General features: G+C 57.5%; 58 protein-coding genes and 1 riboswitch (2 of these 59 only partly in view). Of the genes, 24 read left to right on the forward strand and 34 right to left on the reverse strand.

The features are described 5' to 3' along the window. Nucleotides 1–372, forward strand: the 3' portion of a protein-coding gene (locus GC165_17170; GenBank protein MBI1334603.1) for a hypothetical protein. 153 nt of this gene lie to the left of the window's left edge; 372 of the gene's 525 nt are visible here — the last part of the coding sequence; its start codon lies beyond the left edge, outside the window; it ends in the stop codon at nt 370–372. A 47-nt stretch (nt 373–419) separates the two neighbouring features. On the opposite strand, the gene GC165_17175 is transcribed toward GC165_17170, so the two are convergent. Next, nucleotides 420–626 carry a hypothetical protein gene (locus GC165_17175; GenBank protein MBI1334604.1) on the reverse strand — a complete coding sequence of 69 codons (207 nt, stop codon included), beginning with the start codon at nt 624–626 and terminating at the stop codon, nt 420–422. Then, nucleotides 626–1,591 (reverse strand): prepilin-type N-terminal cleavage/methylation domain-containing protein, encoded by a 966-nt coding sequence (locus GC165_17180; GenBank protein MBI1334605.1) that lies wholly within the window; start codon nt 1,589–1,591, stop codon nt 626–628. The genes GC165_17175 and GC165_17180 overlap by 1 nt, the downstream gene beginning before the upstream one ends. Before the next feature lie 905 nt (nt 1,592–2,496). Between GC165_17180 and tgt the strand changes: the two genes are divergently transcribed. Both tgt and GC165_17190 read left to right on the forward strand, forming a co-directional pair. Continuing rightward, nucleotides 2,497–3,597 carry a tRNA guanosine(34) transglycosylase Tgt gene (tgt, locus tag GC165_17185; protein MBI1334606.1) on the forward strand — a complete coding sequence of 367 codons (1,101 nt, stop codon included), beginning with the start codon at nt 2,497–2,499 and terminating at the stop codon, nt 3,595–3,597. 204 nt (nt 3,598–3,801) lie between these two features. Beyond that, the gene (locus GC165_17190; protein ID MBI1334607.1) at nt 3,802–4,434 is read left to right on the forward strand and encodes a hypothetical protein; all 633 of its coding nucleotides are present in this window, start codon (nt 3,802–3,804) and stop codon (nt 4,432–4,434) included. A 1-nt stretch (nt 4,435) separates the two neighbouring features. Here GC165_17190 and GC165_17195 read toward each other — a convergent pair whose 3' ends face one another. Further along, nucleotides 4,436–4,711: a hypothetical protein gene (locus tag GC165_17195; protein MBI1334608.1), complete on the reverse strand. Its 276-nt coding sequence runs from the start codon at nt 4,709–4,711 to the stop codon at nt 4,436–4,438. A gap of 86 nt (nt 4,712–4,797) precedes the next feature. After that, the gene (locus GC165_17200) at nt 4,798–5,145 is read right to left on the reverse strand and encodes an RNA-binding protein (GenBank protein ID MBI1334609.1); all 348 of its coding nucleotides are present in this window, start codon (nt 5,143–5,145) and stop codon (nt 4,798–4,800) included. A gap of 49 nt (nt 5,146–5,194) precedes the next feature. Between GC165_17200 and GC165_17205 the strand changes: the two genes are divergently transcribed. Next, nucleotides 5,195–6,076: an alpha/beta fold hydrolase gene (locus tag GC165_17205; GenBank protein MBI1334610.1), complete on the forward strand. Its 882-nt coding sequence runs from the start codon at nt 5,195–5,197 to the stop codon at nt 6,074–6,076. Nucleotides 6,077–6,616: 540 nt separating this feature from the next. Further along, nucleotides 6,617–7,528, forward strand: coding sequence for a glycosyltransferase (locus GC165_17210; GenBank protein ID MBI1334611.1), 912 nt, complete (start codon nt 6,617–6,619; stop codon nt 7,526–7,528). Here GC165_17210 and GC165_17215 read toward each other — a convergent pair. Continuing rightward, entirely contained in the window at nt 7,525–8,196 is a 672-nt protein-coding gene (locus GC165_17215) for a PEP-CTERM sorting domain-containing protein (GenBank protein MBI1334612.1), read from the reverse strand. The two genes, GC165_17210 and GC165_17215, sit on opposite strands and share 4 nt — an antisense overlap. A 64-nt stretch (nt 8,197–8,260) precedes the next feature. Here GC165_17215 and GC165_17220 point away from each other — a divergent pair, with 64 nt between their 5' ends. Beyond that, nucleotides 8,261–9,400: an aminotransferase class V-fold PLP-dependent enzyme gene (locus tag GC165_17220; GenBank protein ID MBI1334613.1), complete on the forward strand. Its 1,140-nt coding sequence runs from the start codon at nt 8,261–8,263 to the stop codon at nt 9,398–9,400. Next, nucleotides 9,393–9,791 carry a hypothetical protein gene (locus GC165_17225; protein MBI1334614.1) on the forward strand — a complete coding sequence of 133 codons (399 nt, stop codon included), beginning with the start codon at nt 9,393–9,395 and terminating at the stop codon, nt 9,789–9,791. The genes GC165_17220 and GC165_17225 overlap by 8 nt, the downstream gene beginning before the upstream one ends. Before the next feature lie 41 nt (nt 9,792–9,832). Here GC165_17225 and GC165_17230 read toward each other — a convergent pair whose 3' ends face one another. Beyond that, nucleotides 9,833–10,444: a PEP-CTERM sorting domain-containing protein gene (locus GC165_17230; GenBank protein ID MBI1334615.1), complete on the reverse strand. Its 612-nt coding sequence runs from the start codon at nt 10,442–10,444 to the stop codon at nt 9,833–9,835. A gap of 206 nt (nt 10,445–10,650) precedes the next feature. Beyond that, on the reverse strand, nt 10,651–11,325 hold the full coding sequence (locus GC165_17235; GenBank protein ID MBI1334616.1) for a PEP-CTERM sorting domain-containing protein: 675 nt from the start codon (nt 11,323–11,325) through the stop codon (nt 10,651–10,653). A 217-nt stretch (nt 11,326–11,542) separates the two neighbouring features. Further along, nucleotides 11,543–11,668: riboswitch (cobalamin riboswitch) on the forward strand. A gap of 91 nt (nt 11,669–11,759) precedes the next feature. On the opposite strand from GC165_17235, the gene GC165_17240 reads away from it, so the two are divergent. The 4 genes from GC165_17240 (at nt 11,760) to GC165_17255 (ending at nt 15,563) form a co-directional block, all read left to right on the forward strand. Further along, nucleotides 11,760–12,467 (forward strand): prepilin-type N-terminal cleavage/methylation domain-containing protein, encoded by a 708-nt coding sequence (locus GC165_17240; GenBank protein MBI1334617.1) that lies wholly within the window; start codon nt 11,760–11,762, stop codon nt 12,465–12,467. A gap of 11 nt (nt 12,468–12,478) precedes the next feature. Further along, nucleotides 12,479–13,237 carry a DUF4465 domain-containing protein gene (locus tag GC165_17245; protein ID MBI1334618.1) on the forward strand — a complete coding sequence of 253 codons (759 nt, stop codon included), beginning with the start codon at nt 12,479–12,481 and terminating at the stop codon, nt 13,235–13,237. Further along, on the forward strand, nt 13,234–14,013 hold the full coding sequence (locus tag GC165_17250) for a PEP-CTERM sorting domain-containing protein (protein ID MBI1334619.1): 780 nt from the start codon (nt 13,234–13,236) through the stop codon (nt 14,011–14,013). Before GC165_17245 ends, GC165_17250 begins: the two co-directional genes overlap by 4 nt. Nucleotides 14,014–14,165: 152 nt before the next feature. After that, nucleotides 14,166–15,563, forward strand: coding sequence for an aspartate ammonia-lyase (locus tag GC165_17255; GenBank protein MBI1334620.1), 1,398 nt, complete (start codon nt 14,166–14,168; stop codon nt 15,561–15,563). 189 nt (nt 15,564–15,752) lie between these two features. Here the strand turns inward: GC165_17255 and GC165_17260 are convergent, their stop codons facing one another. After that, nucleotides 15,753–17,432: a sulfatase-like hydrolase/transferase gene (locus tag GC165_17260; protein ID MBI1334621.1), complete on the reverse strand. Its 1,680-nt coding sequence runs from the start codon at nt 17,430–17,432 to the stop codon at nt 15,753–15,755. Between the two features lie 69 nt (nt 17,433–17,501). Continuing rightward, nucleotides 17,502–18,050 (reverse strand): DNA-3-methyladenine glycosylase I, encoded by a 549-nt coding sequence (locus tag GC165_17265; GenBank protein MBI1334622.1) that lies wholly within the window; start codon nt 18,048–18,050, stop codon nt 17,502–17,504. 97 nt (nt 18,051–18,147) lie between these two features. Between GC165_17265 and GC165_17270 the strand changes: the two genes are divergently transcribed. Continuing rightward, a complete protein-coding gene (locus tag GC165_17270) occupies nt 18,148–19,068 on the forward strand; it encodes a hypothetical protein (protein MBI1334623.1) in 921 nt (306 codons plus the stop codon). Here GC165_17270 and GC165_17275 read toward each other — a convergent pair. The 6 genes from GC165_17275 to GC165_17300 form a co-directional block, all read right to left on the reverse strand. Next, complete coding sequence (locus GC165_17275) at nt 19,059–20,048, reverse strand: hypothetical protein (GenBank protein ID MBI1334624.1); 990 nt, start codon at nt 20,046–20,048, stop codon at nt 19,059–19,061. The genes GC165_17270 and GC165_17275 overlap by 10 nt on opposite strands. A gap of 101 nt (nt 20,049–20,149) precedes the next feature. Continuing rightward, complete coding sequence (locus tag GC165_17280) at nt 20,150–21,379, reverse strand: hypothetical protein (GenBank protein MBI1334625.1); 1,230 nt, start codon at nt 21,377–21,379, stop codon at nt 20,150–20,152. A gap of 41 nt (nt 21,380–21,420) precedes the next feature. Next, nucleotides 21,421–21,813, reverse strand: a complete 393-nt coding sequence (locus tag GC165_17285) for a hypothetical protein (protein MBI1334626.1) — start codon at nt 21,811–21,813, stop codon at nt 21,421–21,423. Continuing rightward, nucleotides 21,810–22,268 carry a hypothetical protein gene (locus GC165_17290; GenBank protein MBI1334627.1) on the reverse strand — a complete coding sequence of 153 codons (459 nt, stop codon included), beginning with the start codon at nt 22,266–22,268 and terminating at the stop codon, nt 21,810–21,812. Before GC165_17290 ends, GC165_17285 begins: the two co-directional genes overlap by 4 nt. Before the next feature lie 246 nt (nt 22,269–22,514). Next, nucleotides 22,515–24,104, reverse strand: coding sequence for a hypothetical protein (locus GC165_17295; protein MBI1334628.1), 1,590 nt, complete (start codon nt 24,102–24,104; stop codon nt 22,515–22,517). An 81-nt stretch (nt 24,105–24,185) separates the two neighbouring features. Continuing rightward, on the reverse strand, nt 24,186–25,211 hold the full coding sequence (locus tag GC165_17300; protein MBI1334629.1) for an NAD-dependent isocitrate dehydrogenase: 1,026 nt from the start codon (nt 25,209–25,211) through the stop codon (nt 24,186–24,188). Nucleotides 25,212–25,360: 149 nt separating this feature from the next. Between GC165_17300 and GC165_17305 the strand changes: the two genes are divergently transcribed. From GC165_17305 to GC165_17320, 4 genes are all read left to right on the forward strand, one after another. Further along, the gene (locus GC165_17305) at nt 25,361–26,524 is read left to right on the forward strand and encodes a glycosyltransferase (protein MBI1334630.1); all 1,164 of its coding nucleotides are present in this window, start codon (nt 25,361–25,363) and stop codon (nt 26,522–26,524) included. 42 nt (nt 26,525–26,566) lie between these two features. Next, nucleotides 26,567–28,114: a hypothetical protein gene (locus tag GC165_17310; GenBank protein MBI1334631.1), complete on the forward strand. Its 1,548-nt coding sequence runs from the start codon at nt 26,567–26,569 to the stop codon at nt 28,112–28,114. A gap of 133 nt (nt 28,115–28,247) precedes the next feature. Next, nucleotides 28,248–29,045, forward strand: coding sequence for a hypothetical protein (locus tag GC165_17315; protein MBI1334632.1), 798 nt, complete (start codon nt 28,248–28,250; stop codon nt 29,043–29,045). Then, entirely contained in the window at nt 29,042–29,809 is a 768-nt protein-coding gene (locus GC165_17320; GenBank protein MBI1334633.1) for a hypothetical protein, read from the forward strand. The genes GC165_17315 and GC165_17320 overlap by 4 nt, the downstream gene beginning before the upstream one ends. Nucleotides 29,810–29,881: 72 nt before the next feature. Here the strand turns inward: GC165_17320 and amt are convergent, their stop codons facing one another. Then, the gene (gene amt / locus GC165_17325; protein MBI1334634.1) at nt 29,882–31,261 is read right to left on the reverse strand and encodes an ammonium transporter; all 1,380 of its coding nucleotides are present in this window, start codon (nt 31,259–31,261) and stop codon (nt 29,882–29,884) included. 130 nt (nt 31,262–31,391) lie between these two features. Here amt and GC165_17330 point away from each other — a divergent pair, with 130 nt between their 5' ends. The 4 genes from GC165_17330 to GC165_17345 are packed head-to-tail and all read left to right on the forward strand — an operon-like array spanning nt 31,392 to nt 33,780. Further along, nucleotides 31,392–31,736, forward strand: coding sequence for a hypothetical protein (locus tag GC165_17330; protein MBI1334635.1), 345 nt, complete (start codon nt 31,392–31,394; stop codon nt 31,734–31,736). 46 nt (nt 31,737–31,782) lie between these two features. Then, nucleotides 31,783–32,118, forward strand: a complete 336-nt coding sequence (locus tag GC165_17335) for a hypothetical protein (protein MBI1334636.1) — start codon at nt 31,783–31,785, stop codon at nt 32,116–32,118. Then, complete coding sequence (locus GC165_17340) at nt 32,118–33,311, forward strand: hypothetical protein (GenBank protein MBI1334637.1); 1,194 nt, start codon at nt 32,118–32,120, stop codon at nt 33,309–33,311. The genes GC165_17335 and GC165_17340 overlap by 1 nt, the downstream gene beginning before the upstream one ends. A 4-nt stretch (nt 33,312–33,315) precedes the next feature. Continuing rightward, entirely contained in the window at nt 33,316–33,780 is a 465-nt protein-coding gene (locus GC165_17345; GenBank protein ID MBI1334638.1) for a hypothetical protein, read from the forward strand. On the opposite strand, the gene GC165_17350 is transcribed toward GC165_17345, so the two are convergent. The 8 genes from GC165_17350 to GC165_17385 form a co-directional block, all read right to left on the reverse strand. Continuing rightward, a complete protein-coding gene (locus GC165_17350; protein MBI1334639.1) occupies nt 33,770–34,150 on the reverse strand; it encodes a hypothetical protein in 381 nt (126 codons plus the stop codon). The genes GC165_17345 and GC165_17350 overlap by 11 nt on opposite strands. Then, nucleotides 34,099–34,434: an MmcQ/YjbR family DNA-binding protein gene (locus GC165_17355; GenBank protein MBI1334640.1), complete on the reverse strand. Its 336-nt coding sequence runs from the start codon at nt 34,432–34,434 to the stop codon at nt 34,099–34,101. Before GC165_17355 ends, GC165_17350 begins: the two co-directional genes overlap by 52 nt. Further along, complete coding sequence (locus GC165_17360; protein ID MBI1334641.1) at nt 34,431–34,742, reverse strand: hypothetical protein; 312 nt, start codon at nt 34,740–34,742, stop codon at nt 34,431–34,433. Before GC165_17360 ends, GC165_17355 begins: the two co-directional genes overlap by 4 nt. Before the next feature lie 26 nt (nt 34,743–34,768). Beyond that, a complete protein-coding gene (locus GC165_17365) occupies nt 34,769–35,152 on the reverse strand; it encodes a hypothetical protein (protein MBI1334642.1) in 384 nt (127 codons plus the stop codon). An 84-nt stretch (nt 35,153–35,236) separates the two neighbouring features. Beyond that, nucleotides 35,237–36,139, reverse strand: a complete 903-nt coding sequence (locus GC165_17370; protein ID MBI1334643.1) for a helix-turn-helix domain-containing protein — start codon at nt 36,137–36,139, stop codon at nt 35,237–35,239. A gap of 53 nt (nt 36,140–36,192) precedes the next feature. Next, the gene (locus GC165_17375) at nt 36,193–37,551 is read right to left on the reverse strand and encodes an aspartate kinase (protein MBI1334644.1); all 1,359 of its coding nucleotides are present in this window, start codon (nt 37,549–37,551) and stop codon (nt 36,193–36,195) included. Further along, nucleotides 37,544–38,053 carry a hypothetical protein gene (locus GC165_17380; protein ID MBI1334645.1) on the reverse strand — a complete coding sequence of 170 codons (510 nt, stop codon included), beginning with the start codon at nt 38,051–38,053 and terminating at the stop codon, nt 37,544–37,546. The genes GC165_17375 and GC165_17380 overlap by 8 nt, the downstream gene beginning before the upstream one ends. Before the next feature lie 80 nt (nt 38,054–38,133). Next, nucleotides 38,134–40,065, reverse strand: a complete 1,932-nt coding sequence (locus GC165_17385) for a hypothetical protein (protein ID MBI1334646.1) — start codon at nt 40,063–40,065, stop codon at nt 38,134–38,136. Nucleotides 40,066–40,085: 20 nt separating this feature from the next. Between GC165_17385 and GC165_17390 the strand changes: the two genes are divergently transcribed. After that, nucleotides 40,086–40,874 (forward strand): hypothetical protein, encoded by a 789-nt coding sequence (locus tag GC165_17390; GenBank protein ID MBI1334647.1) that lies wholly within the window; start codon nt 40,086–40,088, stop codon nt 40,872–40,874. On the opposite strand, the gene GC165_17395 is transcribed toward GC165_17390, so the two are convergent. Genes GC165_17395 through GC165_17415 form a run of 5 tightly spaced genes read right to left on the reverse strand, consistent with a single transcriptional unit; the run spans nt 40,871 to nt 46,824 of the window. Continuing rightward, a complete protein-coding gene (locus GC165_17395; protein ID MBI1334648.1) occupies nt 40,871–43,138 on the reverse strand; it encodes a hypothetical protein in 2,268 nt (755 codons plus the stop codon). The two genes, GC165_17390 and GC165_17395, sit on opposite strands and share 4 nt — an antisense overlap. Next, the gene (locus tag GC165_17400) at nt 43,135–44,217 is read right to left on the reverse strand and encodes an LptF/LptG family permease (GenBank protein ID MBI1334649.1); all 1,083 of its coding nucleotides are present in this window, start codon (nt 44,215–44,217) and stop codon (nt 43,135–43,137) included. The genes GC165_17395 and GC165_17400 overlap by 4 nt, the downstream gene beginning before the upstream one ends. Then, nucleotides 44,214–44,981 (reverse strand): hypothetical protein, encoded by a 768-nt coding sequence (locus GC165_17405; GenBank protein MBI1334650.1) that lies wholly within the window; start codon nt 44,979–44,981, stop codon nt 44,214–44,216. The genes GC165_17400 and GC165_17405 overlap by 4 nt, the downstream gene beginning before the upstream one ends. A 39-nt stretch (nt 44,982–45,020) precedes the next feature. Next, a complete protein-coding gene (plsY, locus tag GC165_17410) occupies nt 45,021–45,686 on the reverse strand; it encodes a glycerol-3-phosphate 1-O-acyltransferase PlsY (GenBank protein ID MBI1334651.1) in 666 nt (221 codons plus the stop codon). Between the two features lie 16 nt (nt 45,687–45,702). After that, entirely contained in the window at nt 45,703–46,824 is a 1,122-nt protein-coding gene (locus GC165_17415; GenBank protein ID MBI1334652.1) for a TIGR03790 family protein, read from the reverse strand. 75 nt (nt 46,825–46,899) lie between these two features. Between GC165_17415 and GC165_17420 the strand changes: the two genes are divergently transcribed. After that, a complete protein-coding gene (locus GC165_17420) occupies nt 46,900–47,970 on the forward strand; it encodes an NTP transferase domain-containing protein (GenBank protein ID MBI1334653.1) in 1,071 nt (356 codons plus the stop codon). Here the strand turns inward: GC165_17420 and GC165_17425 are convergent. From GC165_17425 to GC165_17435, 3 genes are read right to left on the reverse strand one after another with little or no spacing between them, the layout of a single operon-like run. After that, a complete protein-coding gene (locus GC165_17425; GenBank protein MBI1334654.1) occupies nt 47,957–50,485 on the reverse strand; it encodes a hypothetical protein in 2,529 nt (842 codons plus the stop codon). The two genes, GC165_17420 and GC165_17425, sit on opposite strands and share 14 nt — an antisense overlap. A gap of 26 nt (nt 50,486–50,511) precedes the next feature. Continuing rightward, a complete protein-coding gene (ppk1, locus tag GC165_17430) occupies nt 50,512–52,575 on the reverse strand; it encodes a polyphosphate kinase 1 (protein MBI1334655.1) in 2,064 nt (687 codons plus the stop codon). Beyond that, nucleotides 52,572–53,471: a hypothetical protein gene (locus tag GC165_17435; protein ID MBI1334656.1), complete on the reverse strand. Its 900-nt coding sequence runs from the start codon at nt 53,469–53,471 to the stop codon at nt 52,572–52,574. Before GC165_17435 ends, ppk1 begins: the two co-directional genes overlap by 4 nt. Before the next feature lie 27 nt (nt 53,472–53,498). Between GC165_17435 and GC165_17440 the strand changes: the two genes are divergently transcribed. Both GC165_17440 and mgtE read left to right on the forward strand, forming a co-directional pair. After that, nucleotides 53,499–54,038: an HD domain-containing protein gene (locus GC165_17440; protein MBI1334657.1), complete on the forward strand. Its 540-nt coding sequence runs from the start codon at nt 53,499–53,501 to the stop codon at nt 54,036–54,038. 166 nt (nt 54,039–54,204) lie between these two features. Continuing rightward, on the forward strand, nt 54,205–55,614 hold the full coding sequence (gene mgtE, locus GC165_17445; protein MBI1334658.1) for a magnesium transporter: 1,410 nt from the start codon (nt 54,205–54,207) through the stop codon (nt 55,612–55,614). Here the strand turns inward: mgtE and GC165_17450 are convergent. Continuing rightward, nucleotides 55,611–56,168: a hypothetical protein gene (locus tag GC165_17450; GenBank protein ID MBI1334659.1), complete on the reverse strand. Its 558-nt coding sequence runs from the start codon at nt 56,166–56,168 to the stop codon at nt 55,611–55,613. The genes mgtE and GC165_17450 overlap by 4 nt on opposite strands. Beyond that, on the reverse strand, nt 56,169–57,671 hold the 3' portion of the coding sequence (lon, locus tag GC165_17455) for an endopeptidase La (GenBank protein ID MBI1334660.1). It continues 852 nt past the right edge of the window; only the last 1,503 of its 2,355 coding nucleotides appear in the window; its start codon lies off the right edge, out of view; the stop codon is at nt 56,169–56,171.

Raw genomic sequence — 57,671 nt, forward strand, 5'->3', positions numbered from 1 at the left:
TTCGATAAGGTGGCCAACAACGCCCAACGCCTCGACTTCGACTCCATCAAATCGTTCGAAAAGACGGGCAAGTTCCCCAAAGAAGTCCTCGACCGCCTCAGCAAGGCCGTCACAAGCGAAATGGACGTCATGAAGGAAATGCGCGACCTCAAACCGCCGAAGCAGTTCGAAGAATTCCACAAGCAGGTCCTCCAAAACACCAACGGCAAAATCGATGTCCTCGCCGGCCTCACCTTGGCTCTGGAAAAGAACGATAAGAAGGAAATCGCGAAGGTACTGGACACCTTGGACTTCAAGGCCAAACTCGCCAAACAGGAGATGGACAAAATCCTGCAGGGCAAAACCGCCGAACAATTCCTCGGTCTGAAATAGAAAAAGCCACGCTCGAAATCGAACGTGGCTCAGAGAGAATGGGCTTCTTACTGGGGCGTATTAGGCGCCGCGCCCTTATCCGGCATTTCTGCCTTCTTTGTTCCGGCATGCTTGCTGTCCGTCGGCTGATCGGAAACGCCAGCCTTCTTCAGGTCAGATCCAATGCTGTCCTCGGGTTTCATGTCCGAAGAACCGCATCCAACCGCCAGCAGTCCGGAGACCAGCAGCGCACAAAAGAGTCCCAGAAGCTTCATTAATCGAGGTCCCAGATGAACTTGTCGGGGTCGGTAACCGTTCCTTTGAACTGGCCGGTTCCCCATGCCGTGCATCCGGCAGTGATCGACTTCAGCGGGCGAGACTTGGTGCTCGTGTCCGCCATACCGATGATGACGTGTCCGTCCTTCAGACCTGGCGAGATGTTGTCCAGCGAGATCTGGTTGTAAAACGGCCACAGACCGCCGTACACGATCCACGAAGCGCCGTTGTTCGACCAACCGTTCGGGTAGCTAGCCAGCGTACAGTCGCCTGTGCCGCAGGCATAGGAGCTCATCGGTCGCATCATGTTGCCATTTGCGTCCTGCCAGCACGGAGTCTCAACGACCCAGTTGCCACCGCCGTAGGGCGAACCGCCGGCTCGGTCCCAAATCGACGTTCCGTACATCAGCGTGTTCGACGGGTTGCCGACACCGCTTTCGTTCGTCGAAGCCGATCCGACATAGTAGCCGGACGTCATCGGAACGACGCGCCACGGGCTGAAGAAGGCGTAGTTGTAGCCGATGTTGCTTCGCACCATCAGCGCATACATCTTCTGCTCGGCCGTCGGGGTGGTCGGGTTGCCCATGTACTGGAGCTGGTCTTTGATTCTTTGGTCTTCCGATTGCCAAGGATCCATCGGATCGATGTGAATCCGAGTGTTCTTGACGTACGGTTGCATTTGCTGTCCAGGCACGGTATCGGGGGGTCCGAATCCCCAACCTGGGCCATTGATGCTTCCACTGTTCGACAACATGAAGTTGCCATCATAGTCAGTCGTGTACATAGCAGTGGCGATGCCGATCTGCTTGAAGTTGCTGATCATGGTGGTCTTCTTGGCTGCGGCCTTGGCCTGGGCGAAGACGGGGAAGAGAATGGCTGCAAGAATAGCAATAATTGCAATCACGACGAGGAGTTCGATGAGCGTAAAGCCCAACTTATGGCTCTTAGCACGATATTCGCACATTAGTATTTCCTCTAGGATGGATCAATGCCTCCGCGATGAAGCAGAGATACTGCATTGTAAGACACTTATCGCTAACGGTCAAGGAAATAATTAAAAAACCGTAGGAATTTCTCTTTGATCCGAGCCAATCAGAACATTTGGTAATGATTTAGGCGTCGAAATTGGTCACTTCAGATCATGACCGGGACCCAACAAAAAAGCGGCCCGGAGCCTGGACCGTTTCGCCATTGTATACCTGGTAGATTTACGAGGTCAAGAGCCGGGCCCACAATCTGTCGGCAAGGATGGAAGGCGACCACGATGACCGCGACGCCCTCCATCCCTCGGGCAGGTTGTGGGACAGAAAAATCAGACCATCGCCACCGATTCGCGACAGGCTCGCACGCACTCCCGGCAAATCTCGGCACAATGGATACAATTCGTAATCTCGAGATACTTCTCGCACTCAATCGCGCATCGTTCGCAAACATCGGCACACGAACCGCACTCGCGTAGCGAGCCCGAACTCATGGCCAAAATACAATTCGCGCATTCAGCGGCACAGTCTTGGCAGATGTGGACGCATGCTTCTAGGCCGGAAAGCGGCACGCAAGCGACGGCACAGGCGTTGCACTCGTCCTGGCAACGGGTGCAGATTTCGATACAATGTTCGAGCATCATTTCTTCCATCTTCATGTTCCTCATGAGAACCCGCCCATGTCTCCTAACCTCAAAGACGCCCCCCATACCGATGAGCGTACGCCCCGGGACTATCGGTCCAACTCCCAACCGAAAGAGGCTAGCACTCTGCACTCTGCACTCTGCACTCTGCACTCTGCACTCTGCACTCTGCACTCTGCACCCTGTGCTCTGTGCTCTGTGCTCTGTGCCCTGAAACCTAAATTCGGGTACACCTAACCGTCCCCATGCCCGGCGTCCATTTCGAACTGCTCTCTATCTGCCCGCACACCAAGGCCCGCCGAGGACGCCTCCATACCCCCCACGGCACCGTCGAAACCCCCTTCTTCATGCCCGTCGGCACTCAAGGCTCAGTTAAAACCGTTGGATCAGAAGACCTCGAGGCTCTAGGATTTGAGCAGGTCCTGAGCAATACCTATCACTTATCGCTCCGACCCGGAGCCGACCTCGTTCAAAGCTTTGGCGGCCTCCACGAGTTCATGTCCTGGCGAGGTTCCATTCTCACTGACTCGGGCGGCTACCAGGTCATGTCCCTCAGCGACATGCGCTCCATCAATGACGACGGCGTCAAATTCAAATCCCATCTCGACGGCTCGACCCATTTCCTTTCCCCGGAGCGAAGCATCGAAATCCAGGCCAAGCTCGGCGTCGATATCAGCATGATGCTCGACGAGTGTCCGCCCTACCCTTGCACCCGCGACGAGGCTGCCGCAGCCATGAACCGCACCCACCGCTGGGCCCACCGCAACCTCGCCGCTCGCCAAGGCGATCAGGCGATCTTCGGCATCGTCCAAGGCGGCGTTCACGAAGATTTCCGCACCGAGTCCGCCCAAGCCATCTCCGAACTCCCCTTCGACGGCGTCGCCATCGGTGGTGTCAGCGTCGGCGAGCCCACCGAGATGCAATATCCCGTGGTCCAGCACACCGCCCCGCTACTGCCCGCCGACAAGGCCCGCTACCTGATGGGTGTCGGCCACCCGAAAGACATTCTCCACGCCGTTGCGTGTGGCGTCGACATGTTCGACTGCGTCCTCCCCACCCGCATGGCCCGCCACCACTGCCTCTACACGCTCGAAGGCCGCGTCAACTGCATTGGCAAAAAGTGGCAGGAGCACAAGGGCCCGTTCGACGAACAAAGCGTCTTCCCTGCCACCGAACGCTACTCGGCCGCCTATGTCCGCCACCTCTTCAAGTCCGGCGAGCCTCTCGGCCCACGCCTCGCGTCGCTCCACAACCTCGCCTTCTACGCCCGGCTGATGCGCGAAATCCGTGACGCCATCGCTAACGGCACCTGGCCCGCCCTTGTCGACCGATACTCCAGAGCCTAGGTCCTTTCAAAATCCCTTCCTCACGTTGGGAGGAAGGGTGCAGGGATGGAGGGGCTTGATCTCCAGCCAATCCTCGCCAACACAACGCAGTTACCCTAGACCCGGCAATATGGCCAGATTCACGCCAGCAATCCTACCAACATCCGTCTCAAACCCCTGAGAACGTTTTCCGCCAGTGCCAATAGCCCTAGGCAGGGTTAGACAATGAACCGTTTATGGATGAAGGGCTTTGCGCTCGCCGCAGGGTATGGAGTTTTCTGCTGTCACGCAGAAGCTTCGACCAATTTGATTAATTTTCCGATCGCCGACATTTTGGCCCACCGAGAGGTGGCCTACAGCATCGGAGTCTCCGGCTTTGCTCAAAACGTGGACAAAGGCTTTGCGTGGTCGCACGGCGTCACATTGGGCTGTTGCGACAAGGGAGAGATCGGCATCACGCAGGACCTCCTGGGTCATACCGTCTACGACGGCAAAATTCGCTTCGTCGATGATCCCAAGCAAGGATTCGCCGCCAGTTTTGGTATCGCCAACTACGACGCCGACGCGCACACCAACGACGCCTACCTGTCGTTACGAAAGGATTTCACGAAGTTCCGCTTCCACGCTACTGCCTACCGGTCAGATAAGGTCGTCGGCGTCTTCGGAGTGGATTTCCCGTGCTGCTGCTGGGCTGGCGCCATCGAACATGTCACCGGGTCTGACAGCCAAACGTGGATCGGCTTCACATCGCCGAACTTCTATCCCGGCCTCAGTGCAACCGTCGCCAGTCGCCTGCCGTGGAACGGAAACTCCGAACAGCAGTATCAGCTCATCCTGAACTACGGACTTCGCTTCTAGGCTACTTACTGAGGTGGATCGATTCTCGGCTGACCGAGTCTCCGTCGTGAAGATTCTTCTTCGCGATGGTGACCTTGTCGCCTGCGGCGTATAGCTTCACGGCGCCAAAGTGAGTGTGTTGCGGCGAAAGGTGGATTTCGTACTTCTTTCCGTCACGGGAAACAACGAGCGTATCGTCGACTCGGTTGCCAAGGCGGAAGGCAGAAGTTTCCTTTCGGCTGACCGAGAGCACCTCGTAAACCGAATCTTGGTGGATGGGTTGAAGCAAAAACAACATGTTTTCCTAAGGGGCATATCCTATGCCAATTGGGAAATCGCTCGCAAATTGGCTCAATATATACCCCTCATGGGTATATTACCACACTACTCGTCAATTCGGCTGAAGTAAATCACCGTAACCGTATGCGTCGGCGTAATCAAGTCGCCATACACCCGACTCAAAAGCCCGATCACGTCGTCCTGTGTGCGAAATTCCGGGTTCTCTCGCTCGATGTCTCGCGGAGATAGCTCCGAGATCGGTTTGACTTCCACTCGATCGAGAATCGCGGAGTAAAGTTTCTGACGGCGTCCGAACCGCGGACCGATCGTAACCCAAACGACCATCCCTTCCGTATACTTATCCGACTTGTCCCCCATGCGAATCGTGACGGTCTTTCGGTTGTTTTTGAGGACATCTCCGTAGAGATCAGAGTAGAAGTTCAGAGCAAACATCGGAATTAACTACAATTGTTGCGGATGGGGGGCTCAAAACGCAAATTTCATGATAGTTTGGCTGGTCATCGTCCTAGGAATCTTGTATTTACTCCTGCTCCTGGGCGTTGCCTACTGCTTCGTCTTCCCTTTCCGCACCCCCATTTTCATTTCCCCCGGCTTCCTCGGGGTTCCACAAGAGTGGATTGAATTCGAAGATTCCGGCACCGGACGCCTGCTCCGAGGATGGTGGGTGCCAAAAGAGGATCCCGAAGTCGTCATGGTCTGCGCCCACGGCTACATGATGAACCGAGCCGAACTCGCTCCCTTCGCGCCCCGATTCCAAAACTGGCCGATCGCCTTCCTCTTCTTCGACCTCCCTGCCCACGGCGCGTCCCGAGGGCGAAAATCGGGGTTCGGCTACAAAGAGCGAACCGCCGTCGCATCTGCCGTCGCCGAAGCCAAGCGCCGCTACCCAAACGCCAAGATCGTCCTCGCTGGGTCGAGCATGGGGGCCGCCGCTAGCGCCTTCGCCCTTGCCGAGTCGCCCAATCTCGCCGACGCCCTCATTCTAGATTCCTGCTACGACCGCCTCGTTGAAGCGATCACCGGCTGGTGGCTCTTCATCGGCGGCAAAACCCTCCAGTACGTCCTCTACCCCGCGTCCTTTTTCGGTATGCCCCTCTCCGGCGTCAATCCCTTTCGCATTGTCGTGTCCTCCGCGCTGGCCAAAATCGCCAAGCCAACGCTGATTCTCCACGGTGGAGCCGATACCCTCGCCCCGCCGTCGGCCGCCAAAACCAACTTTGACGCCCTCGCGGGGCCAAAATCTATGGTCATTTTCGATGGCCGCAACCATTCCGAAGCCCGGTGGGAAGAGCCCGATCGCTACTTCGAAGCCATCGAAGCTTTCCTGCAGGAAAACGGATTAGCCGACCATCGGTCAAAATAGGTTCAAGTCGCGATGCCAGTCGCCGCCATCTGGCAAACCAGAATGGAGGCTTCTCCCGATAGGATCCACCCAGAGTAGCGCTAATAAAGATGCTTCTCTGGATAGAGAAGCCGGTAAGTGAGCTTGCGAGCGAACCGGATGAGACGAACCTCTCGCCAACCCAAGACTCAAGATAACTTCTTAAGTCGCAATGCCATTGGCCGCGATCCGGCAGGACGGTGTCTACTTGGATTGATGCCCAAAGAGATACTTCTCTGGATAGGGTCAACCTACAGTGGCGCCAAAAACAAGATGCTTCTCTGGATAGAGAAGCCGGTAAGTGAGCTTGCGAGCGAACCGGATGAGACGAACCTCTCGCATACTTCGAGCTGACCTAGGTCAAATTAACTCCTAAGTCGCGATACCGCGAAATGCCATCCGGCAAACCAAAGAAGATGCTTCTCCGGATGGAGAAGCCGGTAAGCGAGCCCGCGAGCGAACCGGATGAGGCGAACCTTTCGAAAGCGTTCGGGCTGATGTAGGTCAAAATAAGGTCAAACAATGCCGCGAGTCTCCATTCTGCTAACCTGCTACAACCACAAGAAGTACATTCCGGTGGCCCTAGACAGCATTCGCGCGCAGACCTTTACCGATTACGAAATCATCGCCCTCGACGATGGCTCCACCGACGGCACCCGCGAATGGCTCGCCGACCAAACCGGAATCAGGGTGGTTTTCAACGAGCAGAATCTCGGCACTTACGGCACCCTCAATAAGGGCCTCGACTACGCCACCGGCGAGTACATCGCCGTCTTTAATGACGACGACGTCTGGATGCCCACCAAGCTCGAAAAGCAAGTCGCCCTCCTCGATTCCAACCCAAAAGTCGGCCTTGTCCACACCGAAGGCGAGTTCATCGACGGTGAAGGAAACATCATGGAAGGCGAACCTCTCGGATTCAAATTCCCCCGTTTCGAAACCGGCGATATCCTCCTCGACCTCGTCTACGAAAACAAGGTCATCGCCTCCGCCGCCCTGTTCCGTCGAAGTATCGTCGACGAGATCGGCGGCTTCAACGAGTTCTACTTCGGCTCCGGAGACTGGGAGATGTGGTTCCGAATCGCCGAACGCTACGACGTCGGATGCGTCAACGAAAAGCTGAGCCAGTACCGCGTCCACGGCGCGAACGCCTCCCACAAGCTCGAAAAGATTTGGCGCGACGACGAACGCCTACGCGACTGGATGATCCCGCGCCTCGAAGACCTCGGCGATCGCTTTCCAAAGGAGAAGGTCCAAGCCGCCATCGCCCACTGCTGGGCCGCTCTCGGCACCGTCCGAATGCTCAACGGCGACGCTCGCTCAGCCCGCGCCGCCTACCGAGCCAGCATGCACGTCATGCCCGGTCGAATCAAGAATTACCTCCGCTTTGCCGCCACTTTCGCGGGCAAAAAGGTCTTCCGCAAACTGCTTTAGGCGCGCTTTCGTCGGCGAAGGAGCAGCACTCCACCAAGCCCAATCGCGAGCATTGACGATGGCTCTGGCACGACTCCAACGGTGAACCCGCTCCAGTACTCGAACGGCGACGCCGTGAACGAGATCGAGGTGTACGTCCCGGAGAACATGATCACGCCGCTCCCCTCCATGCCGTACAGCCGCAGGTTATCGTTGGTCCACATCGAACCCGAACCCCAATAGCCAGGGCCCTGGCTCAAAATCGTGAACGGCGTCGAAAAGTCGTAGTGCGACAACTGAGCCGGCGACCCCAAGCTCACAATGTCCATGATCGGATTTTTCACCGGCGCAGAAAACGTGATCGTATTCGTAATCACGTTCGTGGTCTGGCCAGAGAGGGCAATGATATCGGTCCGACTCGGCGCATTCTGGACCACCGCGTTCGTGTAGTAGCTCGGCCCGCCGTTGTACCCGGTGTAGTAGTAGGTGCCCGTGTTGTTGATCTGACTCTCCGCAACGACATTCCCGCTGTACGAAATGCCAACCGTCTGCGTCGGACTCACCACGATTTGGCCCGTCATCGAACCCGGAATCCCGGTCTGGCTCGCAAAGAATTCGGCGTATCGGTAGACGTCCGCGTGCGAGAACGCCGGTAGGCAAAGAAGACCGAGGACGATTGCTTTTCTCATAAACCCTTTTCGACGGTAATAATAGGGAGTCACCCTGTAAACAACTTCAGGGTTATTTTAGCGAATGACAACCAAAAATCCGCGAATTTACCTGGATAACGCCGCAACTACCGCACTCTTACCGGGTGTTCAGTCACGGATTTCCGAGGTCATGGCTTCGTTTGGCAACCCCTCCAGCCTCCATGCCCACGGTCGCGAAGCCAAGCACGAGATCGACTGGGCTCGCGAAAAAGTCTCCCAAGCCCTCGGTTGCCTCTTCGCCGAGGTCGTCTTCACCGGAAGCGGAACCGAGGCCGCCAACCTCGCCATCGTCGGTGCCGCCCTCGCCAATTCCGACTACCGCAGAAACCGAATTCTCCTCAGCGCCGTCGAGCACCACTGCGTCCTCCACACGCGTCCCCTGCTGGAACGTCTCGGCTACCAAGTCGAACTCATTCCCGTGGACCGAGAATCGAAGGTCCGCCTCGACGCCATAGAGGAGCTTGTAACGGACGATGTGCTCTTTGTCTCACTGATGAGCGCCAACAACGAAACCGGCATGATTCAGCCCGTCGAAGCCGCCGCAAAAATCGCTCACACAAGAGGAGCCCTCCTCCACTGCGACCACGTCCAAGGATTCCTCAAGGACGTTTCCAACCCTTGCCAGTTTGCTGATCTCGTCTCCGTCGCCGCTCACAAAGTCAACGGCCCGAAAGGCGTCGGGGCGCTCGCCGTCCTCAACGGAACAAAAATCAAGCCGCTCGTCACCGGTGGCGAACAAGAGCGCGAGATGCGCGGCGGGACCGAAAATCTGCTCGGCATCGTCGGCTTCGGCGCCGCCATCGCCGGACACCAAACCCAAAGCTACAGACCAATGCGCGACGCGCTTCGCGCTCGGCTCCTCGCCGCCGGGGCCGTCCCCACCGTCGCCAACCCCGACGAAACCCTCGATACTCACCTCCACGTCCGCTTCCCCGGCATCGACGCCGAAACCCTCCTCATCCGCCTCGACCGCGAAGGCATCAGCGCCAGTAGCGGCGCCGCGTGCAGCAGCGGCAGCATCGAGCCATCCCACGTCATGCTCGCCTGCGATTACACCGAAACCGAGGCCAAAGAAGGCGTTCGGTTCTCACTCGGGTACGGAAACACCGCCGAAGAAATCGAGCGGGCGAGTACCCTTATAGCCGAAGCCGTGCAGAGTATTCGGGGGAAAAGAAATGGATAGGCCGAGCAAGGACGTCTCCGGCAAACTGATCCTCAAGGTGATCGGCATCATCGTGGCCCTCTTCATGGCCATGAACATCTTCTTCGTCGTCTATCGAAGCCGAGTCGTACCGAAGTCGATCGAAAAGCGACGCCAGGTCGCCGTGTTGCTCGCCGCGAGAGAGTGGAAGGAAGGCACGTTCAGCGGCAAAATCCTCGATGGCAAACCGGATGAGTCGCATCTTCCGCCCCAAAGCCCCGAAAGCCAGAGGCCAAAGGAGGTCGAGAACTACAGCGACACATTCAACACCAGTACGGTGTTCGAATTTGAATACGCGAAACCGGAAAACCGCTGGTCAATCCAGGTCGGCAACGACACCTACACCGTTCATCGCGAAAACGGCGCAAAATAGCCTGGACACCGCGGAAGCGGTAACCCAGGCTAGAGGGTCGATTACTTGCTGGTTCGACGTCGTCTAACGAGCGCCAAAGCGCCAATGCCGAGGACGGCGAGGCTCGCCGGCTCTGGAACGGAGTCGATCGTCAAGTTGTCGAGTTGAAAGCCGGAGACCGTGCCGAGACCGCCCGAGCCATTGTCCATCACCGTAATGCTATCCAGATTCGTAAACGATCCGTCTAGCATAAACGTCTGCCACTGGTTGGTAACGTTAAAGACCTGCGAAGTGGTACCGCCGCCCTCGTAGTTTCCGACGACCGTGATTGATCCGGTTGCGAAGGTGCCATCAAAAACCGCCGAATCAAAAGACTCCATCGAGAACGGTGCATCGGATATGGGCTTAAAGTTCACACTGCCCGTTGCTCCATTGTTATCGTCTCCAATAGCTGCCAACGTGACGCTTCCATCTTGCACGCGCCCCGAGCCGGTGTAGCTGTCTGTCAGGATTCCCCAACCTCCAGCCGAAAAGTTAAAGTTGTATCCCTCGGACACGAGCGGGTTATCGAATTGATCGGATGTGATGTCCTCGAAGTCGATGACGGTTGCCGACGCGATCGCCGGAAAGACAAGCAAAGCTGAGCCCACTGCCACTAGTAGAATTTTTTTCATGTTGATTCCCAAAGTCTTCTCACTCAATCGAGCGAACAAATCACAGTATAGGGAAACGAAATGAATCCGTCGACCCGGCAAATATGCTGGGTGGAACACGGAAGGAGGCTAAACCAAGGCAGTTCCGCCTACCATCCCGAAGCATATTCAAACTAACCCTATACCGAGGTGGATGAGTTTTTAGCCCCATCCACCTGGTCGCATACTTACTTGCTGGTTCGTCGTCGAACGAGCGCTAAAGCGCCAAGTCCGAGAACGGCAAGGCTCGCCGGCTCCGGAACGGTGCCGTTGATGGCGATATTGTCGAGCTGGAAGCCAGGACCTGAATCAAAGTCGCTCGTATTGAGGTCGACAACTGTAACGCTCTGCAGGTTGGTAAACGTACCATTCAAAGCGAACGACTGCCATTGATTGGTGATTGAAAAGTCCTGAACCGTGGTGCCACCACCGACGAAGTTGCCGATGAACTCGATCGAACCCGTAGCAAACAGACCAGTGAAGACGGCCGAATCAAATCCTTGGACCGAAAATGGCGCGCCTGAGTCCGTGCTGAAGGTGACCTGAGCGTTCGTGAAGTTTCGCGGGCCAGCCAAGAACAGCGTCGAAGTTCCATTCTGAACTCGATCAAACGAGGTGTAACCATCGGTGGCGATAGCCCAACCTTGTGCGTCGAAGTTGAAAGTGAATCCCTCAGAGGGAATCGGATTTCCGAACTGGTCTGCCGTAATGTCTTCAAAGTCCAGCATGTCTGCCGAAGCGAACGACGAAAGAGAAAGCGCGGCAAGGCCGACTGCCCCAACTAAGAGTTTCTTCATAGATATCTCCCAAAAGTTCCGCACACAATTGTGCGAACAAGCCAAGTATATCGCGCGGGTAACCATTTTGTAAGTTGCCTATCGGAAACGATGCGGGGCGAATGACCCATTCCAACGGGTGGCACGGTCAGCGACCACTTCCCGCTTGCGGGATGGGAGTTGGCCGTGTGACAAGGACCTCACCATCCCTCGAAACGCGCCAACCAGCAAGCAACCAACCTCAACATTCCTAAGAAAATTAGGTTCTTCCCCCAACCCCTCCCGCCCACCCAGCAACAGTGCCATACTGGTTACCGTGTGAAGGATCGATCGCCTTGATCGATCTGAAAATTGGGGAAAGCTGGTGGAACTCCAGCGCTGTGCCGCAACGGTAAAAGTCCGAATGCCCACTTCGCACAAAAAGCGCATCGCCCACGAGCATGGGTCGGATGATGGTTGGGCGATTCCCATCGTCCTATCGCATCTCCTTCCTCTCCGCTCCGAAGCAATGCAGGAGCGAAATGAAGAATCGGAAGGCCGGGTTTACCCTCATCGAACTGCTCGTCGTCATCGCGATCATCGCGATCCTCGCGGCGATCCTGTTCCCCGTGTTTGCCCAGGCCAAATCGGCGGCCAAGTCGGCCCAATGCCTCTCGAACCAGCGTCAAATCGTCACTGCTTGGCTGATGTATGCCAGCGACGTCGATGACCGCGCGTGCCTCTCCTACTACTACCGAAACGGCTTCGACGTCGAGGTGGCATGGGATTTCACGCTCGATTGGTCGGCCGGCACGACCCCGAAAGCCTCCGGCGGACTCCTCTACCCCTACATCAAGAACGGGCAGATCAACGCCTGCCCCTCGTTCTTTGGCGAAGCCTACGGGCGGCCGTACACCGGCTACGCCTACAACGCGACCTACATCGGCGGCGACATCTTTGGCGCCTACCGCGAAGCTTCGCTAGGGGGGATTCAGGATCCGGCCGGAACGGCGGTCTTCGCCGACGGCGGCTACGGCTGGCCCGTGAAGGGACAAAACTACCTTCGCGCCCCTAGCGACCCGTTCTATGGCATCGGCACCGTCCATTTTCGCCACCTCGGTGGTGCAAACGTGGCCTACGCCGACGGACACGCTCGCAAGGTGAAAACCCGCTACCGGGCCATCGCCTCCGAGCCCGAAACCGGAGCCCTCTCGAACGACGATTCTGCATACGACCTGCAAGGCGACTAGATGGAGAACTAATGAAAACGCATATCACACTCGCGGCGCTGGCCCTGTCCGGCGCGTCCTTCGCCAACCTTGCGACCTTTGACGACCTCAGCCTCGCGCCCGGTTCGTACGAAAACACAGCCAGCTTCGCCAGCGACGGATTTGGCTTCAATAACAGCTACGATCCGACCTTTGGCTCTTGGGCCGGTTTCGCCTACTCAAGCGTCCAAGACGGCACCACTGCGGGCTTCGGAAACCAGTATGCGGCCAAACCCGGTGCCGCCCACAGCGGGGCCAATTACGGCGTCGCCTTCCAGGACTCGTTCACGCCTGTCACGCCGACCATCACGGTTCCCACCGGCCAGTCGCTGACCGGACTCTGGATCACGAACACGACTTACGCCTACTACTCGATGCACGATGGCGACGCCTTCGCAAAGAAGTTCGGTGGAGCCACCGGCAACGACCCCGACTGGTTCAAAGTCACCGCGACCGGCCTGATCGGCTCGACCATCACCGGCACCGCCGACTTCTTCCTCGCCGACTTTCGCGACTCCGACAACTCCAACGACTACATCGTCTCCGATTGGCGTTACTTCGACCTCACCGGCCTCGGCGCCGCGACCTCCGTCCAGTTCACGCTGTCGTCGAGCGATAACGGCGCGTTCGGCATGAACACACCCGCCTACTTCGCCATCGACGACGTCTCATCCGTCCCCGAACCGGCGTCCCTCGCCATCATCGCGTTCGGATTGGTCGGCCTCGCTCGCCGTCGGAGCCGCCGAGCATGAGGGCTCTTGTCGGGCTCGCCGTCCTCTTCGCCACCGTATCGGCCAATGCCCAGTTCGCCGCCCACGGAATCTCAGCCTCGGACCCATCCTTCACCGGATGGGCCACCGGCGTTAACAATCTGACCCGCGGACCGATGAACATCGCCAACCCCAGCTTGGGCTTTGCCAGCTATGGCTCCGCCTCCGACGCCCTCGGCGCACCTGGCGGCTGGAGCGGCGTGGTCAGCCTCGGCGATGGAGGCTCGATCACCGTCACCTTCGATCAGCCGATCACCGACGGTCCGGGTGACGATTTCGCCGTCTTCGAAAACGGTTTCGCCACCGGCGGAAACGTCTTCGCTGAACTCGGCTTCGTCGAGGTCAGCTCGAACGGAACTGACTTCTTCCGATTCCAAAGCACGAGCCTAACCCAAACCACGACTCAACTGGGAGCCTTCGCCTCCCTCGATCCGACCAAGGTCCACAACCTCGCCGGACAGTTCCCCGAACTCGAAGGTACGCCGTTCGACCTATCCGAACTCAGCGGAGTCTCGAACCTGCTGGACGTCAACGCCGTTCGCTACGTCCGCGTGGTCGATGTCGTCGGCAGTATCGACGATGCCTACGCGACCTACGATAACTTCGGCCACAAAATCAACGACCCCTGGAGCACACCGTTTGCGTCGGGAGGCTTCGACCTTGATGCCGTCGGAGTCATTCACGCCGTTCCCGAGCCGGGATCGCTAACCGCCTTGGCACTGGGGCTCGCCCTCATCCTGAGGCGGCGAAAGCGCTAGAGAGGGAGGCCGGCGGAACGGAACCGAGGCTCGATCCCTCGACCTTCCGCCCGCCGGCGATCCTCAAGAAGAATGCCCCTCGAAAAGATCGCAATAAGCATCTATACGGTGGTCTGACGCGCAACACCACCCATCGCATGTAGACTTTTGGTATGAACGTCCGCATCGAAAAAGATAGTCTGGGCGAGGTCCAAGTTCCCGCCAAAGCCTACTGGGGTTCCCAAGCCGAGAGAAGCCGCCTCCTCTTCCCCATCAGCGGCCTCACCGAGCACCCCCAGTTCATTGATGCCTACACGCGTCTCAAGAAGGCGTGCGCCCAGGCCAACACCGAACTGGGCCTCCTCGATCCCAAGATCGGTGCCGCGATTGTTGAAGCCGCCGACGAGATTCTATGTGGGCGATTCCGCGACCAATTTCCCGTCGATGTCTTCCACATGGGGGCCGGAACCTGCTTCCACATGAACGTCAATGAGGTGCTCGCCAATCGGGCCGAAGAAATCCTCGGCGGTCAGCTAGGCGAATACAAAATCGTCAATCCCAATGACCATCCAAACTTCGGACAAAGCACGAACGACACCTTCCCCACCGCCATGCGAATCATGAGCCGGGTCATGCTCGATGACCTGCTCGCCGCGGGTCACAAGCTGGCCGACGCGCTTGCGGCCAAAGGACGAGAGTTCGACCCGATCCTTAAATCCGGCCGGACTCACCTACAGGACGCCGTCCCCGTCCGCCTTGGTCAGGAGTTTGCCGCCTATGCCGCTGCCGTCCGAAAAGCTCTACGCTGGCTGGAGATGGCTGGTCACGAACTCGAAGAATTGGGCATCGGCGGCAGTGCCGCTGGAACCGGTCTCAACACTCATCCCCAATACCGCTTCCGAGTTATCGAACTCCTCGCCCAAGAAACTGGCATCCCTTTCCGCCCCGCCGAGGACCTTCGCGAAGCCATGCAGAGCAACTTCGCGATGGCGAGCCTCGCCGCTGGTCTGCGCATCCTGTGCCTGGAGCTCACGCGCATCGCCAACGACCTGCGCCTCCTCTGCTCTGGACCACTGACCGGCTTTGCCGAGATCGTCTTGCCTGCCGTCCAACCCGGGTCTTCCATCATGCCTGGCAAGATCAACCCGAGCATGGCCGAAAACCTCAATATCGTCCTCTACCAAGTGCTGGGCCAGTGCGCTAGCATCGAAGGCTGTGTCCAGGCCGGACAGCTAGAACTCAACGTCATGATGCCCGGCATGGTGTTTTCGTCTCAGTTTTCGCTCCAAATCCTAACCAATACGCTTCGCACGTTCACGACGAACTGCGTCGAAGGCATCACCGCCGACGAGGAGCGATGCCGCCATTACGCCGAGACCTCGCCGTCGCTGGCAACCGCCCTCAACACCTACCTCGGCTACAAAAAGACCGCCGAAGTCGTCAAGCAAGCGCTCAAGGAGAAGAAGCCGATCCCCCAAGTCGTTCGCGAACTCGGTCTCCTCGACGAAGAAACTCTCGCCAAAGCCCTCGATCCTGCCCTCCTCACCGAACCCGGCATCCCCGGCGGCTAGTCATGGACTGCGTCGAATAGGGAAAGCCCACTGGGAGTTGCGAGCGTCTCGCTCGCATAGCAAAGTCAGTAGAGGCGAAGCATCTGGGAGGGTGGGCATCTTGCCCATCTGGGAGCCATGCCTTGGGTTCCTATCTCTCGGGGCACAGGCGTCTCGGAGAAACACGGTGGAGTACCACCAACCAAGCCCCTACTTCGGCTTCGGAAAAACGTTATGCGTATCCGCCCACATCTGCCACCGATGCGACAGCCGATCCACAACGTCCGGATACTCGTCCGCCAAATCCTTCAGCTCCGTCTGATCCTGATTGATCCGGTACAAATGCCACTTCGGATTCCCCGATAGCGACACCAGTTTCCACACATCGTCGCGGATATACCGCGCCCCAAAGTGCTCATTGAACAGCAGGCCGTGCTGGGTCTTTGACTCTGTTCCCTTCAAAGTCGACAAGAAGCTGATCCCCGTCGTCGGCGTGATCTCATGCCCACGGTAAGTCGTCGGATACTTCGCACCCGCCATCTCGCAGAACGTCGCCATGAAGTCCATCACGTGCCCCCAATGGTCCGTGTACCCGCCCTTATGCCGAATACCCTTCGGCCAGAACGCAATCATTGGCGTGTGCAGGCCGCCCTCATACGACTGCGCCTTGGCGTACTGGTAAGGCGTGTTCGCCACGTTCGCCCATCGCGGCCCGATCGAACCGAACTGCGTTTCCGGCCCTGGCATCACCTTCTTCTTCACCGGATAGGCAATCTTCCGACCGTCGCGCGTTTCGCTCGGGCGGTCAAACCCCGGCCCATACGCCGCCGAAACCTCCGGGCTCGCCCCGTTGTCGCTCAGGAACAGAATCAGCGTGTTGTCGAGCTTTCCGTTCTTCCGCAAAGCATCGATGATCCGGCCGATTCCCTGGTCCATCCGGTCCACCATCGCCGCATGAACCGCCATCGCCCTGGCGTCCCAATCCTTGTCTGGATTATCCTCCCATTTCAAGTCGCTTCCCATTCGCGGCGACATCGGCGCCTTCGCCGGGTCGATCAACCCCATCTTCACCATCCGCTGGTACCGCGCCTCCCGAATCGCATCCCAACCCACCTTGTAGGTGTCCTCATACTTGGCGATCTCCTCCTTCGGAGCCATCAGCGGCCAATGCGGCGCGGTTTGTGCGACATAAAGGAAAAACGGCTTATCGTCTTTGCTGAACTCGTTGATATCCTCGACCGCCGTGTTGTTGATCGCGTCGGTGTGGTAGTACCCCTTCGGCACGCTCTCCACCGGCTTCGTCCCTTCCACTAAAGCAAAGGGGTCAAAGTAGTCGACCACTCCCCAAAGATTCCCGTAATACTTCTCGAAGCCGCGGTTGACCGGATACTGCTCGACCGGCGAGAAGAAAGGATGCGACTCCTGATGGTTCAGCCACTTCAGTTGCGCTTCCCCCGTCGGCTGTTCCTCGGTGTTCGAAACGTGCCACTTGCCCGCCATCGCCGTGTGGTACCCGGCGCTCTTCAAAACCTCGGCCAGCGTCACCGTGTTATCCGTCAGATAACCGCGATAACCCGGCTTGCTTCGGTCCGTCGTCATCTCGCCAATCCCGGCCTGCTGGTTATAGAGGCCGGTCAGAAGCGACGCCCGAGTCGGACAGCATCGCGACGTGTTGTAAAACTTGCGGAACCGCAGGCCGTTCTTGGCCAAAAAGTCGATATTTGGGGTGTGAATCTCGCCGCCGTAGCAGCCGACATCCGAAAAGCCGAGATCGTCCGCCAGGATCAGCACGATATTGGGCCGCGTGTCCTTCTTAACCGGCGTCCCCGGCGAAGAAACCGGAAACACCAAGGCGAGCAGCAACAAGAAAAACAGCCTTCGGAACTTCATCGACACACCCTTCATCTTACTTACCTCGCGCTCCAAGAACCAGGCGGACTCAAAAAGTGGACATATGACCTACCCCTTCACCCGGAAGCAATCCGGGTGATGGTCGTCCACCATCCCCACCGCCTGCATCCACGCGTATACGATCACCGGACCGCAGAACTTAAACCCCTTGATCTTCAACGCCGTCGAAATCGTCGCCGACAGCGGCGTCTCCGCTGGCACCACCCCGGACCGATTGACGATCGGCTTGCCATCCACAAAGCTCCAAACGAACTTCGAGAAATCGTCGATTTCCAAGAACTTGCGAGCCACTTCGATCGTCGCCAAAATCTTGGCCCGCGACCGAACGATTCCCGGATCATTCATCAGCCGCTCCACATCTTCGTCCCCATAGTCAGACACCACTACCGGGTCGAACCCATCGAACGCCGCTCGAAAGGAATCCCGCCGCTTCAAAATCACCGACCAAGACAACCCCGCCTGAAAGCCCTCCAGCATCAGCGTTTCCCAAAGCATCCGGCTGTCGTAAACCGGAATGCCCCACTCTTCGTCGTGATATCGCTCCATCACCGGGTCGCCGTTCGCCCAGGAACATCGTTGAACCGCCACATCAATCATAGTAGACATCAGTTTACATACCGCCTCCATTTTTGACAAGCCCCTTTTCTAGAAATTTTTCCAAACCCGACCGCCCCAGAGGTACCTTTACAGGTGGATGGCTCAATTTCGAGTTGGCTGTGTCCCCTATGTAAATGCGCGCCCACTGGTGGCCGTTTTCGACCAGCCCAATGAGTTCGTCGACGTCCTCTACGACGTCCCCTCGAAGCTTCCGGCGATGCTTGAATCCGGCAAGGTGGACGCCATTCTCGTCTCCAGTGTCGAGCTTCTGCGTCGCGACGACCTCTGGCCCGCCAGCACCGTCGGAATCATGAGCAATGGTCCGGTCCAAAGTGTCCGTCTTCTCTCAAAGGTGCCCGTCGGCCAGATCAAAAGCCTGGCCCTCGATCAAAGCAGCATGACCAGCAACATGCTCGCCCAAGTGCTTCTCGCCGAGCAAGGCGTCTTTCCCACCCTCGATAACCTGCCGCCCGATGGCCCCAATATGCTGAAGGACCACGACGCCTGCGTTCTCATCGGCGATCGAGGCTACGAAGCCGACGGGACAGGGTTGGTCGACATCGACCTCGGCCAGGCCTGGACCGAGATGACCGGTCTGCCGTTCGTGTGGGCCCTGTGGCTTGGACCGATTGCTAGCCAAGTGCTCACAAACATCCTGGGATATGCCTTTGCCGCCAGCGGCTTTGCATCCCTTCACCGCCTTATCGATACATCACCGGATTCGGCCCGCCCCCACGAACTAGATGCCCTTCGCGCGGTGTCAGAATCTGAGCAGTATCGTCGAGACTTTGTCATCCGCTCCGCTATGTCCCGATCGAGCTGGACCTACGACCAAGTCGAAAGCTATTTGGCCCACGGCGTCCGCTTCTCCAGCCACCGCGACAACGAGGCCCTCGCGAAATTTGCCGAGCTCATGACGAAGCACGGCCTATGCGAGGCGAAACTGCCGCACCAGGAATTCTTTGTGGGCCTTCATCAAGAGATTCTCGACCTCGTGCCGCAACCGGTTCAGAGATAGATCCGCAATCGCGGCTGAAAGCCCCGAAGCAGTGTCGCCGCGCGCTCCCGCACCACGTCATCCTTTGCCAGCAGGCTCACGGCCAAGCGGAAGAGATACAGCCTCGCCGTCGGACTCTTTGCCGCCCAGTCTCCAAGTTCCTCCTTGGTCACGCCGACGTCGCGGCGGAAAAGTAGTGGAGGCGACAGCGGAGAACCTGACTCAGAGGCGCAGGCGATTTGAAAACTGACGTGCCCCGGCTGTTCCCCTTCGACTCCGACAGACTTCGAAAACAGCGGACATATCGCGGCCGGAACCCAGTCGCCAAACTCCTCTGCCGCAAACGAGAGGTCCAGCATCCCCTCGCATAAAGCCTCATCACCCGTCAGTTTTGAAAGCCGTTCGATCGCCTTTTCAGGTTCAAGCGTGCGATAGTTCGGCAAGGGATCATCATCCCGTTCGATGGCCCGGGCGATCTTGCGCATCCAATCGTCTGCTCCATCGACCGTCGAATCGTGAGCCTTCGCCACCGTACGGGTCAAAATATCCCGGTCGGGCTCCGTCGCCTCGCGGTCCAGCGCAATCCGACCGTTCAACACGACTGCGCCGGGGATTCGCGCCCGACCGTCGAGTTGAAGCGCACACGTCTCGGCCATGCTGAGCAAAACCTTCGAACAATCGTCCGGCGTCAACAAAATCGACTTACCCGAAAGCCGAAAAGCATGAATGTCGAGAGCGTCGGACGTCTTGGCCGCTACCCACGGCCCGCCAACGTAACCAGCATCCGTCACCGGGACGGTTACAAAGAGCGAATTCGACGGCACCGCATTGCCGTGCAGACTGTACGTTCCATCCCCCGCGATTGTCTCTGCAACTGCCTCGGGCTTCGCCGTCCTCTGAAAAAGAACGAGACGGAGAATTCCCGTGTCCTTACCCGCTACCGTCACATGACCCCGCAGGGTCGTACCGAACGCGCACACTAGTCCGACAATTCCCAACATCTTTTTTTACAAGGAGTCGATTTATCAAAGATAGATAAACAGACCCCAAATCCCCCGAGAGGGATTGTAGTCGGGTTTTGTTCAGACGTCAAGTTAAGTTTTCATAAGGACCTAGGTCGCCTCATGCGATAAGCTAGACCCGCCCCGCCGAAGAGGAGAAAGCCCCCTGTCCCGATGTACAAAAGCTGCGTCGGAGAATTGTTGGGCGGAACGTCATGCTGAAACGACTGCCCGGCCAATTGCCGCACCTCGGCGTCGGATTTTGGCCGTTCCCCGATGACATACGGCACCGCTTTCGGGCCCTTCAGTCGATTATCCTGCGCCTGCGTTCCCACCGGCCCCATCGAGGTCATGTCTTTGACGTCTACCTTGTCTCCAAACTCCGCGCTTTTCAGCGTATAAGTCACCTGTTGGCTAAGGTGAGCCAGTGAGCCGCTTCGAAATTTCACGTCGACCTTGGTTGGCACCCTCGATCCGTTCGGATAGGTGTTGTAATGCTCGATATCGACCGTGAAGTACGGCGTCTTTGCGACCGACTCGGTAAAGTTGACCAAATCTCCCGAAGACGCATCGACCTCGAAGGTTTGCGTCTTTTTGTGGCCTTCCCGCACGACCTCTTGGTTCGCCCACGAAACGCCTCCCTCGATCCGCCCAAACCGATCGATCTGAACGAATTTACTGAGTGGGAGTCCGGCCAGAGGAATCGCCAAAACTCCACTGCCGATGGTCGATGGAAAGCTGTAAGTGGCCTCCTTATCGATATCCGCATCGATCCGTCCCGACGGCCCAAACCGGCCAACCGTGGAAAGCAACGAGCCGTTGCTAAAGTCGCGGATCACGTCCTGCTTATAGCTCATCGGCATCTTTAGCCCTTTCAACGCGAGGTTCCTGGCCGTATTCTCGGCGATCGCTTCGACCGCCTGCCAGTCCTCACCGGCGACCTTTCGAGCCAAAACCTTCTTCTCCACCGCCACCATGCTGCCAAACCGCCGTACGACGATCGTCCCCTTTTCCCACTTCTCGCCCGCATTGCGTCGGCTCATCTTCTGCCGGTAGAGCCAAACCCGGTCCAAATCGGCCTGAGTGTTGCCCATCTTCAACAGCGATTCTCGAATCTTGTCCGTCATTGGCGTCGGCGGCACAATCTGGCGAGCGTCTTCCCAACGCACATAGTCAAATTCGTATTGAGATCGATTCGATTCGGCTCCCCGAAAAAGGTCGTTTTCCAAAATGCGATTGGCTGGCTCGCCAGGGTTGGCCGCACAATGCGCCGCCACCAAAGTGACGGCGCAAAGGATCGGTCCTACCCTACATGGGTTGGAATGCTTCATAAACAAACTCCACAAAAACAGGTCTCGGCGACATCGCGACCCTAGTTCGTGATGTCCCCACCCGTACCGTTATCAAAGTCTTGGCAGGTAGGAGCATAGTCTGGGTTGTCCGTTACCGTTGTCCAAGAGACGTTCGTGAAATCACAATAGTTGCCGCCTGGATCGGATATACAGTACCCCTCGCGCTCATAGTAGAACGCGTAAACAAAGCTGTCGTGGCACCAACCGTAGGGGCCGTACTGACAAGAACTGCCCGTCGTGTGCTTTTCTTGCATGCACTGGGCGTCTGCCGTACATCCGCCGGGCGGATTCACGTAGGCCCAAGCGGGGTCGTTTCGAAGGCATAGCCCCTGCATGTCGGCGACCACCGTCGCGGCAATGACGAATATCCCACAGGCCGATGCAACCATCGGCAATTTTCGACTGATTTTCATGATCTATCTCCGAGATAGGCTAAAAACCGAAGGTCCAGACGACTGTCGTCGTGACCATTCACTTTGATTGTCGCGAGATTCCACACCCCCAACTTCACCGAATCGGTGGCGACACTCAGATCGCCCTCCGTGCTTTCCAGAGGCAGCAGATAATCCGAGTCGAACCGAAGGTCCAAACACGAGCAACCCGACGCCTTCGAAAGACGAATGGGGGTCATGGTGTTGTTGATGATGCGAAACTTCCCAGTCGCGATCTTCGATGTTCCGACTCTCAGCCTCAAATTGCTTTGGGCGAGAGTTAGCCCAGGCCGGAACCGCCATGGTGCGATGCCGTAAGCGGTGATCAATGCTCCGAGCACGATCAAAACCGCCGCGAACGAACGGCCAATCCACGTGCGTGAATGCCATTTTCGTTCCGATTTATCGCTGTCCACAGTGTCCTGAAACGATATCACGCCTCGACCAGAAAAGCAAGTATTTTTACCAGGTTTTGGCAAATCATTGAATCTGTCGAAGAATTCTCTCGCCAATCTTACGGCGGGCGCTCCAAAGAACCGTTACGGTGCCGATACAACCACAATTCCACGGGAAACACCCAATCTTGATAAAATATTTCCTGAATTAGTTAGATCGTTCTCATCATCCAAAGAAAAAGCACGGCCGCCATCGACGGCCGTGCCATTTTGTGCCAAAACCAGGTGCTAGCTCTTCTTCAGCAAACCGTCTGCGCGGCGGTTGTAGTTGCCACCGATCTCGCGGATGCTGAGGCTCAAGTCGAGGCGTCCGGCGCTATCGACCTTGCCCGTAAGCCGGATGTCCCATCGGCGATTCGATTTGTCCACGAGTTCGCCAACCGCCGAAAGCGACTGTCGAGCCCGATCGTACGTTCCCTTGAACGTGATGTGGAAGCCTTCGTTTCGCCCTGGAGCCAAGTAGCCGCTGACGTCCATCAGGTTGCTTCGCGAGTTCGACAGCTTGATCGAAGCGGTATGCGCCACCTTATCTCCTGCCAGGTTCACGACGTCGATGGTTCCTGCGTACGTTCCATCGATCTTAGCGTTCAGGTCGGCTCGCTCGCGGTCGACCGTAAACTTCTTCGTCGCCGACCAATCCTTCATGCCATTGCCGGTCGCCGTAACCTCGATGGTATAAACGCCCGCCTCATTGGTTCGAATGTCCAACGACTTGCGGGTTGTCCCGTTGATCTCAAGATTCAGACGATACGAATCGCTGGCGACCACCCGTCCGCTCGGACCAAGCACTCGCACCGAAACCGAAGCAGGCATCGTCTCGTTTCGACCACCCGTGTAATAGACTCCGATGTCAGCCGAGACCGTCTCATCCATCTTGATCTTCCCGCCTTTCATTCGAATGTCGCCGCTCAGCTTCATGTCGAAGTTGGTGCCAGAGGGATTCCCGGTGGTGCCACGCAGGCGATAAGTCTTATCGATCACGCTGGATGATGAATTTCGCAGGTCCAGCTTCTCGGTCACGCGACTCTGACCGCCGCCGTCGACCGTCACCGTATAGACCGCCTTCTTGGTCAACCGAACCGAGGCGTTCCCACTCGAATCCGTCGTAACCGTCTTGCTTTCGCTTCGGTCATCGGCTTCAAAAGTCACCCGCGCTCGCGAAATCGGATTGCGGCCCGACGAGTCCATCGTTCGCACCATCACCATGCGCTCCAAAGTCGTTCGCTTCAGGTTGAAGACCGCAACGGTATCGCGTCGAAAGTTGGTTATCACACCAGCCGTGTACGTTTCGAAGCCGTTGGCCGAAACGCTCACCGAAGTGCGTGCATTCGGCGCATTGTCAATCGGGATGATGGCAAGCCCATTCGATCCCGACAAATATCGTTTCGCAACCGTCGCATTGCCAAGGGTGATCTCGGCCTGAGCGCCTCGGATCGGTTCGTTCGTATCGTCCGTTCGAGCGAAAACCAGAATCTTCTCAGACTTGTTCGGGCCTAAGCGAAAATCAATCTGGGTTGGCCTGTTGGATGACAACGTGACTTCTTTCATTTGGTATGCGAAGTCGTCCTTTGTCGCAACGACAATATACTTTCCACCCCGCACTTTCGCCACAACCGCATTGCCGTCACGGTTAGTGACCGCGGCATTGACAAAGAACGGCGACTTCTCCGGACCGATAAGGACAATGGCGGCACCGGTAATAGCTCGGCCAGCCGAATCTTTCACCGTCATAACGATGTCGGACTGGGCATTGGCTGCAACCGCTCCCAAGAGGAACGCGGTGACGCCGAAGAGTTTTGCAGTGCTATGACGTTTCATATCTTCTGATTATGAAACGCGTACGCCTATTCGGCAATTACAAAGTGTAGGTCCTTCGCCAGAAGAACCTACCGAAATACCTTACTTCGCTACGAGTTCGCCCGCGGTCTTGATGACCTCGCGCTTGTATTCTTCAGTCGTCGCCTTGCCGCCAAGGTCGATGGTCAGGCATTGCCCTTCATCGCAGACCTGGAGAACCGCGTTGAGGATTCGATCTGCCTTCTCGTTCTCGCCCAGGTGGCGAAGCATCATCAGAGCCGACAGAAGGAGCGCTGTTGGGTTGGCGACGCCCTTGCCTGCGATGTCCGGCGCCGAACCGTGCACCGCCTCAAACACCGCGCATTTCGCGCCGATATTGGCCGAAGCCGCAAGCCCGAGACCGCCGACGAGACCGGCGCAAAGGTCGGAAACGATGTCGCCATAAAGGTTCTCGGTGACGATCACATCAAACTGCTCGGGGTTGATGACCAACTGCATACAGCAGTTGTCGACGATGATGTCGTCGGCCTTCAGATCGGGATATTCCTGCGCCGTCTTATAGAACTCTTCGAGGAACATGCCATCCGTGAGCTTCATGATGTTGGCCTTGTGGACAGCCGTGATGCGCTTTCGACCCTGTTTGCGAGTCATGTCGAACGCGTATTTGAACAAGCGCTGACATCCTGGCCGAGTGATGACCTTAATCGATTGAGCGACGTCCGGATGGGCCTTATATTCGATGCCCGCATAGAGGTCTTCCGTGTTCTCTCGAACGATAATGAGGTCGATATGCTTACCTTCGAACGGACCGTGGACGCCTGGCATCGTCTTCGTCGGTCGAACGTTCGCAAAGAGATCGAGGGCCTGACGAAGGATCACGTTCGCAGATTTATGGCCGGTGCCCACCGGCGTGGTGGTCGGCCCTTTGAGCGCAATTCCCAGTTCGCGGATGGTTTCGATGGTCTCCTGCGGCATGGCATCTTTGCCTTTTTCGACCGCACCAAGACCGCCTTCCAGGTAAACCCATTCGGCTTCGAACCCTACAGATTCGAGGATGGAAATCGTCGTCCGAGTGATCTCCGGCCCGATTCCATCGCCAGGGATAACCGCAATCTTTCGTTTGCTCATTACTGATTAATATTGGCAAAATTACCGGGGATAAGTATTGGTTCGTTAAAAGTTTCGTTTGAACCTGACGTCGAAAGTCACGAAGTTCAAGTCGGTGGCATGAAATCTGCACCTTTCATCCGCATAATATTTATGAGGTTCTTTAAGAAATGAGACTTGTCGAAGTTAAGTTGGAAGAACCGAGAATCGAGAATCACTCAACGACGCGGTTCGATCTCACGATTGTCGTCCCAACGCTCAACGAAGCCAAAAACATACCGATCCTTTACGCATCGCTGGAGCGAGTGCTAACCGGCCTCAAGTGGGAACTCGTCATCGTCGATGATAATTCGAAGGATGATTCACCGGCGCTGATGGTCGATATGGCCAACCGCCACGACAACTTTCGCTTTATTCGCCGGTTCGGACGAAGCGGACTCTCGACCGCGTGCGCCGAAGGCATGATGACGGCGGCTTCGCCGATCATCGCCGTCATGGACGCCGACGGTCAGCACGACGAAACGAAGCTGATGGAAATGTTCCGAATCCTCGATTCGGATCAAGCTGACGTCGTCGTCGGAAGCCGATTTGCCGAAGGCGCCGACCTCACCTCGTTTACCAATTTCCGAACGAAGCTGAGTCTGTGGAGCAACGTCATGGCCCAAAAGTGGTTTCAAGTGCCGCTGAAGGACTCGATGGGCAACTTCTTCATGCTCAAACGACCGGTCATCGAAGCCGCCGCCCCGAACCTTTGCGGCCGCGGTCAGAAGCTGTTGTTCGACATCCTACTCGTAAGCCCGGATAGCTTGCGGGTGGCCGAAGTGCCGATCGTCTTCGGCGAGCGCGAGCACGGCGAGAGCAAGCTGAGCCACATTGCCGCAATCGACTTTGGACTTCAGATCCTCGACCGAAAAATCGGAAAGTTCCTGCCCACGAAGATTCTGGTCGACATGACAATGATCGTGGCTGCAACCGTTCTCACCACCATCCTCATTTGGACCGTCATGAAGCTGGCCTTTATGGCGACGGGGACCTTCCCCTACGCGCCGACGCTGGTGCCGTTCGCATCGATTCCGGCTGTAGTTATCGCCTTTTACGCTCAGCAAATGGTGATCCCAAAGCGGAAGCGAAGCAAAGGAGCTAACCAGGTCAAAGACTTTCTCTACTTCCTTGCCATCAACCTGCCGTTCATCGTCCTCGCGATGTGGGTCACGGCTGGTGTGGTTCAGGTCGGTGATCCGAGATTGAGGAACCTCTTCGGCGCATCGCTGGTTGCTAACATCGGTATCATCGTAGCAACGAGCTGGCGACGCGAAGTTATTTCTAAGCGCTAAGATCAAGTTCGGCGCCGTTGCCGAACACCCTTTGTAGGGAACATGGAATCGGCTGACGGCAAACCAAACGAATTTAGTAAGCAGAGCGGCGCTCTGTTTTGGATCATGCATCTCATTGCGATGGTCCCGATCCTAATCGTCAAGAACCTCCCCTTTTCGGATTATTCCGACCACTTGTCGCGGATCGCCATTTTGCTTCGGGACAGGCAGTCACCGCTCTTCCCGTCGATGTACCATACGAACTTCTATTTTCGTCCGTACCTCGGGTTTGATGTGCCCGCCTGGCTACTGGCCCACGTGCTCAGCTTCGATCTCACCGGCAAGGTCTTCTACCTATTGGCGCTGACCCTATGGAACTTTGGCCTGTTTCGTCTGGCCAAGTCGAGAGGCGGATCGGGAATCGCCGGATGTCTTCCGGTGCTGTTGACGTACAACATGGTCACGATCCAGGGCTTCTTGCCGTATCTGGCCGGCATGGCGCTGGTTCCGTGGTACCTGATCGCCTTTTCAAAGAAGGGGCCACTGGTCAAGTCCCTGCCCTTCCTGATCCTGTTCCCCCTCCTGATTTTCGCCTCGCACCAGTTGGCGCTTCTCCTCTTCATCATGGGAGCCTTTTGCTTCCTCTTCGATTCAGAAGGCACGAAGCAAAGCCGACGGGCTCAAGGCATCCAGATCGGATTGCTGCTCGTTTTGAACCTCGTCTATTTCAAGCTGGCAAAGTTTGGCGGCACGTCCCAATCGATCGAGTTCGGCGGCATCGAGGCAAAAGCCCACAACCTTTCCGAAGCCTTTCTGACCGGGTCACTTCGACTTGATTACCTCTTTGTCGGCCTGGTCTCTATCGTCGTGGTCGTTCTTCTGGTCCGAAAAACGTTCGCACTCAACCGGCTGGCCATCGCGCTCCTCGTCATTCCCTTCCTCGCTTTCGCCGTAGCGCCGATCAAGCTCGGTCTCGCAGAGAATTTTGACTACCGTTTCGTGCTCTTTGGGCTCTGCCTCGCCTTCGCCGTCCTCACACCGCAGATCAAGTCCAAGAAGGATTTCTCGCTCGTGGCCGCAGCCCTGGTGACCCTTGCCCTGTTCCGATCCGGCTACGTTGGCAAAGGCTTCTTGGTCGCCAATGAGCGTCTGGAAGAGGCGCGAATCGCCATGAAGAATCTGCCCGGTACCCCGGCGCTGATCGTCTCCACCATCGGCGAACATAGCCAGTGGCAACCCAGCCAATGGAAGCCCATGCCCTATTCGGTCGCTAACTACGCCCCCATAGATCGAACGGCCTACGTCAACACTATTTTCCAAGAACCGTCGATGATGACCATCACGTTTGGCGACATCGGGCGCGCTTTCGATTACGTTGGTCGACACGATGGACGAGCCACGCCGGAAGGTATTTGGTCATTGCTGAATGACGCTGGCACCCGAGTTCAGCAAGTCTTCCGTCAAGAACATCCTCCCGTCCAATTCTATGCGATCATCGTTTCTTCCGACCTCGAGCCCCTCCCAAAAATCGATGACCCAACCTACCGAGAAGTCGTCCATGGATCGTATTTTTCAATCTATGAACTACCCACTCAGGTGATGAGATTCTAAAGTCCCATTGGTTTTGAAATTTTGGGATCAGTCGTCCGTCGTAGTTAGTGAAAGCAAATGAAAAGCCTTCGCTACCTTACAATTGGAGCCCTTGCCTTGTGCGCAGTATTTGCAATGGCTCAAGATTCTGGCCTTGGTAGAGGCCAGGGTGGCGGCGGCGGACGCGATAGGGGCCCCGGTCACTCTCGAGATTCCTCCCCACCTTCCCGAAGCCAAGATCGTTCGTCACCTCCAAGCGATAACGGTGGTTCGCGTGATCGTGGGCGCAGTTCCGACCCTGGACGAAGCTCCGATCCTGGCCGCTCGCGTGACCAAGGACCAAGTCGCGATCGCGGCAATCCCCCCACCCGAGACAATGGTCCGTCCAAAGACCAGGGCCCATCTCGCGACCGGAGCAATCCTCCGACGAGAGACAACGGCCCATCGCGGGATCAGGGACCAAGCCGAGATCGAAGCAATCCTCCGACGAGAGACAATGGCCCATCGCGAGATCAGGGACCAAGCCGAGATCGAAGCAATCCGCCGACGCGGGACAACGGACCGTCGCGGGATCAGGGACCAAGCCGAGATCGAAGCAATCCGCCGACGCGAGACAACGGACCGTCGCGTGATCGCGGCGACAGCCGAGACAATGGCCCGTCGCGAGACAATGGCAACCAAGACGGCGGACTCGGGCGCGGTCGCGACCGAAACCAGGGAGGCGGCAACTCCAATGGTCCGTCGCGAGACCGCGGCAACTCAGGCGATAGCCGAAGTAGTGGCGACAGCCGAAGCAGCGGCGGCAGCCGAGACCGAGGCAATAGCCGAGATGGCAATCCTTGGGGCAACGACCGTCGATCTTCCGACCCAGGAACCGGACGTTCACGTGGCGGCAACGGCTCGGACGCCGGACGACGCGAACCCAATCAGTCTTCCCGAAGCGGCTCGGTGAACTACCACTCGAATACGAATATCACGGTCAACGTCGATAGTCGCAGTTCGCATCGATCACCGAACTATCGCGGCGTGATCAACCCGAATTCGATGGAATTCAAGGCTCTTCGCCAAGATTTCCCGCGCCAGTATAACGGCCTGTACTACAACGGCTGGCGAACCGGTTATTACCACTACAACCAGCACTGGAACGACAACTACTTCTGGTACCCGCACTACTGCTCGACCCCATTCTTTGGCGTTGACTTCGTGATCTCACCGTGGTACTCCTACTCGTTCCTGCCGGGCTATCTGACATGCGACCACATCATCGTTTCGAACTATCGTGGGTATTGGGGTTGGAACGTCGGATTCGTCTACATCAACGACAGCCACAGCAGTTACTATCAGCGAAATCAGGATCTGGATTACGCACTCGACGACCTTCAAGATGGCTTCGAGAAGCGCGACTTCAGGGCTCTAGAGAGAGTGATCCCTGACGATGGCCGCGTAGCGATCTTCCGAGATGGCCGATACGACTACTCGATCAGCGCCGATGACTTCGACGACCTGATCCACGACCTTTCGAGCAATGCCGATACCGACCGGTATCGCATCCTCGAGACGCGCACCTCACGCGACTCGGCTCGAATCTCGGCCGTGCATGAGTACACCGACCAGTGGGGCAACCGCCAGCGCGTTTACCACTCGATCTACCTCCAGGAAGAGCACGGTCGAATGGTGATCCGAGAGTTCGGAACTTCGGACTACCGAGTCTGGTAAATCCTTCTCACCGCTCAGACAAAAAAAGAACCCGGCCCATTCGGACCGGGTCTTTTTTATGTGGCTATGGAGTTAGTGCAGAACTGCCGGTTCGAGGCTGTCGATACCGGTCTGAACTTCGGAAGCGGCCGGAGCAACCAGCGGATCCTTCGGCGTGGGGATGACGTAGCCAAGCTCTCCGTGGTAGGCAAGGTCGAGGCCCTTGATCTCGGACTTCTCGCTGCTTCGCAGTCGCGTGAACTTGTTGACGATGACCGCCAGCAGGTACGAACCGCCGCCCGCAAAGACGATGGTCGCCACGATGGCGATGCACTGGACGAGGATCAGGTGGCCGCGTCCGCCCTGGAGCGAACCCTCGACGGCCGAGTTGACCGTCGCAGTGGCAAAGACGCCGGTGAGGATCGCGCCGAGGGTTCCGCCGATGCCGTGTACGCCGACCACGTCGAGTGCGTCGTCGATCTTCATCTTGTGCTTGAGCTCGATGGCGAAATTACAGACGACGCCAGCGGCAAGGCCGATGAGGATGGAAGACGAGAGGCTAACGAAACCAGCCGCCGGAGTGATGGCGACCAGGCCAGCCACGAGGCCGCTCGCGCCGCCAATCGCGGTGGCTTTGCCCTTCGGACTTCGGATCATTTCCATGATCATCCAAGCGAGCATTCCCGCCGCGGCGGCGAGGTGAGTCGTGAGGAACGCGTTGACGGCGACCTTATCGATAGCCAATGCCGATCCGGCGTTGAAGCCAAACCAACCAAACCAGAGCATGCCCGCGCCGAGCAGAACCAACGTGATGTTGTTCGGCTTCGTCTCAACCGAAGTTCGAGGCCCGATGAAGGCGGCCAGAGCCAGAGCCGAAACACCGCTGGCGAGGTGGACGACGGTGCCGCCGGCAAAGTCGAGGGCGCCCATCTTGCACAGCCAGCCATCTGGGTTCCAGACCCAACAAGCGATCGGCGTGTAGATCACGATGGACCAAATGATCATGAACGTGAGATAAGCCTTGAAGCGCACGCGCTCGGCGATCGCACCGGAGATGAGAGCCGGAGTGATGATCGCAAACTTCATCTGGAAGAGCATGAAGAGCGCGGCGGGGATGGTCTGCGTTCCGTATGGCGTGTCAATGGAAATGTTACGGCCAAGGATGTAGTCGAAGCCACCAATGAAGCCGTTGGTTGTTTTGCCAAAGGCGAACGTGTAGCCAACCAGCACCCAAATGAGGCTGATGACGCCCATCATCGCTAGGCTAAGGAGCATGGTGTTCAAAACGTTCTTCTTTTGCACCATGCCGCCGTAGAAGAGGGCGAGAGCAGGGGTCATGAACAAGACCATCGCGGTGGCGACGATCATCCACGCACTGTTAGCTGAATCGACTTTTGGCGCGGCATCTTGTGCGTGCGCCGCTGTCGCAAGGACGAAAGGTAATAAACTAGGAAGAACCTTTTTGAGACTCATTGACGACAATCCTCATTTCCCAAGCCTCGTCGCCGGAACGCTATCGCATCGTCGCGATGCTTAATCTTACTATGATTAAGGTTAAAACTGCTCCCGTTGTAAACAAATTTCTAGTATTTAGACTTAAAAAGTGAAGTGGTTGGGTATTTTTGTCATTTTCTTCGGAGCGATGCTCTTTGTGAGCCTGACCGCGTTCGAAGGAACGCTTCCGCTGGTTCAATTTGTGGACAAAGAGGATGTGGTTTCGACTCCCATGCGAACCGTTTTGCCCCCCGGAACGACGTTTGTGAAGGGCACTGGGACAGACGGCGCGAAGTTCGTCGATATTCACTCGGAGGCGTCAAAGTACATCTCCGTTCCCCGGTATCTCGGGTTGGCCAAGCTGGGTGCGTTGGCCTTGTGCCTTCTCGGCGCGATCGGCTTTGGCTTCGAGCGGTGGCGCGAGAAGACCAAAAAGATTTACGGTTCCGAATAGCAAGATCGAAGAAGACTTCCGGCCTCCGATTTGCTATCATCATCGCATGACGATTTTCGTGTTGCTGATGCTCGACGACGACATTTGGCAGACCTTCTCCGAGGAAGAGCAAGGGCAGTGGATTCAGAAGTATCGCGAGTTCGCAAAGTCCTTCGACGACCGAATCGTGAAGGCTGATCCCATCAACTCGGTCGGACGCTATCTCTCGGTCGAGAACGGGGAGATTCAAGAAGAAGTCGTCGATTTTGCCGGTGACCCCGACCACATCACCGGCTATTTCATCTACCAGGCCGAAGGTTGGGACGAGGCGGTCGAGATCGCCAAACGCTGTCCAACTCTTGAATACGGCGGCAGAATCGAACTGCGAAAGGTAGGGCACTGATGGCCGATCTCGCCAAACTGCGCGCGTACCTCTCCCATCGACAGGGCCTGCTCGGGTTCACGAAAGAGACGAATCGCGAAGTTCTCGCACGCACCGGCTGGGCGCGAAGCGTGGGCGGACACAACATTTACCTCACGCTGTTTGCCCGCAACGGGTCGAACAAAGCCCAAGCCGAGGCGGACGCCAAGGCGATGGAGATTTACGAGTTTGCCAGTGCTCGGGGGTGTACCTATTTCCTTCCTCGCGATCATTTTCAGGTGGGCATCAAGGCTGGGCAAGGGTTTAACGACGCTTCGGCGATTCGGACGGCGAAGAACAAGCTCGGATTTACAGACGAAAACCTGGCCGACCTCAAGGCCGGGATTCTGGGCGCTCTGAAGGGTGGCGCGCTCGACACGAACGGCCTCAAGAAGGCACTCGGCGATCTCGTCATGAACTTTGGCGAAGTGGGAAAGAAGGTTGGGCAAACCACGAGCCTTTCGCTCGGATTGCTGAGCCTACAGGCCGAGGGTCGCATCCGACGCGTACCGATCGATTGGCGTTTGGAGGCCCAAACCTATGCTTATCAGCTTTTCGAGGACGGTCCTCATGTCGGTGATTCGTACCCGAAGGACGAGGCGTACCGCGACTTGGCCGAGTTGTATTGGAGTTGGGTCGGCATGGCGTCGCTGGCTCATTTTCAATGGTTCAGCGGGCTTGGAGTGGGAGTCTCCAAGGAAGCTACGAAGAACCTTGGGCTGGTTCCCTTCGAAGATACCGACCTGCTGATCCGCGAGCACGATCTCGACGACTATCGGAATTTCGAAGCGCCTAGCCAGCCAATCTACCGACTCATTTCGACGTTGGACGGGCTCTTTCTCCATCGCCGAGAGATTCACGGATTCCTCGATGCCACCGACCTCGAACGTCAGGTGCCGTTGGAGAAGGGGGCGGGAAGCCTGCTGAAAGCCCAAGACCTTTACAATCAGGCGATCATCGACCGTGGGCGCATCGTCGGGCTGTGGGAATACGAAGTTTCGTCGACCTCGCTGGTCTATGCGCTTTTCGTGCCCATGAACGGCGAATTGGAAGCAGAAATTAAGCGAACCGAGGCTTTCATTCGCGAAGAATTAGGCGATTTCCGCAGCTTTAGTTTGGACTCGCCGAAGTCGCGACAATCGTCAATCGATGGCCTCCGCGCGATGTCAAAATAACCAAGTGTTACTAGAAACGGTTAAGGACGTTTCGATCATCATCGGCGGGGCCATCGCCTTCCTCACTCTCTGGCAGGGCTTGGTTCAATACGCCCGCCAAAACCACGCGATTCGAGCCGCTCAGTTCATCGATCTTCGGCGTCGATTCCTTGAGGAAAAGTCTTTCCAAACCATCCTCACCCACATCCACCGCGACTGCTCCAAGCTGAAGGACGTCACCCGGCAGGAGCGGCGCAACCTCGTCGGATTCCTGGAAGAGATCGCCCTCATGGTCAACTCCGGCCTTGTTCGACCCGAGGTCGCCCACTACATGTTCGGCTACTACGTACTCCTCATCGCCGATTGCGAGCCGTTTTGGGACGGCCTGGAGCGAGACAGCGACTATTGGGCCGTCTTTCGCGCCTTTGCGGCGAGAATGCGAACCATGTCAGTCAGTCAGGATATGAAGTCGGGTCGGATCAAGATTTAGGCTGACGACGATACTTGATCTTGTTCGGCGCGACGTTCCAGGAAATCTGGATCAGCTCCCTGGCCAGGTCCGGCGAGAGGATTTCTAGGTGGGCGTGAACCGCCGGGTAGCCGTTGAAATGCGGTGTCGTATAGACCACATCGGGGTGCGTGGCCATCAGCCGGTCATAGCTATCCCAGTCGACGTGGATGCACAGCAGTTCCCATTTCTTCAGCCAGAACATGCCCCTTTCGCCCCGGTTGACGCCGGGACCGCCCTTTCCGACCACCTCGGTAGTGTCGGGAAGTTCGAGAGCCAATTTCACAAAGTCGTCGTAGGTCATGCGCTGGTCGGGGGAAGGCTTTTTGCCGCCTTCGGGGCGTCGGTCCACGAGAGTTCGACGACCTCCCGCGCGAGGCTCGGCGAGAGTCCATCCAGGCGGACCAAGAACGCCGGATAACCTTCATAATGCGACGTCTTGAAAATCTGATCGGGATGAGCGGCCAAGAGCCGGTCGTGGTTCTCCCAATCCAGCTTGACGGCGACGGTGTCGCCTTCCTCTTTCAGGCGGAGCATGAATTTGCCTTTGCGTTTCAGGCTCGGCGTGCGCCACGAAGTGCTTTCTTCGACCCCGTCGAATTCTAGACCGATCGCCACCAATTCATCGAATGTCATAAGCGCCAGCCGTCGTCGTCCGGCATCTCCATGTTAACCCATCGCCGTTGCTCCCACAGCTTGTAGAGCAAGCCGTAGGCAAAGAAGCCAAGGATGCCGATGACGTACACATCGATATGAGCGCGGATCATCGCGTCCTTCATCATCGCGTCGCGCTGGACGGTTGGAATGCGTCGATGAAGGTCGTCGAAGACGGGTATCGCGAAATAGAGCCCAAGCAGAGTGGCGAAGACCTGGAGGCTGATCAGGTACGACACGAAAATGTAGGCATTGCTTAGCTTATTGACAAACTTCAGTTGCGAAAACATCTCGGGCCCTTCCTAGCGATACGAAGTTACATCGGTCCGCCGTTGCCGTAATTGCTCCAGTCGTAGCCGTTATTGAAGGGAATCCACTGCCGAGCCTTCCAAATGCGATAGCCGATCCAACCCGCTAGGCAGAGGACCAGCAGCGTGCCGTAGACGTACAGGTGAGCCTTGATCATCGCGTGTTGCCATAGCAGGGCCTGATTGTTGTCGGGTGGGAGACTTCGGTCGCGTAGGTGCTTTTGGAAGTCGGCCAGCGAGTTATCCCACACCATGAACAAGGCTAAGCCGGGGATAAGTTCGAACTCGCATCGAGTCAGAATCCACGCTCCGGCAAGACCCCAAACCAACCAGCGACACCAAGACCAATTCTGCTGGAGCCAAAACCATATTTGGGCACGGTAGGGGTTCATTGATCGGATTCTCCCGGTTCGCCGTTCGACATTTGCCTCTCTACAGCATACGTCGAACGGGAGAACCTAGGTTCAAGAATCTTCTTAGTCGCGAAGCGAAACGTAGAGATCGGTCAGCAATTCCTCGACCGGAACCGACATGCAGTCGTTCAGATACAACTCGAACGGGGGAGCGTCGCCGGTTTGGCGACCCAGCTTCGGAAGTGCCTGACCGCAGAACCGAGCCCAGGCGTCGCCCAGCCCTTCGTACGAACCCTTGTGGGTTCCAACGGCGTAGCTCCCGCCCTGGATTTTGTCGACTCGCAAGTCGAGGCCGTCCGTCTCGGGTAGCGAGAATCCGTCGGGGACGACCAAGCAGGCGTCGGACCGAAGCTCGTGCACCGGCTTCTCGTCGGGGTTGTCGTGCCAAACGCCGATCGCCTTGGTGATCGGAACGCCGTGCCGCATCGCCCATTGGGCGAGCTTCTGAAACTTCTCGCCGATCAGATAATAGGGGCCGATGTGGCGCAGAGCCACGATGGTCATGTCGTCAATTTTCTCAATTCTTGCTTCCATACTGCATTCACCGCTGATGACGAGATTCGGAATGGACCTCCGCCCCTGCGGGCACCAATGCACTTCGCACGAGGATTGAATCTCGTGACGGGCCGGCTGTTGGCGAAAGTCGGACGGAGCGACGTGGAAGAGGTCCCGAAAGGCCCGGCCGAAGCCTTCGACCGACTCGTAGCCCGCCTCGAATGCGATCTCTGTGATCGAGACGTCCGAGTTCTCCAACTGCCAAGCCGCCCTTTCGAGGCGCAAGCGACGCACGAATTCGGCCAAGGGCTCGCCAACGGCCATCGAGAAAACTCGCCCGAAATGGAACCGGGAAAATCCGGCGTAGTCGGCAATCTCGACCGGTGAAGGCGGATTATCCAGGCGGCTCAACACGAACTTGATCGCCGCTTCGATGCGTTCCTGGTATTCCTGTCGCGTCTCCGTTCTCATCGCTTTTCATGATCCTACACCGCGGGCAGGAGACGCTTGACCGATTTGGCTACTTATACGACTTCGGCCAGGCCGAAGCGCTCGTGCAAGAGCTTGACCGTTCGCATCGCTTCGGATTCCGGCACCAAAACGCTGAGCGAGAAGTCCGAGTCGGAGGTCTGCAACACGCTGATTCGATCTTCTTCCAGCACTTCGAGTGCCCGCAAGAACACGCCAGGTTGTTGCATGTATTCGTGGCCGACGAGCGACACCATCGTGCAACCTTCGGTCAGAACCGCGACGATCTTGCGCACTTCGCCCAGGCTTTGAAGCAGTTGGACCTGCGTCTCGACCTCGGGCGTGGGACTGCCGAGTTGGAACACGTAAACGATGCGCGAGTCACCTTCGCCGACCGGAATCACGAGCCCGTCCAGCACGTCTTCGACGATCGAATATTGATCGCGAGGGACGGCAAAGCCGGTCGATTCAGGGCTGACGTTCAACATGAAAAGCTGGACGCCGTACCGCTCCATCGTGGCGTAAATGCTGGATTCCAGAGCCGCGCGATGGCTCTTCTCGGTGGTCACCAGGTCGAACTGCATGTACACCAGCTTGCCGGTGTGGGTCACACCGGTGACGCGGCGACCGGGAAACTTGTCGCGGCTCACGATCTCGGTTCCGATGTCGTCGCTGAAGGTGTTCTTCACCCACAGCGGAATGTCGTAGTTCATCGCGATCTCCGCCGCGCGGGGGTGGACCACCTTCGCGCCAAGGTGCGCAATCTCTGCAACCTCGTCGTAGGTGACTTGGCGGAGCGTCGGAGCCTCTTTCACCGCGTCCGGGTCGGCGGTTTTTACGCCATCGACATCGGTGTAGATTTCCACCGCGTCGGCTTTCATCGCCGCGCCAAGCGCGGAGGCGGTCGTGTCCGAGCCGCCACGGCCAAGCGTGGTGAGTTCGCCGCCAGGTAGGGAGCGATCCGGCGAGTAGACGCCTTGGAAGCCGCACACGACCGGGATCGAGCCTTCATCGAGACAGCGGAACAGCGCCGTCGGGTTGATGGAGACGATACGGGCGTTGCCGTAGACGCCGTCGGTGCGGATACCCGCCTGGCCGCCACGATACGCGCTGGCTGCGTGTCCGAGGGTCTTCAGCGTGTGGGCAAAGATGACCGAACTGAGGATTTCGCCGCAAGCGATCAGAAGATCGAGTTCACGCGGATCGGGTTCAACACTCGGATCAACCTCCTTGAGCAGGTTGATGAAGGTATCGGTGGCGTAAGGCATTCCCTTTCGACCGATGGCGCTGACGACCACGACCGGATTGATACCCTTCTCCTTGGCGCTGATGACCCGCATCGCCGCAGTCATGCGCGCCTCGGGCGTGGCGACGCTGGTGCCACCAAACTTCATGACGTGGATTCGCTCAGCCATTCTGCTCACCTTCCGCAAAGATCGTCTTAAACTTTTCCGTCTGCGATTCGTCGGCCACGATGAGGATGCGATCGTGCATGTCCGAGGCGTGGTCGATGATGATTCCCAAGTCGATCACGCGGCGCAGAATGCTGGCGATCAGGCCCTCTTCGTCCCGCATATTGACGGCGTGGACGAGGACGATAGCCCGACCAGTATCGAGCTGATTCTTAATGTTCTCATGACCCAGGGTTTCACTAATCGTCTGGGTTTTGTCGGCGGGGACGATGAACGACATGCCCGTCGGCGTCAGTTTGAGGAAATCGAGGCTGATACCGGCTTTTGCGACGGCGCGAAGGGTTTCGACTCGGCTTTTGGAAACTGGGGTGGGCAGATCGAGGACATGGACCTGCGTGAGTCCTGTTCGAAATTCGACATGGCTAATGCCACGGCGCTTTTCGAAATCAGTTTCGGCGATTTGACTTTGAGAAAACGAGCTCGTGGAGACGGATTGCGGATTCATCCCTGTGTGTTTTTGCTCGGCATTGAGACCTCTACGAGGATACCTTTTCTGCGATTTCCCGCGAACCTGGTAACGAACGCCTATTCGACATTGAAGAGGAATCGGTTTTGGGAAAAGCGATTGACGAGGGTTAGCTTTTTGGAAACGATCGCCTCGGCAAACAGCACCCGCCACTTCGTTCGTTCATCCTTCATTCTCTCCTGCCGCTGTTCGCTGGTGTACGGAACCGGCTCGCCATCGATGCCCGCGGCGCGATTCCACAGTTCATATTCGTCCGGGTTCGCTCGCAGAAAAACGTTGTTGAGGTAGGCGTGAGTGATGCCCTGCTTCTTTAGCGCGTCCACCAGTTGATCGGCGGTTTGCATGTCGGCGTAGCCCAATTCGGTGGTGTGGCCCGGCGTCGCCCAGAAGTACGGTTTGTTCAGGTAATAGCCAAAAACCTCATCAAAGAGGCCAACCTTCTGGACAGTAGGATCGTTATCGATGAACTTTGAAAGCTGATAGGTATCGACCTTGCCGGGCACATGGGTTCCATCTTCGAGGCTGTATCCGCCGAGGAATTCGTCCTTGGTTAGTCCACCCACCAGCACCGGAAGTCGCTCGGTCACGATGTTCTCCTTGTACACCCAAAGCGCGGCGATCGCCTGAATCACCACGGCCCCAACCACGAGCTTGCCCACCGGCTTCCAGCAGAGGGCGCGCGCCAGGAAGTACAGCATCGGGACGATCAGCGTCAGAATGTAGCGGCTCTGCTGGCTCAGGAAGAACCAAGCCAAAAGTTGAAGCAGGATCATGGCCGCCAGACCCCGGTCGAACTTGGACACCAGCCCTTTGACCGCGCCAAGAACGGCCCCGGCGAAGACGGCAAACCCCAGGGAAACGAACGCAAAACCTCCGCCCAACAGCGGCTGAGGGTTGGTGAATCGCCCGGGCGACGTCACCAGCCCAAGGATGCCTTGGCCCAGGTTCGTCACCCCGTGGTAGCCGAACGTATGTTGCTCTTCCGAATAGATTTGGCCTTGGAACACATCCCAATTCTTGCCACCCAGAACCGAGTAGAAGAAGGGGTAGACCGGGTTGCCGACCAGCAACCAGTTCTTGAGGTACCACGGCAGGGCCATGAGGCCGGCAAAACTGCCCATCTTGATTGCGTCGACTTTGTTCGAGGCGAAGACCAACGCAACGAAGCTCGCGACGAGGATGCTCTGAAGTCCGGTGTACTTTGAACCCGCCGCCAGCGACAGCAGGATGGCCGCGAGCCAAAGGTCGCCCTTCTCCTTCTTATCGATGTACTGAGCGGCGTAGACGAACCCAAAACCGGCAAAGAGCCCGTTGGCGACGTCGATGTAGGCCGTGCCGGACTCCCACATCACCATCGGAATTCCGACGAACGCCAGGGCGCACAGCCAGCCAACCTTGGGCGAAAACTTCTCGCCGAGAAAGCCCGCGATGGCCCCCACGCCGGACAATGTGAAGTACCAAACAAAGGACTTCGCCACCGTTTGACCGCCGATGAGCTCACCCACCACGAACCAGGAATCGACCGCAGCCGGGAAGTTGCTGTGGTGGATGAAGCTGATCGGCCCGGCTTGGTGGTTGCCAATCCAAATCTTCGGCACCGCGAGGTGGTACGCCAGCGAGTCCCAGTCGAGGGACGTGGACGGCGTCAGCACGCCCACCAGCGCAACCACGAGAAGCAAAATCGCGGCGAGCGGCAGAAACTTACTGCTCTCACCCGTCATCGGCTCCCGCTTTTTGAGGCCCCAAATGCCCTTCAGCGTGAGGACGAAAAGCAGGGCAGATACCACAACGATGGTCCAGTGCGAAACCCCACCAGGAATGAGGAAAAGGAAGCCGTAGAGCGTGCCGGTCAAGCCCATGCCGATGAGGCCGCCCAGGCTGTAGTACAGCAGGGAGCCTCCCTGGAAGTTCAAACGACGCAGGATCGTACCGCCAAGCTCGACCGACAGCAACGCGATCAGCCCGGCGAACAAGAACTTCAAAAGCTCCACGAATCCAAGTATGATTCAAAATGGTGCGCCGCTACTGGAAGATTTACAGCACGTTCTTCAAAACCTCGTTCGCCCGCGAGCTCCAGTTCCGCGCCAACTTCATCGCCAAGATTCTGCAGAACATGACTTGGTTCGGCTTCTTTCTGGTCATCCTCTTCGTGGTTTACGGCCAAGTGAAGACGGTGGCGGGATGGGACCAACGCGGAGCGCAGATTCTCGGAGCCACGCTCTATATCGTGGGGTCGTTTAGCAATCTGCTGACGTATTCGGTGCTGGAAATCCCCGACCATGTTCGCAATGGCACCCTCGATTTCATCATCACCAAGCCGGTCGATTCCCAGTTCTGGATCAGCATGCGCAAGTTCAATTTCGCCGAAATCGGGTCGCTTCTGGGCGGCGTCACACTGGTCGTGATCTCGCTGATCGGCTTCCACCCGTTTCCCTCCGCCTACCAGTTCCTGCTGTACGTCATCGGCGTCATCTGCGCGGCGGTGAACCTATATGGCTTTCAATTGCTGCTGATGACGACGGGCATCTACTTCATCCGCATCGACAACCTTTGGGTGCTGGGAGAAACCATCACCGGCCTCGGCCGGTACCCGATGGACATCTATCCGAACGGCCTGCGGTTCCTCCTGTCGTTTGTGCTCCCGGTCGCGTTCTTCTCCTACTTCCCTTCGCTCCAACTCGTCAACGGCGCAAACCCGATGGTGACGATCGAGGGTGTTCTCATTTCGGCGGCGTTCTTCTTGCTCAGCCGCCTGTGGTGGCGCTACTCGATGCGCCACTATTCCAGCGCGAGTTCTTAGAAGCCGAAGCCGGTTCCCGATCCGACCGCCGATCCACGTCGGTTAGTGCCAAAGCTGGAGTCGAACGGGATCGCCTTTAGGCGGATGAAGAAACCAATCTCTCGTCCGGCCCGGAAGCCGGTGCCGTAGTCGGAGACGGTCAAGATCGCCTCGGCGCAGTGCAGGTCGTACACGAGGTTGTACTGCTGAGTGTCCAACCGTCCGGTGTAGCCGTTGAAGTTCAGCACGGTTCCGAGCTTCGTCTTGCCATATTCCACGCCGTCGAGGTAGGCGCTGATCGTCGACCAGGAGTGGTTAATCCCGTCATATCGAGCGCCGATCGAAGCCGACATCGTCGGCGTTTGCCAAGTGCTGTCGATGCGGAAGTTGCTCCACTTCATGTTGTAAGTGTCGTAATTCGTCAGCGTTCGCAGGCTGTAGTTGTTGCCCAGCTTGTATTCAGAGCGAATGCCCACCTGTTGCCACGGAACCAGGCCGGTCGATGTTCGGATGAAGTCGTATCCGGTCTGCACGCCAAAGCTCGACTTGGAGTTCTTCATGAACGAAACATCGAGGGTCGCGACGTTGGTTAGGCCCGACCGGTCGATGGCCAAAGGGCTATAGCCGAACGAGCGGAGGTAGCTGTAGCGCAGGTTGACGGACAGTTTCTTGCCGATGGCGTACGAGACGCCCTGGCCCATGTTCAGGCGGTAGAGAGCGGTGTCGTCGGAGTAAAGCGTCTGCCGATATTCGCCATTGAAGTCCCACTTCCAGTTGCCTTTGTCGCGCGTCGCCCGATTAAAAAGCATGTCGAACAAACCACGACTCACCCGCTGCTTCAGGATTGGGTCGAGGTACTCGCCGACGCTCAGTTCGGTTCGAAACGGAAGCGTTTTCATGAAGTCTTGGCCAAATAGCTTGGACGAATCGGACTTGAAGGAGAGAACGGGAGTCTTGTCGGAACTTGGAAAAAAGTTGGTGACCTCACCGATCGGAATCGTCCGCTGATATTCCAGCGAGAACGACCCCTTGCCGACGTCTTTGCTTCCGTTAAACCGCACATCGGCGGTCTGGCGCGAGCTCGAGGTTCCGCCAGTGTTATTGAACGTGAGGTTGAAGGCGGTGTTCGTCTTGCCCCATTGCCGAGTGTCGGCCATGCTGATGGTTTGGTTGTAGCTGCTGTACGACGACGCGCTCTGTTGCTGTTGGCTGAACGAGAAGCTGGTGAACTTGGGGAGCTTCAGTTGAGCTCGGGTGTTGATGAGGGTCGAGCCCGGTGCAGTCAGGTAGTTATTGCGTTGGATGTCGTTGTCGATGAGGAGGGTGGCAGAGCCGATTCGCTGTTCGTGCTGGTTGCTGATCGTCACCGTCTTGGAGTCACCGAACACGCCGTAGATGCGGGCGATGCCGTTCATGTTGGCGTTGCGGTAGAAGTAATTGGCCCCCAGACCGTAGCCCAACTTCGACATGTAGTCGGTGCGGATCGCGCCTCGGTCGTCGCCGTGCATCGGGAATCCGTACGTGTTCTTGACGTAGTAGCCTTCGTCGGTCGAGTGCCCAAACTGCGGCAGGTATTTGAAGCTTCGGTCGCCGAGCGGAATCCACAGCAGCGGCAATGTGATCACGTTTCGGCCCAGAATGTTGATCCTTACGTGGTGAAGGATCGCCTCTTTGTTAGGGTCGATCGTGCTGCTATCGGCATCAAAATGAAAGTGGGGCTTGTCGAGATCACAGGTCGTAAAGACCGAATCGACGCCGTAAATTTTCTTCTCGCTGCCGTACGCCTGCTTGCCGGACAGAAAGATGTCGTCGAGGACCTGGTTCTTCAGCGCATTCGGCTTGATCTGAGCTTTACCGTACGTGGCGGAGAACGTTTTGTTCTTAAAGTTGACTGTGATCGATTCGCCGACGATGGTCTCGTCCTGGCCGATGATACGGACGTCGCCCGAGCACGTGAATATTTCGGTGACCTTGTTGCCAACGATCCGATTGGCCAGGCACCGAAAGCCACGGTCCACAATCTCGGCTCCGTTGGTCAGTTCGATCTCGTCACCGTTCGAGTTAATGTCTCCGTAGTCAACGATCTTGAGCACGCCATTTTCGTCGTCGGATGCCGGAAGCTTGGAGACCTGGGGTCCAGGCTTCACCTCGCCGAAAGGTAGGGATTGCTTAAACTTGATGACGCCTTTTTCTTGCAGAGCTTTGGTCAGGCTCCCGAAAGCAGAGACTTGGGCTTGGCCGGCTTGGCCAAGGACGAGAACGAGCCCAAGCGCAACATATTTCACTCCAAACTCCTGAGGCCGATGAGGCCCGCGATGAGAAACAGCACGTTGGGGAGCCAGGCCGCCACCGCCGGATTGACCGACGGATTCTTGCCGATGATCTGCGTCGAAATGACCCAGGCGTTAAAGTACAAGAGCACGATCACCATGCTCACCAGCACGCCGATGAATCCGCCTTGCTTGGCAAATCGGATCGAAAAAATCGGTGAGACCAGCGCGAAGATGAAGCACATCGCCGGAGTGCTGAACTTGATGTGGTACTCGATCTCCAGGTTCCGCGTGTACTGCTGGAGCTTCTTGAGGTCCTGGATCTTCTGGCGCAGTTCGGAGATCCCCATCTCCTTGGGTCCGGGTGCCATGATCAGGTCGCGCACCGCCACCTTTTGGTTGATGCGGAAGACCTTGGAGACCAGCATGTCGAGGGCGTTGGTCTTGGAGTGGAACCGGTAGGTGCGGGCGTCGTTGAAGGTCCATAGGCCCTGCCGATAAGAACCCTCGGGCGCGATGATCGCGGTCATCTCGCCCGGCTCGGGCCGCTCGATCAGCATGATGTCCTTCAGCTTCAGGCCGTCGTTGTCGCCCTTTTCTTTGGTCACCGAGCCGATGTTGGCCGTGTACGTTTGGAGCTTCAGCTGAACGTTCGTAATGAAGTCGCCGACGCTGGCGAGAATATTGACGTTGGTTTGAAGCTCGTAGCTCGCCCGCGAAGCGCGCGGCGTGACCTTGTCCACCACCAAGTAGTCCCCGACCCCGACCAGCAGGCCAAACAGCGCCACGGGCACGAGGACGCGCATAACTCGCACACCCGCACTTCGAATCGCGGTCAGTTCGGACTCGCGAGCGATGCGCGAAAGGGCCAACGAGGCCGCCAAAGAGACCGCGATCGGCAGCGTCTGGCTGAGGAAGCCCGGAGTTTCGAGAAAGATGATCTTGATGATCGCCATCGGCGGCACATGGCGAGTGAGGTCGTTTTTGCCCAGCGCCATGTAGTAGTTGGCCTGGAACATGACCACGACGATGAGGACGCCCATCAAAAATGGGGGAAGCATTTCGCGAAACACGTACCGGTCGAGTCGCTTCACTTCTTGTGAAATCCTAGGTCAAACGCCGAGATCACCGCGCCGATGCCAAGCCCTAAAAGGACAAGCACGCTGGGAACGGCGATGGCCGGAGTAACCCCGCGAAGCAGGGGAATCGCGAACAGCACGACCAAGATCGTGACCCAAACCGCGAAGATTTTTTGGGATTTCTTATTGGTGGCAACATTGAACTTCTGCGCGCGGTCGAGGTGGAGCGAACCCAGGCAATGCGGGCAGATCAGAGCGCCGGCCGGAGCCATTTTTCGGCATCCTGCACACTGCACCTCCGTCGGTGCAGTCGGGTCGGCGGTGTTTTTCCAATAGACGTATTGCTTATGCTCCTCCCGAAAAAGGTGTGGGGCCATGTGGGGGATGCACCCATCCGCAATGGCGATCGCGACGTGCTTCTCACCCTTCTTATGAAGAATCTGCGCGAGTCGGAAGGCGGCCATGGCGTTCTGCGGATTCATACGGATTTGTTGGTAGCAAATCTTGATCTGTTCCGACTCCATTTGGCGGTCGTCCCATTTCTCGGTTATTGCGGTTAATACTGGTAACCCTATCAGGAGGCTAATGATTCCTGCAATTGCCGCGTAGTGCAGGTACGGGTCATCGATGAGACAGATGATCCCGAAGAGATAGACCGACGTTCCCGTCATCAAGAGTGCGGTCGCGCAGCCGATTTCGCCCATGATCGACCGATTCATCAGATAGATGAAAAAGGGCGGCAGGACCAGGAACATGAGGCATGGGAAAAACGATCCCATGGGCGCATGTAAGTCGGCTAGAGGAAGCATATTAACTAGCTAAGGACGGCCATCTTCGTCGTTTCGACGTTCCTCGCCCTTCTTTTCATTATCCTCATTCTTGCGGAAATTGAACTTGTTTTCCGTTCCGTTGAGGAGCCGCTTGATGTTGGAACGATGCCGGTAGACCACGAACACCGCCAAAATCACCAAGAACGGCCGCATCTGCGGCGAATCGTGCACCACGAGAGCGGAAATTGGGATCACCGAAAGAGCGGCGACGATGCTCCCCAGCGAGACGTATCGGGTCGGCACGGTGACGATGATCATGACCACCATCGCCAGCAAACCGGTCTGAGGGATCGAGGCCAGCACCGCACCAAGACCGGTCGCCACGCCCTTGCCTCCTTTGAAGCCGATCCAAGGGCTGAACATGTGGCCCAGCATCGCGACCGCGCCGAAGATGAACGACCACACTTGGATATTCAGACCAAGCGGCTCACCCTGAATCAGGAAGTGGGCGAGGATGCCGGGCACAAACCCTTTGGCCACATCGAGCAGGAAAACGAGGCCGCCAAGCGTGGGTCCTACCGCACGGACAACATTCGTTGCGCCGATGTTTCCGCTCCCAACCTTGAATATATCAACACCCTTGGCCTTACAAATGATGACGCCGAACGGGATCGACCCAAGCAGGAAAGCCAAAACGGCGAGCGCGATTAACACTGAAGCTATTTATAGCTTATTTTTTGTACGGTCGGCAGAGCGGGTCGCCCACGACAATGTCTTTCCACTTCACGATTGGGCTTGCGGCATAGAAGCTTTCGGCCAAATTGAAACCGCTCTCATACCGGTCGAAAAGGATTTCCGTGCGGCAGAGGGCGAAGGTGAACGGCTCGCTGACGTAGCCTTTGACTCCGGTGACGCCCTGCTGGACGAGGTCGGCGATGAGGCTTTGCCCGCCCTTGGTGGGCGTAAACGTCCGCGCGCTGGTCGAAACGAACGTTTCGGCGATGGCTCCGGGAACGAACTTCAGGTTATGGTAGGCGACCGGGTCGTAGTTCTTGTCGTTGCTCCCCCAACTGGCGTACCCGGCCAGCGGAGTGCCGCCATCGTCGCTAAAGGTTTCGGTCTTGTCGTAATCGACGGCGATGTTCTTGACCGAGAGCACTTCGTTGGCGTGGAGCATGCTCTCTTCCAACGGCCAGTAGCCCGAGCCGGGCTGGAACTTCGGCTGAGAGTCGAGCAGGATCGGGGCCTCGCTGGGCTTCGCCGCCACCGAGTTATCCACCAGCTTCAGGCAGTCTTCGACAGAGTAGCCAATTAGGCGCGTCACCAAATACATGCCGTAGCGCTTGTGGCTAAACGGCTCCTTCGCGGCGAAGTAGGGGTTTCGGCAGCGCTTGATCGCGTCTTCGGCGTTCGCCTCGGTGATGCCGAACTTGCCCGGCGTTTGTCCGATCGGGGCGAAGTTCAGCTCCATGCTCGCGAGGGTGGCGTCTACCGAGTAGCCGCCCTCATCGACCAGGCGGAGCGGAATTCCTTTAGTCAGCACGATAAAATCGATCTTGGGATTCTTGGCCAGGGCGGCGCGGATCGGCGTTTCGATCTCACTCTTGTATCGGTCGGGCGAAATATTGTCCGTCGTGCTGGTCTTGATCCCCACGAGTTGATCCCTCGAAATTCCCCGCTTCTTCAGGTAGTAACCCGCGATCCGAATGCTGTCGTTATCCGACTCGTTCATCACGACTAAGACCCTGGCCGCGTCGCCAACTGAGGGGCCGGTCGTCTGGGGAATCGTGGCCGCCGCCGTCGAAGTCGAGTTGGAGCAGCCGAGGAGGAACGCAAGCACCATGACTGCCATTATGGGACGACTTTGGACCTTCACTATTAAGGATTATCGGCATTTTCGGATGATTCTGCGTCCGATGGGCCAATAATCATAGACGATATGCGTGTAGCGGTGATCATGGCCGGAGGTTCCGGCGAGAGGTTCTGGCCCCTCTCGCGAAAACGACGACCCAAGCAATTGCTAAGGCTGACCGATCCCGAAAAAACAATGCTCCACGAAGCCGTGGACCGAATCGCGCCGCTGGTCGGGGCCGAGAACGTGTATATCGCCACCGCGCCGCATCTGGCCGAGCCGATCCACAGCGCGGGCATCGTGCCCGTCAACAACGTTTTTGCCGAGCCGGATAAGCGCAACACGCTTGGCTGTCTGGCTTGGGTTTCGGCCAACTTTCTCGCCCGTGGACACGACGAGATTTCGATCGCGATCCTCACCGCCGATCACAAGATCGAAGAGCCCGAGCGTTTTCGCGCGACCGTCGATCAGGCGCTTTCGCTGGCCGAATCGACCGGTGGACTTGTGACGATGGGCATTACGCCGACCCGGCCCGAGACCGGCTACGGCTACATCGAGGGAGGCGAAGAAGTCGGAAAGGGAGCGCGAAAAGTGGTTCGATTCCGCGAGAAGCCAGACCTCGAGACAGCAAAGTCGTTCGTCGAAAGCGGCAACTTCTTTTGGAACAGCGGCATGTTCTTTTGGACCCAGAAAGCGTTCCTCTCTGAGCTTTCCAACGCCGAGCCCAGCGCTCACGACGCTCTGCATTTGGTCGCGGGATCGCTCACGAGCGAGGACCACGGAGCCGCCACCGACCACTTCCGAATGATCCCCAACCTCAGCATCGACTACGCGCTGATGGAGAAGGCAAAGGACGTTTACGTCGTGCAAGCCCAGTTCCCGTGGGACGATGTCGGCGCGTTCGATTCCTTGTTCCGCACCATGCCGGTGGACCTCGACGGCAATGTCGTTATCGGCAATGTTTCGGCCAAAGACTGTAACGGATGCGTTCTCTACAACGACTCGTCGGACCGGGTTTTGGCCGCGGTCGGGATGAAGAACGTCATCATGGTTCAGACCGGCGACGCCGTTCTATTGGCGCCAGCCCACGACGCTCAGCGCGTCAAAGAGCTGGTCGCCATGATCGACGACGCTACTTACCTTTGATCGGAACCAGCGTCACGCCATCGACCCGCAGACCCGAATAGCGGTTGGCGGCGGTGAAGGTGATACTGCGCAGGTCCTTCGCCTGAGCCGGGATGCGCAGGCAGGTTCGGCCTTTGTCTCGCACCCCATAGAACGTCGCCTTGTCGTCACTATCGGCTCGGACGTGCAGGCCGTACCTCAGCTCGGTCTTTTCGGTCGTGCCATCCTGGTAGGTCAGCGTCGCCTCGCCGATGGTCTCGGCGTTGGGCGATTCGATATCGCAGGCGAGAGCAACCGCGACCTCTTGGGCCTTGCCGGCAAGCTTGATCTCAAACGTATCGGGCGAGTTGGCGTCGCTGGGCAGGATGCCCGTCAGCGAGGACTCGGTCAGCTTGGAGAACTTGATGTTCCCGCAGGTGAAGATGTCCCCTCGTCCGATAGCCAGGCCCGGCTGGGCGGTCAGCGGCGTCTGGTGAACGTTGTACATCTTGGCGAACACCGCCATCGGGTCGTAAGGAAGCTCATTGATCTTATCGAGGCGCGCGCTCCAGCCGTAGTCGGCGGCGAGCACCATCGCCGAGTACTGGTCCAGGTCGCGGAGCATGTTGTCCTCGTTGCTTTCGTACCCGTTCCACGTGGTCTGAAGCGTTCCTGTCCCCTCGACATCGGCGGCAACATCGAACCCACGAATATTCTCCGGCCGATACCAAGTCGTGGCGATCGGCACTAGGTCCATCAGCTTCCAAGTCTGAAGCGACTTCAAGAACGGAGCGTGGTCCTCATCCGCTTTGTAGTGCCAATCGGCGATGAAGGAGCCCTTCGGGATCGCCTTGCGCCGCTCCAGCGCGTTCTCCTCGTCGGTTCCGTTGGTTGCGTCGACGGCTTCACCGGGTGCGAGCCCTTCGTCGCCCCACAGCATCAGATCGACCTGGTTGCGCTTGGCCACGTCCCCTAGGAAAGGCAGAAGTGTCTTCCACATGTCGGTGACGAGCGCCGGGTCCTTCTTGGGGAAGCCGATCATATCGACTTCGTCGAGCCCAACGTGGATCGTCTTGGGGTGGAGCGCGGCGATGGCTTCGTCCCAAATCTTGCCGACGAGTTCCCGAGCCTCCGGCTTACGAGGGTCGATGGCGTATGGATTGTCGGGATTGACGGCCAGGTCGCGGTTCTTGCCATTGGCGAAGAGCCATTCCATGTGCCCGAAGCTCTGGATGAGCGGGATCGGCTCGACATCTTGTGACCGGTACCAGTTGAACAATTTGACGAGGTCCGTCTGGCTCATCGTGATGTTGGTGTGTACACCAGGCAGGGCCTTCCAGTCGGTCCGCTCGCACTGGAGCACAACCTTGTTGAATCCGAGCGGGCGCAGAACATTGGCCCACAGCTTCTGATGAAATTCCAGGGCCTTGGGTCCGACGAACAGGTGGACCCCGCGAAAATCTGAACGCGGCTCATCCTCGATGACGCCCGTCGGCAGGCAGACCTTTCCGTCCTTCACGAACGCCAATTGGATCAGGCGATAGATGCCGTTGCGCAGGCCCGCCGCCTCTTGCCCGTAGACCGAAATGGAGTCCTTGGTGATCTTGAGGTGGTAGGTCCCGGGCGGCTTTTTGAACTCGGACATTCCACCGTCGAACGACACGCGATCCGGCAACGTGCCGGGCGCAGGCATCTCGAAATGACGATCCAGCTCGTCTCGGAACAGGTCAAAGAACTTCGGTCGCCCCGCTGGCAGTCGCCACAGATTAGTGAGGGTGAGCGTGTTTCCGTAGTCCAAGATGGACATCTTGGGGTTGGGGATGAGGGGCGGAATCGATTCGTCGGGTAGAACAGCGTCGGCGAGCGGCATAGGCGGGATCATCAGCACCTTCGGCGTTCCCTTGACCGAATCCTTGACGTCGAACGTGTATTCGGCGTGCACCCGCTTCGGCTCGCCCTTCTTCATCGGCAGGTCGAGAATTCCCTGCCAGTAGACCGGCGCTCTCTGCGCCCAATCCTGGTCGTACTTCCTTCCGTCGAAGGTCGACATGCTTTCGCTCGACGTCAGGGTTACCTTCGCGACCATCCCGGTTAAGGTGGTAGAGAGCGCGGGCTTGCCGAGGAGTCGCTTATCCAGCCCGCCACGCGGGGCGAGTTGGGGCAGTGTGCGGGCGGCACCATCTAGGGTGATGCTCCCATCCTGGAATGGGGGAACCCAAACCAGGCCCTCGTTCAGCTCGATTTCGGCCTGCTCGTCGCTGTCCCAGTTGAAGGTGTAATCGACCAACAGCTTGTCGCCACTTCGCTTGTACGTCACTTGGCCCGAGGCGCTTCCGTTCCGAAAGGTGGCTTGAACGGTGTCGTCGTCGATCTTTCGCACCGATTGACCTTGCCAATTGGAACTGTAATAACCCTTTTTCCAGCCCGGAGCGTAGTACTGAAAACCGGAACCCCGGATGATCGGGATCCCCTTTGCCGTCACGGTTAACCCTTGATTGGGCTGAACCTCAAAATCGAAGCTCGGGTTCGTCTGAAGCAGGAAAAGCAAGCCAAGCACTGCCATAGTCTACGTCTTTGGGACGTCTACCGGCTGGTGGGGTGTTGCATAAACCACTCTTGCGAGTTCATCTCGGGCTCGGTCTTGCGTCGATCTTTCGAGTACTCGCCATTGCTTCCCAGTCGCCAAGCCTTGACGTTGTCGGCCAGACAGATATCGAGAATCTGCGTTCGAATGTGCTTCTTCAACTGCTCGTCGAGCACCGGAGCCAGTACCTCGACTCGGCGATCGAGGTTGCGACGCATGACGTCGGCGCTGCCCATCAGGATTTCCGAAGACCGATCATTTTCAAAGTAGTAGATGCGACTATGTTCGAGGAATCGACCGATGATCGACGTGATCGAAATATTCTCGCTGAGCCCCTTCACTCCCGGTCGCAAACAACATGCGCCGCGGACGACCAGGTCGACTTTCACACCCGCCGCCGAGGCTTCGTACAGCGCCTCGATGACCTCGGGATCGACCAGGGCATTGACCTTCCAGATGATGCGAGCGGGCTTTCCGCTCTTCTTATTCTGGATTTCGCGATGAATCCGTTCCAGAATTCCCTCTCGAAGGTTCACGGGGGCAACCAGCAAACGGCGATATTGCGATTGTTGACTGAAGCCCGTGAGGTAATTGAACAATTCGGCGATGTCTTGCGTGATCTCTTCGTTGCAGGTGAAGAGGGCCAAATCGGAGTAAAGGCGCGAAGTCACCGGGTTGTAGTTGCCCGTCCCGATGTGCGCGTAGGACCGCGAGCCGTCGGCCTCGCGGCGAACGATCAGGCACAGCTTGGCGTGCGTCTTCATCTCGGAAAAGCCGTACGTGACGTGGACACCGGCCCGCTCCAGCGCTCTCGCCCAAACAAGGTTATTGCTTTCGTCGAATCGAGCCTTGAGTTCGACCATTGCCGCCACCTGCTTGCCTTCTTCGGCGGCATCGAGCAGGCTTTCGACGATTCGCGATTCGCTACCCACCCGGTAGAGGGAAATTTTGATCCCGAAGGCCCTCGGATCTTTGGCGACCGAACCAATGAACTCTTCCACCGGCTTGAAGGAATCGTACGGATGGTGGAGCAAAACGTCTTTTTGCGACACCTGTTCGAAGATGGATTTATGGGTTGATAGTTGCTCGGACAAATAAGGGAGATGCGGCTCGTACTTCAGGCTTGGCTTGTCGATCTTCGCCAGCTCCCAAAAGACTTCCATGCCCAGCGGACCATCGATCACCATCATGTCCTGGGGATCGAGGTTCAGCAGGCTCATCAGCAGCTCGCGAATATGCTTCGGCATATTCTCCTGCACCTGAAGCAGGACCGGATCGCCGAACCGGCGGAGCCGAATCGTCTCCTCGATCATCGAAATGAGGTCGCCCGCCTCCAATTCTCGAATCTCGATATCCGCGTCGCGGACGACGCGGAAAAGGTAGGCGCCGCGAATCGTCAGTCCCGGAAAGAAGCTCTGAATATTGCGAATGATCAGGTCTTCCAGAAAAACGTAGTCGTACCGCTTCGGCGTCAGCCGGATCGCCCGCTGAATAACCGTCGGCACCTTGAGCCGGGCTAGTCGCGGCTCCTCGCCCGGCTTGCCGATTTCCACCACGATGTTGAGAGAGCGATTGGAGATGAACGGCACCGACACGGCCGGATACAGAACCAGCGGGGTGCAGAGCGGGAAGACTTCGCGCGTGAAAAAGTCGTCGAGTTCGTGCAGTTTCTCCGCACGAATGCTCCGCAGATTTCGAAGGTGGATGGCCGCCTTGTCGAGTTGAGGCAGGATGTCCTCAACAAAGATCCTCGCCGCTTTTTGGCGCAATGGAATGGCGCGCTCGGCGATAGCTTCCAACTGTTCGCGCGGCGTCAGGCCATCGGGTGAGAGGGTTTCGATTCCCGACCCGACCTGCTCAATGAGGCCGGAGACACGGACCATGTAAAACTCGTCGAAGTTAGAGTCGAAAATCGAAAGGAATTTCAGACGCTCCAGCAGGGGGTTCGACGGGTTGGTGGCTTCGCATAGCACTCGCTCATTGAAGTTCAGCCAAGATAATTCGCGATTGAGAAAGCGAGAATCCGGGTCGGCCTGCGCCTTCTTTCGTCCTTCCTTACTCACGCGCTAATCCTGCCCGCTGCCATCTCCAGAATCGCGCCTTCGCGCACCCCAAATTCGCTGACCACACATTCTTCTACACCAAAGCGCTCCATGAGCGCAAGGTAGACCAGGCAGCCGGGCAACAGCGTTCCCGCGCGCTTGGGCTTCACTGCAAAGCGGGAGGAGATGCGATCGGTCGAGAGGCTCTCGACCACGCGGAGCAGATATTCAAGTTCAAATCGATGCAGAACTTTCTCTCCGTCCGGATGCAGGGCCCGCCACAAACCCCGCCCTACGCCACCAGAAATCACCGCGACTTTCGACTGGTGTTCCAATGGGCAATCCTTCAAGCGGCGATTGATGTAGGTCTGCGCCGCCTTCATCGCATAGGCTGGACAAGGGTTCGCGAGACCGGTTTCTGCCATGACCCGCCCCGTACCCATGGGTAATGAAACCTGCTCCAAAATCTTATCATCGTCGATGAGGGCGATCTGCGCGCTTCCTCCGCCCACTTCAAAAAGGATTTCTGCGCCGATGTTCCGCGTATCGAGCAACACCCCGCGGAAGCTCAATTGAGCCTCGGTTTCCGGACTGATCACTTCGACCTTAACCCCGGTTTCCTTCTGAATCTTGTCAAGAACGCTCCGATGATTGCGCGCCATTCGGGTTCCTTCTGTAGCAAAGACGTAGAACCCGGACACTTTTTTGCTCGTCGCCACTCTTTTGAACTCTTTCATGGCGAGTATTAACATTTCCGTAACATCTTTCGGAATCTCGCCATGCCGCGTCACCACCTCACCGAGGGGGATCCACTCGTTCAGGTTGTCGACACGCATGACCAGTTCTCCGTCCGTTGCGGCCACCAATAAGTGGGCCGTATTGCTTCCGATATCCGCCGCGGCGTAGGTTCGAACCATTGACAATTAATGGTTGCATAATCAGACATGCCATATAGCCTTTTGACGAAAGCAATTCGCTACGCCACCGAAAAGCACGCTGACGACTATCGAGAGGGTGATCATGGCCTGCCGTACATCACCCATCCGGTCGAGGTTTGCACCCTCCTTCGGTACGTTGGCGGAGTGGTCGACGAGGACTTGCTGTGCGCCGCCGCCCTGCACGATGTTCTCGAAGAAACGGCAACCGAAGCCGAGGAGATCGACTCTTTGTTCGGATTACGAATTAAAGAACTTGTGGTTGAGCTAACTCGAACCGAGCCGACTGCGGCAGAAATCGAAGGAATGTCCAAGAAAGATGTGTGGCAACTGCGTGCGAACATGCTCCTCTCCGAAATTGAGAAAATGAGTTCAGACGCTCAGTCGGTCAAGCTCGCGGATCGGCTCGCCAATGTTCGTCAATCCAAGATCACGCGCACGGGCGATAAGCATGAGCGATATGTTCGGCAGACGAAACGAATCCTAGAAATCGTTCCTAAGGCCATTAATCCGAGCCTGTGGAAGGCCATCCGGGCCGAAATCGAATAAATTCGGAACTTTCGTCTTCAACTATCTTTTGCTTTTGATTGCGTGCCAATATTATTGGAGACCCATTCCAATTCCAAGAAGTGGGGATAACAACATGGAACCAAGCAGTACCAACTAGGATCGCTCGCATTCGTGGCGGTCCGTTACCAAAAACAGGAGAACCGTCATGAGAACCGATGAGCAGGCCTTAGTAGACCGCCTTCCTAACCTTGCGCAGGAAGAGGACAAGTACAAAGTTCGAGAGCAACTCGAAAACGTGCGTCCAGAAGATTTAGCGGACGCCATTCAACGCAGCGATTTTGAAATTGGGCTGGCGATTTTGCGCAAGCTCGACGCGGAGACGGCCGCTTACGTGTTGGTCGAACTCCCCGACGACACCTCGCGCTCGATCATCGCCGAGCTGCCCGATACCACCGTCGCCCACTACCTCGACATCCTTCCGATGGACGACGCGCTCGATCTTCGAGATAGTTTGTCTACCGAACGATTCGAGGCGCTTCTTCACGTCATTCCTGACCAAGACGCCCAAGAAATTCGTCGCCTTCTGAGCTACCCCGAAAACTCGGCGGGTCAGTTGATGACCGAAGACTACGTCGAGGTTGCTCCGACGGATACGATGAGCGATGTCTTGAATTTAATTCGGAATACGAACGATGAAGAATTCGAGACGGTCAACTACATTTACGTCCTCAGCGAGGATCGGCACCTCCTCGGATTGCTCACGCTGAAGCGGGTTATCCGGGCCCAACCGAACGCCCTCGCCCGCGACGTAATGTCGGCTGACATCATCACCGTCAACGCCACCATGCCCGAAGAAGAGGTTGCGCGCGTGCTTGCTCGCTACGGATTCTCGGCGGTTCCCGTCCTCGATGATCGAGGGCGAATGCTCGGCATCATCACGGCTGACGACGCCCAGGAGATTCTGGAAGAGGCACAGACCGAAGACGTCCTCATGCTGGGTGGCGTCACGGGCGATGCGGAAAACTACCTCGCGCTGTCGATCGTGGAATTGGTCAAGCGCCGGTTACCTTGGCTCGTCGTTCTGTTCGTCGCCGAGTTCCTAACCGGCAGCGTATTGCGGCACTACCTGGGCAAGGATGCCGACGACGACCCTTCCGCTTCACTTGCGATCATCGCCAAGCTTCAGCTCTTTGTGCCGCTCCTGATCGGCGCAGGCGGTAACGCCGGTTCGCAGGTCACCACGACGATCACGCGGGCTTTGGCCCTTGGCGACGTCCGATCTCGTGACTGGTTCCGCGTCATTCGGCGGGAGTTTTCGGTTGCGCTGATCATCGGCGCGACGCTGGGCCTGATCGGGTTTGCCAGGGTTGCGCTACCGGTTATCGGCTGGTCACAACCGCTCTACTTCTCCCTGACCGTCGCCCTATCGCTCCCGTGCATCATCTTGTGGGCGGCGACGGTGGGTTCGGTGTTACCCATCGCGGCGAAGCGGTTTGGCATCGACCCGGCGGTCATGAGCGCGCCGTTCATCTCGACGTTCGTCGATGCGACCGGGTTGATCATCTACTTTGAGGTCGCCCACCGCGTGATGACCGCCTTCGGCAAGTCGTTCTAGGACCAGATCGTCACCGGGTGGGCGCTCATCTGTTGGGTGTTGTCGTAGATCGGGATGCGCATCGCGCTCGCAAACTTGGCCGCGCGGGCAACCGTCGGTTGTCCGCCCATCTGGATTGAGCCGGCCGGAAGTCGGGTCTCGGTTTCGAGAACCATCAGCGGAGCCCGGCCCTGCTTCCAGTGGAGCACCAGGTGATAGTTCGCCGCTCCGGGGGCCATCAGCGAAGGTGACGCCACCACAACCAGCGCGTCGATTTCATCGAGGGTGCCCTGCCACAAGCGGGGCACAAAGCCTGGGCCTTGCCTCCGCCGGTACGTGCGATTTTTGAGGTCAAATCGAATTCGAACCAGCGATAGATTCGCCCAGATTCCAGCGAGAAAGACCATGAGTCCGACGCTGAGGAACCACGTGTTGAAGGTGACGACGCCGTACACCATCATCAAAGCGCCGCCGCCGATGCACGCATAAACGAGGCCCATGTAGAGCCGATCCGGCTCGAACACCAAAAAGCGCTCTTCCTTCAGAAATCGTCCACGCGTGGGCGTCTCCAGCATCTATTTCTCCAGGGCGTACCGCAAAACCTGCTCCGCCCGATCCACAAAATGCACACTCAGCAAGGCGCGGATAGCGGCGGGAACATCCTCATAATAGTCTTTCTTGTTTTGGTCGGGCAAGATTAACGTCTGCACTCCGGCCCGTTGCGCGGCCAGCACCTTCTCCTTGATGCCTCCGACCGGCAAAACCTGACCGCTGAGGGTGATTTCGCCCGTCATCGCCAGGCGATGTTTCACCTTACGTTTGGTAAACAACGAGACCAACGCCGTCAGCATCGTCACGCCCGCACTGGGACCGTCCTTGGGCACTGCCCCCGCCGGAACGTGGACGTGGATTTCGTTCTTCTCGAACTGCTCTGAGTTGATCTTCAGTTCCTTCGCGTGCGATCGAATGTAGCTAAGGGCGGCAGTAACCGACTCGCGCATCACGTCGCCAAGCTGACCGGTCACGATCAGCCCCTTCGTTCCCGGCATTTCGGTGGACTCGATAAAGAGCACATCGCCGCCGACGGGAGTCCAGGCGAGGCCAACCGCCACGCCGGGGATCATTTCTCGTTCATTGATAAGATCGTGAAGGTAGCGCGGCGCACCCAAAGCGGTCTCAACAAACTTTTCGGTGACCGTCAGCTTGGCGGTTCGCCCTTCGGCGAACTGGCGAGTGACCTTTCGCACCACGCTTCCGATCTCGCGCTCCAGGTTTCGAACGCCCGCCTCCCGCGTGTAGTGGCGAACGAGCTTCTGAATCGCTTCTGGCTTGAAGGCAATCTGCGAAGGGCGCAGTCCGTGCTCCTTCACCTGCTTCGGCACTAGGTGCCGAATGGCGATTTGGACCTTTTCTTCCTCGGTATAGCCGCCAAGCTCGATGACTTCCATTCGGTCTCGGAGGGCAGGTGGAATTGTGTCCAACCTATTAGCGGTTGCTACGAAGAACACCTTGGAAAGATCGAACGGCGTATCCAAATAGTGATCACGGAACGTCGAATTCTGCTCCGGGTCCAGAACCTCTAGCAACGCCGAAGAGGGATCGCCGCGGAAGTCGTTGCCGAGCTTATCGATTTCGTCCAGGACCATCACGGGATTATTGGTGCCAACCCGGCGAATCGTCTGGATCAATTGTCCGGGCAAGGCCCCGATGTAGGTTCGGCGGTGGCCGCGAATCTCGGCCTCGTCTCGCATGCCGCCCAGCGACATTCGGGCGTACTTGCGGCCCATTGCGTCGGCGATGGATCGGCCGAGCGAGGTCTTACCCACGCCGGGAGGTCCGACAAAGCAAAGGATCGGCTGGCGGATCACGCCGTCCGTCTTCACCTTGCGCACGGCAAGAAACTCAACGATTCGATCCTTGATCTTGTCCAGGCCGTAGTGGTCCTCGTTTAGCACCTCGAGGGCGTGCTTCAAGTCCAAGTTATCGACCGTCGATTCGTTCCAGGGCAGAGCCGTCAGGGTCTCGATGTAGGTTCTCGCCACCGAGTACTCGGGTGAACCAGGATTCAACCGCTTCAG

Source organism: Armatimonadota bacterium (assembly GCA_016125185.1).
Classification (GTDB): Bacteria; Armatimonadota; Fimbriimonadia; order Fimbriimonadales; family Fimbriimonadaceae; genus Fimbriimonas.

Coding starts and splice junctions, on each gene's coding strand:
- GC165_17175 (MBI1334604.1), bottom strand. CDS start 626: ATGAAGCTTCTGGGACTCTTTTGTGCGCTGCTGGTCTCCGGACTGCTG.
- GC165_17180 (MBI1334605.1), bottom strand. CDS start 1,591: ATGTGCGAATATCGTGCTAAGAGCCATAAGTTGGGCTTTACGCTCATC.
- tgt (MBI1334606.1), top strand. CDS start 2,497: ATGCCCGGCGTCCATTTCGAACTGCTCTCTATCTGCCCGCACACCAAG.
- GC165_17190 (MBI1334607.1), top strand. CDS start 3,802: ATGAACCGTTTATGGATGAAGGGCTTTGCGCTCGCCGCAGGGTATGGA.
- GC165_17195 (MBI1334608.1), bottom strand. CDS start 4,711: ATGTTGTTTTTGCTTCAACCCATCCACCAAGATTCGGTTTACGAGGTG.
- GC165_17200 (MBI1334609.1), bottom strand. CDS start 5,145: ATGTTTGCTCTGAACTTCTACTCTGATCTCTACGGAGATGTCCTCAAA.
- GC165_17205 (MBI1334610.1), top strand. CDS start 5,195: ATGATAGTTTGGCTGGTCATCGTCCTAGGAATCTTGTATTTACTCCTG.
- GC165_17210 (MBI1334611.1), top strand. CDS start 6,617: ATGCCGCGAGTCTCCATTCTGCTAACCTGCTACAACCACAAGAAGTAC.
- GC165_17215 (MBI1334612.1), bottom strand. CDS start 8,196: ATGAGAAAAGCAATCGTCCTCGGTCTTCTTTGCCTACCGGCGTTCTCG.
- GC165_17220 (MBI1334613.1), top strand. CDS start 8,261: ATGACAACCAAAAATCCGCGAATTTACCTGGATAACGCCGCAACTACC.
- GC165_17225 (MBI1334614.1), top strand. CDS start 9,393: ATGGATAGGCCGAGCAAGGACGTCTCCGGCAAACTGATCCTCAAGGTG.
- GC165_17230 (MBI1334615.1), bottom strand. CDS start 10,444: ATGAAAAAAATTCTACTAGTGGCAGTGGGCTCAGCTTTGCTTGTCTTT.
- GC165_17235 (MBI1334616.1), bottom strand. CDS start 11,325: ATGGTTACCCGCGCGATATACTTGGCTTGTTCGCACAATTGTGTGCGG.
- GC165_17240 (MBI1334617.1), top strand. CDS start 11,760: ATGAAGAATCGGAAGGCCGGGTTTACCCTCATCGAACTGCTCGTCGTC.
- GC165_17245 (MBI1334618.1), top strand. CDS start 12,479: ATGAAAACGCATATCACACTCGCGGCGCTGGCCCTGTCCGGCGCGTCC.
- GC165_17250 (MBI1334619.1), top strand. CDS start 13,234: ATGAGGGCTCTTGTCGGGCTCGCCGTCCTCTTCGCCACCGTATCGGCC.
- GC165_17255 (MBI1334620.1), top strand. CDS start 14,166: ATGAACGTCCGCATCGAAAAAGATAGTCTGGGCGAGGTCCAAGTTCCC.
- GC165_17260 (MBI1334621.1), bottom strand. CDS start 17,432: ATGAAGTTCCGAAGGCTGTTTTTCTTGTTGCTGCTCGCCTTGGTGTTT.
- GC165_17265 (MBI1334622.1), bottom strand. CDS start 18,050: ATGATTGATGTGGCGGTTCAACGATGTTCCTGGGCGAACGGCGACCCG.
- GC165_17270 (MBI1334623.1), top strand. CDS start 18,148: ATGGCTCAATTTCGAGTTGGCTGTGTCCCCTATGTAAATGCGCGCCCA.
- GC165_17275 (MBI1334624.1), bottom strand. CDS start 20,048: ATGTTGGGAATTGTCGGACTAGTGTGCGCGTTCGGTACGACCCTGCGG.
- GC165_17280 (MBI1334625.1), bottom strand. CDS start 21,379: ATGAAGCATTCCAACCCATGTAGGGTAGGACCGATCCTTTGCGCCGTC.
- GC165_17285 (MBI1334626.1), bottom strand. CDS start 21,813: ATGAAAATCAGTCGAAAATTGCCGATGGTTGCATCGGCCTGTGGGATA.
- GC165_17295 (MBI1334628.1), bottom strand. CDS start 24,104: ATGAAACGTCATAGCACTGCAAAACTCTTCGGCGTCACCGCGTTCCTC.
- GC165_17300 (MBI1334629.1), bottom strand. CDS start 25,211: ATGAGCAAACGAAAGATTGCGGTTATCCCTGGCGATGGAATCGGGCCG.
- GC165_17305 (MBI1334630.1), top strand. CDS start 25,361: ATGAGACTTGTCGAAGTTAAGTTGGAAGAACCGAGAATCGAGAATCAC.
- GC165_17310 (MBI1334631.1), top strand. CDS start 26,567: ATGGAATCGGCTGACGGCAAACCAAACGAATTTAGTAAGCAGAGCGGC.
- amt (MBI1334634.1), bottom strand. CDS start 31,261: ATGAGTCTCAAAAAGGTTCTTCCTAGTTTATTACCTTTCGTCCTTGCG.
- GC165_17335 (MBI1334636.1), top strand. CDS start 31,783: ATGACGATTTTCGTGTTGCTGATGCTCGACGACGACATTTGGCAGACC.
- GC165_17340 (MBI1334637.1), top strand. CDS start 32,118: ATGGCCGATCTCGCCAAACTGCGCGCGTACCTCTCCCATCGACAGGGC.
- GC165_17355 (MBI1334640.1), bottom strand. CDS start 34,434: ATGACATTCGATGAATTGGTGGCGATCGGTCTAGAATTCGACGGGGTC.
- GC165_17360 (MBI1334641.1), bottom strand. CDS start 34,742: ATGTTTTCGCAACTGAAGTTTGTCAATAAGCTAAGCAATGCCTACATT.
- GC165_17365 (MBI1334642.1), bottom strand. CDS start 35,152: ATGAACCCCTACCGTGCCCAAATATGGTTTTGGCTCCAGCAGAATTGG.
- GC165_17370 (MBI1334643.1), bottom strand. CDS start 36,139: ATGAGAACGGAGACGCGACAGGAATACCAGGAACGCATCGAAGCGGCG.
- GC165_17375 (MBI1334644.1), bottom strand. CDS start 37,551: ATGGCTGAGCGAATCCACGTCATGAAGTTTGGTGGCACCAGCGTCGCC.
- GC165_17380 (MBI1334645.1), bottom strand. CDS start 38,053: ATGAATCCGCAATCCGTCTCCACGAGCTCGTTTTCTCAAAGTCAAATC.
- GC165_17390 (MBI1334647.1), top strand. CDS start 40,086: ATGGTGCGCCGCTACTGGAAGATTTACAGCACGTTCTTCAAAACCTCG.
- GC165_17405 (MBI1334650.1), bottom strand. CDS start 44,981: ATGGGATCGTTTTTCCCATGCCTCATGTTCCTGGTCCTGCCGCCCTTT.
- GC165_17415 (MBI1334652.1), bottom strand. CDS start 46,824: ATGGCAGTCATGGTGCTTGCGTTCCTCCTCGGCTGCTCCAACTCGACT.
- GC165_17435 (MBI1334656.1), bottom strand. CDS start 53,471: ATGGTTCGAACCTACGCCGCGGCGGATATCGGAAGCAATACGGCCCAC.
- GC165_17440 (MBI1334657.1), top strand. CDS start 53,499: ATGCCATATAGCCTTTTGACGAAAGCAATTCGCTACGCCACCGAAAAG.
- mgtE (MBI1334658.1), top strand. CDS start 54,205: ATGAGAACCGATGAGCAGGCCTTAGTAGACCGCCTTCCTAACCTTGCG.
- GC165_17450 (MBI1334659.1), bottom strand. CDS start 56,168: ATGCTGGAGACGCCCACGCGTGGACGATTTCTGAAGGAAGAGCGCTTT.